The organism is Bacteroides sp. 44_46, assembly GCF_001915465.1.
GTDB classification, from domain to species: domain Bacteria; phylum Bacteroidota; class Bacteroidia; order Bacteroidales; family Bacteroidaceae; genus Bacteroides; species Bacteroides clarus.
Genome location: NZ_MNQO01000013.1, coordinates 173,015 through 230,685, shown reverse-complemented (window position 1 = coordinate 230,685; position 57,671 = coordinate 173,015). Strand labels below are relative to the sequence as shown.

Below are 57,671 nucleotides of genomic sequence, written 5' to 3'. Positions count from 1 at the left end.
GCCTACTATGGTGACGAAAAGAAAGAAGGTTTTAATGCTGCCTACTATGAAGGAAGTACAAATATCCAGATCCTTGAGAATCAGAATACCACTGCTGACATCACCTGCTACATAGCCAATGTACAGCTTACCGTGATTTGTTCAGAAGCTGTTCAAAAGTATTTTACAACATTTGAGATGCAGGCCCGTTCAAACACCGGCACAACTATTGATATTGCAAAAGACGACCAACGTCCTGTCTATTTAAAGCCCGGCAGTTTACAACTTGAAGCAAAAGTAAAAAAACAAAATGGTATAGGACAAACTTTAAGACTACTGGATATTGATGAGACCGAAGCACGCCAGCACTACATTATTCAAGTCGATGTAAATGGTGGTGATACGGGAAGTGGAACATTGAACATTACCTATAATACCGTCAAATCCGAAGAGGTTGTAACAATAGATATTTCGGACGCATCGCTCAATTTAAAAGCTCCGGAATTTACTGCGCAAGGTTTTGATAACGGTCAAACTATTACCTTACGTGAAGGTTCTCAACCGGAATCAATGAAAGTTACTTTAAATGCCCGTGCAGGTATCAGAGAGTGTGATTTACTTATAGAATCTCCTTATTTGAATTCTGAACCAGTAGGAATAGATGGTTTAGTGAAGCTTGTGCCTACAAGTGATGCCGCCAAAGCGATGAAACAGAAAGTAGTAGACAAAGGACTACGTCTTCTCGGACTGGAGGATGGAAAGATAGAACGGTTGGCATTGATTGACTTTACACAATTAATAATGAATATGGTATGTACCGGAGATAATGACGAATCCAGTAAGTTTACCCTACGTGCAGTGGATAAACGAGGTGTAGTACATGAAACGGAACTCTCCTTTACTACTACTTTGCAAAGCAATCAATTCTCATTCCCTGCAATTGCCAAAACGGTACTTATTGGAAGCACTGAAGCCGAAGCAGAAATTAACCTCTTAACATCCGGCATTACAGGAGAACAGGATGTTAATAATGTTATCTTTGAATACAAAAATGAAGCGAGCGAATGGGTAAAAGCTACCACCGAATGGGTAAGCGATAATACAGAAGAGGTCAAAAAACATAAAGTAAAAATCAAGAAGTTGCCCGAAATACATAGAAACTTAGTAGTACGCGCACGATATGGTAGTAAAATTTCTGAAGAACAGACATTGAGCTACCATATACCAGAATTTACTATTACGGCTGATGAGAATGACATCTGGGCACGGAAAGCAACTTTACAGGTAAAAGCTAACACAGTAGAAGCTCAAAATGCAGTACTGAAATATTTAAAATTGACATACAACGGTTCTGAAATATCAACTACGCGAAAAGGAAATACATACTTGTGGAGTGGATTAGAACCTGGAGTTACATATACCATAGTCGGAATATGCAATGAAGGTGGAGAGGTTACAAATAATGTAGAATACTCCTTACTAACAGAAGCAAAAATACAGTTGCCCAATCCAACATTTAACGAATGGACTTCTGGACGTTACAACGGGACAACTATAAATAAAGGTGGCCCATGGGCAAAACGAGGAGCTGCTGGATTCGATTTTTCTGGATATACAACAACAGAAGAATATCAAAAAACAACATTAAGTGTAAATACGCCTGTAGCATGGGAAAATGTAAATGAAAAAACAATGCCAAATTTAACAGGAAATGCTGTTAATACTTGGTATATTGTACCCTCTACAGATAAAGTCATAATTGATGATAACACATATGTAAGAATAAGGAATGTAAGTTGGAGTGGAGTAGGAGGCGATATTTCCCCATTAGGTAGTATTGGATATTTTATAAATAAAAACGAATGTTATGCCAGTTTTCCTGGATTTGAACAATTAAATACTCCATCAATAACCTTACAACAATCTGCAGGTCGATTATTTTTAGGTTCTTATTCATATCAAAACGAAAAAGATATAGTAAATGAAGGATATCCTTTCTTTAATCGTCCTTCTCAATTAAAATTTAAATACAAATATACATCCAAAACAAGTGGGCTTACCACCGACAAAGGATATGTAAGAATTATGCTACGGAAAGGTTCTAAAAGTATATTAAAGGATAAAGAATATCTTGAATTAGATTTGGATGAAACAGCTAATATATTAACAAAAACTCTTGATATCCAATACCCATCAGTAGGATGTGAAAAACCAGATAATATATGTATAATGTTTTGTTCTTCTATTGGTGGAAAAGATTGGTTAACGAGCGAAGAAAAAATTGATAATCCAAGTGTTACAAGCCCAGAAAGCAAAGCTCAAGCCTGTGTTACCGGCTCCGAATTATATATTGACGATATTGAATTAATCTATTAATTATATAGATATGAAGAAACTATACACCTTTTTTTATTTATGCTGTATTCTAATCAGTTTTATTGCATGTGATAGAGAAAAAGTAGAATATACAGAAGGAGGCGATCCTCAAATGGTGGATATACGTTTAAAAGAACTTTTAAACGTACAAGTAACAGAAGCTCCTACAGCACGTTCTGTTACAAATACCGATGAATACATTGTTTCATTATACACAAAAGACAATAGTTTAGTAGAATCATGGACTTATAAAGATATTCCGGACTTAATCAGTGTATTATCCGGTGATTATTATATCAAAGCAATGTCCCATCAATTAAAACAGGTGGATACGAAAGCATATTTTGAAGGGACTTCGGAAGTCTTCAGTATTAAGCCAAGTGCTATTACAGAAGTAAAACCGATTACATGTGAAATGAAAAACATAAAAGCGGTGGTTACTTTCGATGAAGCCCTTAAAAAATTTTTGGGGACAGATGTTACCGTTACCATAGTTGTTGGAGAGAACTCCCATACTTATTCAGATATTGAAGAGGCCATCAACAATCCTATCTATTTTGCACCTGCAAAAGGTGAAATTACAGTGGTCTATGTAATCTTTGACGGTACAGTGGATACCTATAAAGAAAACTTTACTAAAACATACTCTGCGACATCAGGCAGTGCAGTGAACATTAACTTTACATTAACAAATGTGAGTGAAGATGTTATCGAAGATTCCGGTTTGGTATCTTTAAAAATGAAAGTAGATTTAAGTGTGACAATTATTGATAAAAATTATAACATCATAGCTGGTGAGGAAACAATCCCTGATGATGAAGAAGAAGATAAAACTAAGCCTACTATTACAGGGCGTGGTTTTGATATAAAAGAAGCCCAAAAAGTTCCTTCCAGTGGCCAACTGACGTGTGTAGTGGATATTACTGCTTCTAATCGTTTGACACATTTGTATGTGACGATTGACTCGGAAGTTCTTACCGAAGACGAATTGGCCGGAGTAGGCTTGAAAAAGAGCTTTGATCTTGCTTATCCGGAAGAATTGCAAGAAGGATTAGGTAGTTTAGGATTCCCTGTTGCAGATCAGGTAATCGGACAGAAATCATTAGAATTCAATATTACAACTTTCGTTCCATTGCTTGCCGGTTTAGGTTCCGGTACGCACAAGTTCATAATCAAAGCAGTTGATCAAAACAACGTGGTAACAGAAGAAACGTTGACATTGATTACCGGCAACTAATAAAATATGAAAAAGCTATTTTTATATATCTTATTATGCGTTCTATGCTGTCTGACTTCTTGTAGTGAAGAAGAATTGAACGGCAATGGAATTTTAGCCTTATCGGTTAAGATGGGAGCAAGTGTTCCTTCTACTACCCGCACTCTGCCAACGCTTGATGAACTCAATAACGGCTGTGTCGTCAAACTTCGTAATAGCGATAGTAAACTAATCCGGGAGTACGAAGGAATCAGCACTGTACCTTCAAGTCTAGAATTAGTCACAGGCATGTATACAATAAGCGGGTCAGCCGGCATCAAAGTAGATGCGGCATATGATGCACCTTATTATAGTGGTTCTATGAACTTTGAGATTAAACGAAATCAAACGACCCCCATTACTCTTCCTCTCTATGTACAGAACACTGTGGTAACCACAGCTTATACAGAAGTAGCTGCTGCAAAGTTTAAAAGCAGTAAAGTAACCGTATCCATGTCAAGAGGAGCTTTGGAATTTGATAAAGAGCATCCGGAACTGACTGGTTATTTTATGCTTCCTACAGGAGAAACGGAATTGGACTGGAAAGTCGAAGCAGTGACAGTAGATGATATTTCCTACACTAAAGAAGGCACATTGAAAGATATAAAAATATCTACCAAATATACTCTGACTTTTGATTACGAAGAATTAGACCCACAAGATGGCGGTATGGCCATAACCTTGAATGTAGCCGAAGAGCCTATGTTAAAAGCATGGAATATAGGGATTAGCCGGCAACCTCGTATAGAACGATATGAAAATGGTGTTTTTCACTCCTTAAATGACCCTGTTAACTTTGCTCTTGACGATTCCGGAAAAGATGTAGACGTATTTGTTCTTACTACTTCGGAACTTAAAAGTTTAACACTAACATGCCCGGAATTTATTTCAAAGGTAGGCTTAAAATCAAGCTCTATTGATGTACTGACGATGGCGGATAATGTCAAAGAAACTATCAAAGATAAGGTTACTTTTGCAAATTACTATGACGAAGAGACTACCAACTCTATTGTTAAAATGACTTTTAAGGCTGCATTTTTTGCCGCTTTCGCAAAAAAAGAAGGAGAAGAAGACAAAGGGGGAGATTATCTGGTAGTTATAAAAGCAACCGATGCCAATGGTAAATATCGCACGGCAAATTTACGTATTTTAGTATCGAATGCTATTGTAACCACAGAATTGGTAAATGACTATGCCGTTTGGGCACATAGAGTTACAGTAGAAGCAAATGTCAACAAAACGGCCTATGACGCAGCGGAATCAAAAGATTTAGCTTTTGAATATAGAGTATTAGGCAGTGAAAATGAATGGGATAAAGCTGTTGCCACAATTGAAGAAAACAACCAAAGTAAAATGTCCGCACTTATCACAGGACTTACCCCTGGTACAACTTACGAATATCGAGCATGGTGCTCAGGTCAAAGCAGTGAATCGCCAACCTATACATTCACCACGGAACGAACAATCCAACTTAAGAACTCCAGCTTTGAGGATTGGTCGCGACCGGACAAGCCCCGACTCTTATACAAAAGTGGAGACGATATGTATTGGGATAGTGGTAACTGGGGGTCCACAACCCTTTCTGCTAACGATAATGTCACTACTTATGACGAGTCGTTGAGAGCACCGGGAACAACCGGCACACGTTCTATCAAGATGAAATCCGCCTTTGTCGGTTTAGGTTCTATCGGCAAATTTGCAGCTGGTAATGCCTTTGTGGGCAAATATATCAAAACTATCGGAACAAGCGGTGCGCAAATAGGTTTTGGGCGTCCACACGCTGCCCGCCCGGATAAATTAGTAGGATATGCCAAATACAATCCCGTTGCCATAAATTATTCCGATTTAGATTATGTAAAAAAAGGCGATATGGACAACGGATATGTTTATGTAGCTATTGGTGACTGGCCGGAAGACGGAACCGGTGACAATAATGTTCCATTTCTGGTAGACACTTCTGCTAAAAAGTTTTTCGACAAAACAGGGCCAAATGTCATTGCCTATGGAGAGATTATTTTCCCGGAAGCAACAGAGGGGGATGGTATGATACCTTTTGAAATAGAGTTAAAATACAAAGATACAAATCGTAAAGCCAAATATATCATTCTGGTAGCAACTTCCAGCCGATACGGTGATTACTTTACCGGTGGTACCGGTAGTACATTATGGTTAGACGACTTAGAATTGATTTATAATAATGATTAAACTAATAATAAAGTTTATATTTCTCATTAGCCTGCTATGTAGCATAATTCCGACAATAAATGCTCAGGGAATGAGAAATATAACGATGCATAAGTTTGTACCCAAAGGTCAATGGATCGTGGGCAGTTCAATCTCTTATTCACAGTCCGAACAGAAAGATTATAATTTTCTTGTAATAGAATCTGTGTCTGGAGATGGATACACTTTCAAAATCAGTCCATTATTATGTTATGCTTTTGCAGATAATATGGCTGCAGGCGGACGTTTCGGTTATAAACGTTCGCTGACCAAAATCAACCAGATGGATTTGGAAATAGGTGAAGACCTAAGTTTTAACTTGAACGATGTTTATTCTTTGAGCCACAGTTATTCCGGTATGGCTATGTTTAGAAATTATATCAGCCTGGGTAACAGCAGACGATTCGCTTTATTTGCAGAAACCCAGCTAACGTTTGAAGGCGGACAGTCTAAATTCATAAATGGTAAAGGAGATGATCTTACCGGTACATTCAGTAAAAAGTACAGTGTAGAGTTAGGAGTAGCTCCGGGATTAGTAGCTTTCATAAACAATTATACGGCAGTGGAAGTGAATATTGGTGTATTAGGTCTCAATTATGGGCATACCCGTCAGGTAACCGATCAGATACATATCGCTAATCAATCTTCCAGTTCCATCAATTTTAGAATCAATATATTCTCTATTGGAATGGGGATTGCTTTTTATTTATAAGAATACAGCCAATGAATACATATATCAGAATATTGTGTTGCACTTGCCTAGTCTGTCTTGCTTTTCCTTTATATGCTCAAACCGACACTTTAAGGATAGCAGATGACCATAAGATAACCAATGTATCAGATACAATCTCTGAAAAGAGATTTTTAGGAAGGTTCGACAGAGGAATTGTGAACCATTTGTTCGTGAAACGAAAAACATGGATGACTGGCTTAACCGTATCCTATGCCGGATACGACAGTGAAGATACTCAATTCTTATCACTATTGAAAGATTTTGATTGTAAAGCGAAGTTATTCACGATCAATCCTTTTGTTGGCTACTTCATTAAAGAAAACATTTGTATCGGTATTAAATTTGGATACCAAAACGTATACGCCAATTTAGGGAATATAAGTTTGGATATAGATGATGACTTAAGCTTCTCACTAAAAAACATGTCTTTTGACGAGCACTTGCTAAGTACCACCGTTTTCTATCGTTCATACGTAGGGCTGGACAGGGGAAAACGTTTTGGGCTTTTCAATGAAACCTCTCTCTCATTCAACACAGGCAGTTCACGTTACAAACGTGGTAGTGAAGAAAATTTTAAAGATACTCAAACACGTATTCGTGAAGTACACATCGGATTAAATCCGGGAGCTACAGTATTTATTATGGAGAATATCAGTGCAGAACTTTCATTCGGAGTGGCAGGATTCAAATATAGGGAAGAGAATCAAACCACCAATGGAGAAAGTTCCGGTTGGAGAAAATCAAGTGGCGCGAATTTCAAAATTAATATACTGAATATAAGCATAGGTATTGTTGCATATTTATAATTATGAAGAGAAGAATTCTAAATATCAGCCTCATATTGATTTGTTTCCTATCTTGTATGCAAATCAATATTTCCTGTATCAGCAATGATATTCCCTACCCGGTCATCTCACTTCAGATACTTACATTTGAAGTAGAAGGACAGGAAGGAAGTACAATTATCGATAAGGTAACTCGTACTGTCACTGTACCGTTAAAAGAGACTATCAATTTAAAAGAGGTAGTAGTCAAACAGTGTAAGGTGACCGAAGGTGTAGAAGCTCCATTGGACTCTGCAACAGTTATTGACTTATCTTCACCCAAGAAGTATACTATATCTTTATATCAAGACTATGAATGGACAATCCAAGCAAGTCAGACAATTGAAAGAAAATTGACAATCAAGAATCAGTTCGGTAAACCTAAAATCAATAGCAAGACACATGAAATCACTGCCGAAGTTGCTAAAACGGCCAGCCAAAAGAACGTATATATATCAGATATCAAATTAGGTCCGGCCGAAATCTCAACCCAGACTTTCTTAGATCCATCAGGAAACGAGATAGAGATTCCATTAAACACTGCCCTTGATTTTTCTTTTCCAAAGACCGTGATAGTACGCTACCATGACATTGAAGAGAAATGGACTATCTCCATATCTAGAAGTGATAAAAGTGTGGCAACCGGCGAAGCTGACGCATGGGTCAATGTGGCATGGCTTCATGGTAATGGTGAAGAAGGCGCCAACAATGGATTTGAATATAAACCTGCAGATTCTTCAGAATGGAAGGTCATAGCAGCCGAAAATGTAAACGACGATGACGGAGAATTAACTGCACGTCTTTCAGGATTGAAGTCTAACACAACCTATGTTTACCGTGCTTATTCGGGTAGTGACTACGGAGAAGAAGTATCTTTTACTACAAGTGAACCCGTTACACTGCCGGGCGGTTCTTTCGACGAATGGCATCAAGTAGATAAAGTTTGGAATCCTTGGGCTATAAACGGTACTCCTATTTGGGATACTGGAAATAAAGGCGCCACTACAATGGGAGATAGTAACACTCAACCGACTGATGACACTTGGAATGGTAAAGGAAAAGCGGCCAGGCTTGAATCCAAATTTATAGGTCTCGGCAGTATTGGCAAGTTTGCTGCCGGTAATTTATTCATTGGAGAATATATCAGAACTGAAGGAACGAATGGAGTACTTGATTTCGGGAAACCTTTTACAGCTCGGCCGACCAAACTAAAAGGACATTACAAATACTCTACAGCCCCAATATCTTATGTATCTTCCGGATATGAACATTTGAAAGAAAAGCCGGACACTTGTGCTATCTATATAGCACTGACAGATTGGAAAGAACCTTTAGAGATACGTACCAAACCCTCTGATTTATCTGTATTCAACAAGAATGATCCGGGTGTCATTGCCTATGCAGAATTTTATAGTGGCGAGACAGTCACAGAATATAAGTCATTCGAACTGACTTTGGACTATCGGGACACAAGTCGGGTTCCTACTTATTTAGTTCTCGTTTGCTCTGCCAGTAAATTTGGTGATTTCTTTGTAGGTGGACCTGGAGCTTTACTTTATGTAGACGATTTCAGTTTAGAATACGATTACTAAATAAACACACCGTGTATTCACTCATAATGCATGGTGTGTTCTATATTAACAAACCGCCGCAGCGTTATCACCACCACCTCGCTCGGCGCAAAAAAACGTACGTTCTTACGGGACGTACCGATACCATTAGTAATGATAATCGGCGTATTATTTGAGTTATACCTCAACCCGGTAAGGAAACGCTGCCCATAACGAGACGGAATGACAGGAGCATACAGTCCGAATAAAGTAACCTGTCCGCCATGCGTATGTCCGGCAAGCACAAGGTCGGTATTGGTAACAGGAACATCCTCGGCATAGTCGGGAGTATGCGAAAGCAATATAACGAAGTCATCGGGAGAGAGCGAAAGCGTAGGCGACTGCCCGTTCTGTCCAAGGTTAAAAGGATTGCGTACTCCGGCTATCACAATCCGCCCACCGTTTCGTTTCAGAGTATCGGCTTCATGCTCCAGTAAGTGAATACCTTGACGTTCCATTTCCTTCAGGATATCATCATAACAAGCTTCATAATCATTGTTTCCAAGAACGGCATAAGTCCCCAAAGGTGTTTTCACAGCTCCCAATGCCGCAATGACATCCGGAACATACTCACAACCTTCATGCAAATCACCACCTATCAGCAGAGCATCGAGACGCAAATCATTCAGCAGGCGGGTTATATCCCTCAATCCTTTCTCCTTCAACAAACTCCGGTAATGCAAATCGGAAACAAACCCCAGCCTGCATCCGTCGAACGCGGCAGGTACATCACGGTGTGCAAACTCATACTTCCTGACACGCTTCACATTCTTATATCCGGATGCCGAAGACTTGGACATCCGAATGGAATACTCTTCAGGGAGAGGTGAGGTAAAACTTTGCGTAGACCGACACGAAGAAAAGAACAGCAATCCCAAAACAGAAAAAAACAACAGGCTCTTACACCCTCTATAACACAACACCTGACCCATAGACTTATCTTTATTGTTTGATACAATGAATAATTTTACCCGAACAGTAGTGCAAAGATAACAAATCCTTTAACTATCTTTGTGGTATAACTTTCTAAAAGAACAACATGAAAGCAATAACGACCAACTCGTTCTACGCATGGATACTCGCCGCCCGTCCCAAGACATTGACGGGAGCTGTCATTCCCGTACTGATAGGCTCTTCCCTGGCATTCGCCGATGGAAAATTCGACATCATACCGGCACTGCTATGCGTATTGTTCGCCTGCGGCATGCAGATTGCCGCCAACTTCATCAACGACCTTTACGATTATCTGAAAGGCAGCGACCGTGCAGACCGCCTCGGCCCCGAACGCGCCTGTGCACAAGGCTGGATTACCCCCATAGCCATGAAACGAGGAATAGCAGGAACGCTTATATTCTCCTGCCTCATGGGTTGCGCCCTGCTGCAACAATGTTGGGGACGCTTACCCCACGGCGGCTGGGAACTGATACTGTTAGGGCTGCTCTGCGTAATATTCGCATTCTTATATACCACCATCCTCTCCTATCAAGGATGGGGCGACCTACTCGTATTGGTTTTCTTCGGCTTCATCCCCGTAGGCGGAACTTACTACGTACAAGCCCATATCATTACGGCCGACGTATGGGTAGCCTCGCTCATCTGCGGCCTGGTAATAGACACCTTACTGGTCGTAAACAACTACCGCGACCGGGAACAGGACGCTCTCAGCGGCAAGCGCACACTGATTGTCCGCTTCGGCGAACCTTTCGGCCGTTACCTGTATCTGGGATTAGGCATAGCAGCCGCCTTGCTCAGCCTATGGTTTGTTTACAACGATAAAATAGAACCGCTTGCTTTCATCTGGGCTCCCTGTGTCTACCTGTACCTGCACGTACTGACATGGCGTAAAATGGCAGCAATACGAAGCGGTAAAAAACTGAACAGCATATTAGGTGAGACCTCACGTAATATGCTGTTCTTTGGCCTGCTGCTGAGCCTTGCCTTTATTCAGTAACTATTATTTCTTTCCGTACATTCTTTCGTAGTACTTCTGATAATCGCCGCTGGTCACCTCTTCCACCCAGTCCTGATTATTCAGATACCATTCGATAGTCTTAACGATACCGACTTCAAATTTTGTTTCGGGATACCAGCCTAAGGCGTCCGTTATCTTGGTGGGGTCGATGGCATAACGCTGGTCGTGACCTAAACGGTCTTTCACGAACGTTATCAACTCTTCGTTTATCCAGCTGATGTCAATCTGTCCGTCGGCGTCTTTCACTTGTTTTTTCAAGACTGCGCGATATTTCGGTTCTTCTTCCATCAGACGGCGGATAGTGGCGATAGTCAGTTTCACAATCTCCAGATTGGTCTTTTCGTTATGGCCGCCTACATTATAAACCTCACCCTCTACGCCTTTGCGCACAACGAGGTCGATGGCTTTGCAATGGTCTTCCACATACAGCCAGTCGCGTACATTGCTGCCGTCACCGTATACAGGAAGGTTCTTACCTTCGAGGATATTCTTTATAATCAACGGAATCAGTTTTTCGGGGAAGTGATACGGGCCGTAGTTATTGGAACAGCGGGTAATGGTAACCGGCATTTTATAGGTATCATGATAGGCCATCACCACCATATCGGCACTGGTCTTAGACGCACTGTACGGGCTATGCGGACACAGCGGCGTATTCTCCGTGAAGAAACCTTCCGCTCCCAGCGAACCGTAAACTTCGTCCGTAGACACCTGGTGATAGCGCACTCCGTTACGCCAGGTAGGATAACCGGATTCGTCCTTTCCCGTTACCCACGCACGACGAGCGGCATCCAGCAGATTCTGAGTACCCAGAATATTAGTCATAAGGAAAAGCTGAGGATTCTCGATACTGCGGTCTACATGACTTTCTGCTGCAAAGTTCACCACATAATCGAATTTATATTTCGCAAACAGTTCGTCGGCAAGAATGCGGTCGCAGATATCGCCTTTAACGAAAAAACAACGTTCATCATCAATATCTTTGGCAACAGTACCCAAATTTCCGGCATAAGTCAGGGCGTCCAATATTACAACTCTTATATCATCGTGCTTCGCCAGAATATACTTTATATAATTAGCTCCGATAAATCCGGCAGCGCCGGTTACAAGATAAGTCTTCATAAATTAAAAATTGAGAATTAAAAATTAAGAAATAGAGAAGTCACATGCTTCTTGTCAGCGGTACGAGTCCGCAAGTTCCATCAAATACTTGCCATATTCCGTCTTGCCCAGTTGTTCACCGAGGCGATGGAGCTGGTCTACATCTATCCATCCTTTGCGCCATGCTATCTCCTCGATACAGCTCACACGGAATCCCTGACGGTTCTGTATGGTAGCAACGAAATTGCTGGCTTCGAGCAGACTGTCGCAGTTACCCGTATCAAGCCAGGCGAAACCACGGCCGAAAAGCTCTACTTTCAGCGTACCTTCTTCCAGATAAAGACGATTGAGGTCGGTAATTTCATATTCACCGCGGGCGGACGGTTTCAAAGCGGCGGCTTTTTCCGTCACTGTGGAGTCATAGAAGTATAAACCGGGAACCGCATAATTGCTCTTGGGCTGTGCAGGCTTCTCTTCCAAAGAAATGGCCTTACCGTCGGCATCGAACTCCACCACGCCATACGCACGCGGGTCTTTTACATAATAACCGAAGATACACGCGCCTTTCTCGATGGAAGCGGCACGCTTCAACATGGCGGAAAAGCCCTGACCATAGAACATATTGTCACCCAGAATAAGGCATCCCGGCTCACCGTTCAGAAACTCCGCTCCGAGCACAAAGGCCTGCGCCAATCCGTTGGGATTCTCCTGTACCTTATAAGAAAAAGACATGCCAAGCTCCTCGCCTGTTCCTAACAAATCGCGAAACATGGGTAAGTCGCGCGGAGTGGAGATAATCAGCACTTCACGTATTCCCGCCAGCATCAAAGTGGAAAGGGGGTAGTAAATCATGGGCTTGTCGTAGACAGGCATAATCTGCTTGGAGATAGCCTTGGACAATGGATAGAGACGAGTGGCGCTGCCACCTGCAAGAATAATTCCTTTCATATTTCAGTTCTTTATTGGATTGACTTCAAATGTAGAATAAAATAAGAAGGAGGACAATGCCCCACGGCTCTCGTTGCTATTCAAAGCGCAAAGTTCAGAAAAAGTTCTGACATGGCAAAATTATACAGTCAAAATCAGCCTGCAAGCTCTATGACTTCAAGGTCTTTAAACACACCGCCGTCTATAACGAAACGCACCATCGTACGTACCTTGTGAAAACCGTAAATACCTGCCGCACCGGGGTTTATATGAAGCATGCCCAGTGTCTTGTCGAACTTCACCTTTAATATGTGCGAATGCCCGCTGACGAACAGCTTGGGCGGACGTACCAGAATGCTTCCCTGTACGGACGGATCGTACTTGCCGGGATAACCGCCGATATGTTTCATCAGCACCTCGGCACCGTCTACCGTAAAACGGAGCACCTGGGGATAAAGCTGACGCAGGTCTTGCCCGTCTATGTTGCCGTACACCGCGCGAAACGGACGGAAAGCCGCCAGTTTCCGCGCAACTTCCAATGTACCGATATCACCCGCATGCCATATTTCGTCACACGGCTCGAAGTATTGCAAGTACTTCTCATCCCAATATCCGTGCGTATCCGACAGTAAACCAACTTTTGTCATCTTTCCTTTGTTTATATCTGCAAAGGTAGCTATATTTGGAAAATAAACCTAATCTTATGGAGAGCAGATATTTCAAGCGCGACATCAGTTGGCTGTCATTCAACTACCGGGTACTCCTGGAAGCAGAAGACGACACACTGCCGCTGTACGAGCGCATCAACTTTATATCCATATACTCGTCCAACCTGGAAGAGTTCTACAAAATACGTGTAGCCGACCATAAGGCCATCGCCACCGGCGCCGCGCATAGCGATGAAGAGAGCGTACAGTCTGCCATGCAGCTGGTAGCCGAAATCAACGAGGAAGTAAACCGCCAGTTGGAAGAGCGTATCCGCATCTATGAACAGAAGATACTGCCCGCACTGCGGCAACAGCACATCATTTTTTATCAGAGCCGCAACGTAGAGCCTTTCCATAAAGAATTCCTGAGACGCTTCTTCCGGGAAGAAATCTTTCCATATCTCACTCCCGTGCCCGTCAGCAAGGACAAAGTCATATCATTCTTGCGCGACAACCGCCTGTATCTGGCCGTACGCCTCTATTTAAAAGGTGTGCCCTCGGACGATCCCAACCGTATACAATACTTCGTCATGAAGCTGCCCTACAGTAAAGTGCCCCGCTTCATCGAGCTGCCCAAGCATGAAAAGAACTATTACCTGATGTTCATCGAGGACATTATCAAGGCCAATATCGATACGATTTTTCCCGGTTATGACGTAGACAGCAGTTATTGCATCAAGATTTCACGGGATGCGGATATACTGATAGATGAATCGGCCAATACATCCGAGATTATAGAGCAGGTAAAGAGTAAGGTTAAAAAGCGCAAGATAGGAGCAGTCTGCCGTTTTGTATACGACCGTGCCATGCCCGACGATTTTCTGGACTTTTTGGTAGACGCTTTCCGCATCAACCGTCAAGAGCTGGTACCCGGCGACAAGCACCTCAACATGGAAGACCTGCGGCATCTGCCCAATCCGAACAGTGCCGTACGCCCCATCCGCAAGCCCCAGCCCATGAAGCTGACTTGCCTGGACGAACGGGAGTCCATCTTCCGGTATGTGGAGAAAAAGGATTTGCTGCTGCACTATCCCTACCACTCTTTCGAGCACTTCATCCATTTCCTGTACGAAGCCGTACACGAGCCTACCGTACGCGAGATTATGGTCACCCAGTATCGTGTCGCGGAAAACTCCGCTGTTATCAACACCCTGATAGCCGCTGCGCAGAATGGCAAGAAAGTAACCGTTTTCGTGGAGCTGAAAGCCCGCTTCGATGAGGAGAACAACCTGGCAACCGCCGAGATGATGAAAGCAGCCGGCATCAATATCCTGTTCAGCCTGCCCGGACTGAAAGTACATGCCAAAGTAGCCCTTGTGCTGCGCCGCGACAGGCAAGGACACAAACTGCCCAGTTATGCCTATATAAGTACCGGAAACTTTAATGAGAAGACAGCCACGCTCTATGCCGACTCCGGCCTGTTCACCTGCAACCCGGTGCTCGTAAACGACTTGCACAACCTGTTCCGCACTTTTCAGGGTAAGGAAAATCCCGTATTCCACCGTCTGCTGGTGGCGCGTTTCAATCTGATACCCGAACTGAACCGCCTCATCGACCATGAGATAGAACTGGCAAAAAGCGGAAAGCAGGGAAGGATTATCCTCAAAATGAACGCCCTGCAAGACCCCGCCATGATAGAGCGGCTGTACGAGGCTTCGCAGGCGGGAGTCAAGACAGACCTTATCGTACGGGGTATCTGCTGCCTGATTCCCGGACGGAAATTCAGCCGTAACATCCGTGTAACACGTATCGTAGACACTTTCCTCGAGCATGCCCGCGTATGGTACTTCGGGAACGGCGGAAAACCGAAACTCTTTCTCGGCTCACCGGACTGGATGCGCCGCAACCTATACCGCCGCATCGAAGCCGTAACTCCTATCTTAGACCCGGACTTGAAACGGGAGCTGTCTGATATGCTCTCCATTCAGCTATCGGACAAGCGCAAGGCCTGTTTTGTGGACGACCGCCTGCATAACCGTTGGAAATCAGCCCGTCCGCAAAAGGAGAAGATACGGTCGCAATATACTTTCTACGAATACTTGAGGGACAAGCAACGACAATTCCCCTCATAACATACCCCTTCAACATTGTAAAGTAGCCCTTCAGGCTTCCAAAATATTACTTCAGGAAGCGTAAAGGGCTACTTGTATTTTGCACATATACCGTGCTATCTATTGTTATCCTGAACTACGATGCGCGTGTCAACGAGCCGCTACGGTAAAGTCGGCAGACAACCCCTCGGCACTGCTTGTTCCTACCCATAACCTGAAGTCACCCGGTTCCACGCCGTAAGTCATGTCATACCCCCAAAAGGCAAGCTCGGAAACAGGCAGGGAGAATGAAACGACCGTAGACTCTCCTGCCTTAAGTGCCACACGGCGAAAAGCCTTGAGTTCCTTTACCGGGCGGGTCACCGAGCCTACCTTATCCTGAATATACAGTTGGACAACTTCCACACCGTCATACCGCCCCGTATTCTTCAAATCCACTGTTACAAGCAGTTCACCGCCTACGGTAAGCATGTCCGAAGCCAACTTCAGATTACTATACTCAAACGTCGTGTAAGACAAGCCGTAACCGAACGGGAACAACGGCGTATCACCTGCATCAAGATAGAATGAACGGCATCCTACGGAAGTCTGTCCCGCCTCAACAGGAATTTCGTCTATCAACATTTCGGTAGGATTGGCAGGACGTCCGGTATTATTATGCGCGTAATACATAGGTAGTTGTCCCGTCATACGCGGGAAAGTAACCGGAGTCTTTGCACTGGGATTGACCTTTCCGAACAGAATGTCGGCAATGGCAGGGCCGCCCATTGTACCCGGGTGGAATAAGTAAAGTACAGCATCCGAAGCCTCCACCTCTTTACCGATAGTGAGCTGGCGACCTGCCATGACTACCGTCACCAACGGCTTGCCGACAGCAGACAATGATTTTATAAGTTCGCTCTGCGCTCCTTGCAGGTCGAGGTTGGCAAGAGAATGCGCTTCACCCGAAAGAATAGACTCCTCTCCTACAAAAACAATTACCGCGTCCGCACGGCGTGCCGCGCTTACGGCTTTCACAATACCGCTCCGGTCCTTGTCGCGGCTATAAGCCAGCGCAGGTTCGAATATGACATTCACCTTGTCGCCGTACATCTCCTTAATGGCTTTCAACGGGGTAACGGTATGTTCCTTTTCGCCGTCGAACACCCATGTTCCCAGTTGCTCGTACGGAGCGTCCGCCATAGGGCCGACGACGGCTATCGTACGTACATTATCCGTCAGCGGAAGCGTCCCGTTACTGTTCTTCAAGAGAATTACCGATTGTTCTACAGCTTCTTTTGCGGCCTTCAGATGTTCCTCCGCGTATTTCACACGTTGCGGTGTAGCGATATAAGGATTATCGAACAAGCCCATACGGAATTTCAGGCGGAGAATATTACGCACCGCATTGTCTATCGCCTGCATGGACACTACATTTTCCTCCAAAGACCGCTTCAGGTTCTTGATAAAGGTCTCGCTCACCATATCCATATCCACCCCGGCATTGACCGACTTCTCGGCGGCATCCTTACCGTCTGCGCAGAAGCCGTGATTTATCATTTCGGCAGCCGAAGCCCAGTCTGTCACTACCATTCCGTCGAACTTCCATTCATCGCGCAGGATGTCTTTCAGCACGAACTTGTTTGCCGTACCCGGCACGCCGTCGTTATCATTGAACGAAGTCATGAAAGTGGCACATCCCGCATCTACTGCGGCCTTGAAAGGGGGAAGATACACATTACGCAACACTCTTTCGGGAACAAACGTAGAATTATAATCCTTACCGCCTTCGGAAGCGCCATAAGCCACAAAGTGCTTTGCACATGCTGCCATTGAAGTAGGGCTGTTCAGTAAGCTTCCCTGAAAGCCCTTTATCATTGCCGTACCCATTACCGAAGTCAGATAAGGGTCTTCTCCGCAACTTTCGGCGATGCGTCCCCAACGCGGGTCGCGTGAAATGTCTATCATAGGCGCAAACGTCCAGCGGATACCATCGGCAGAAGCTTCCACGGCAGCTACACGTGCACCGCGTTCTACTATCTGAGGATTGAATGTGGCAGCTTGCCCCAGCGGAATGGGGAAGATAGTCTTATAGCCATGTATCACATCTCGGGATACCAACAGGGGAATACCCAAACGGGACTCCTCTACCGCCACTCTCTGTATCTTGTTCACCAATGCCGAATCGGTATAGTTCAGTATAGAGCCTACCTCGCCCTTACGTACCTTGCCTGCCAGCTCGTCGAAATCCCACGGGCTTAGCTGGTTCATCTGCCCCAACTTTTCTTCAAGGGTCATCTTGCCGAGCAAGGCTTCCACTTTATTCTCTATTTCCAAGTCGGCATTCGTATTTTTTGTACCGCAAGCTGTCAGCGACAAGGCGGCAACGGCTACGGTAAATAATGTATTGGTCAGTTTCATATATAAAGATTAAAATTTAGTTTACAGCAAGAGTATCTGCCATTAAATTATACGCGGTTACATCAAAAAGCACAAATCGGATAAAAGACTTCACCGGGCACACCATGCCAGTCTTTCTCTGTTCCTGCTTCCATTAGGCACAAACCATGGCCGCCTGTACCATTATAAAAGGTAACGGAAGGAATAGTACCTGACAATTCATCCGCCCCGATTTTCTTCAATGACTTATTGATGCGTTCTTGCCCTGAAGTAGAAGCCTCCTCTGATGCCGCATCTTCCCCCTTGATAAGATATTTAAGTTCATTGAACGAAGGAGCATACCAGGAAGTGGCATTCGGTATGCTTTCCTTATGGTTTGCCAAAGCAGTGAAAGATACCCCCTCTGATGGTGCCAATAAGCCCTGTGTCGCTTTATAGCCGTTGGATACGTCCATACTTGTATAATTGTCCGAATCTATCGCCTGCAAAGCAGCTTCTATCGCATTTACGTCTCCGCTTCCGAAGACTTGCCCCTTCTTCAATGAGACCACCAAACCATGCTTATTTTTATATCCGTCCAAAGTCTCACCGTCCAAATCATTCATTTCCTTAAAGGCATTGAAATCATCATCCAGTATATGGAACACAACACCTTTACATGTCAGTCCGGCAGGAATAGCAGCGGCGTTACCCGGAATGATAACCACATTATTGGTAGCGTCGGATACGCAATAAAAATCACCTGCTGCCACAATTTCCTCATCACCACCCGCCGACGGTATCGTGCACGGGAAGGTATATTGCGTACCGGATACCATAGAAGTAGTGCTGCTTATCGTCTTTGCCGATACGTTGCCCGATATGGTATAGAAATATCTGAATTCGTTCTGCTCCAACTGTACACCATCCTTTATCAGACAAACATAAGTACCGTTTAGAGTAGCCGGAGTGTACATGGCATCACCTATGGATAATCCAACATCGGACATTTCCACATTGTATGTGAACTCCTCCCCGTCCACACCTACAACAGATTCAGCCGAAAGCTCTATCAAAGAAAAAGCGTGCTCGAAGTTGATATCCAGTTCCGGAGCAGGATTGGCAATCTCGCATACCAGCAAATCCATTTGCTTAAAATCGTCTAAAGAGCTTTGATCGGCCTTTATCTCCACTGTATTCTTCAAGGCTTCTAAAGAAACTACATTCGTTGGGAGACTCTCGTTATACGGATAGTAAGCGATAATCTTGCTTATGGCAGAAGTATAATATGCGTCATCACCGCCAACCCAGCCTCCGGCTTCCGTATAGGAGAATGGAACGTTGCCTATCTGTTCATTATCATCTATCAGTATAAGCCCGAGTTTATCATCGTTCTCAAACTTTATGGCATAGCCCGTATAGGATGAACGCGTACTCTGATTTGCTCTAAAACCGGTTTGCTCTACTGTATGGATAATGAGAATGTCATCAGAAGCACCTGTTGCGCTTTCTTCGTCCAAGCCCGGCATATTATCTTGTGCGCAAGCCGAGAGCAGCAATAACACAGATGCCAGTCTGATATATAAATATAGTTGTTTCATAATTGTTTATTTTTAGTGATTGATTAGAAAGTCAGGATAAGACGAACTTTGTTTTTAGCGTCCACCTGCTTATAAAATTCGGTACTGCCTATGGCTCCGTTCGCATTGAAGTTTACAACGTAAGCATTGGTATTCCCGCCATCGAATGAACTATCCCAATAAGTACCGTTCAACGGAATGTAATTGAGGTATGAAGTATTCGCAAGAACAGCTAAGTCCTTCAACTGTGTGTGAGAAGGCAAATACCAACCGGATGTATTCTCCGGTGCATCCTTACTGGTAGAAGCCGATGCCGCCGGCACTTCTATCCTTTTTTCCTTAGCTTTCGCTATAAGATATTTCGTATTAGGATATCCCAAATACTTAGTGGTTTTTCCATCTCCTACTCCATTCTCCGGATAGTCATCCCCGGATAAACCTTCACTATCAGTTCCTGTTCGCCATTGGAAGGTATCATCTTCATCATTTACCTCATCCTTTAAAGCCACTACATAGCCGCGGATATTGTCTTCAAGTTTTGAACCTGCATAATTTGCAATATCATCCGTAGCATGCTTGCCTACCTTATATATTATACCTATTGCATTCTCTTTAGGCTCCGCACCGAAATTTCCGTCATCATAGAAGTAATAACCTATTTCCATATACTCCTCAGTGTATGCCAACTTTATGTCTGAACGGATATTGCTGAAAGTGAACTTAACCTTACCTTGCTCTGTATCTTCTACCGTACGTACCCGGTCACATAAACCTTCGAAATTGATACCGCCGCTCGGTTTACTCTCCTTATAAGTTATGGAGAAACTATTATCAGTATTGATTATAAAGCCTTCATCATCCAAGCCATCATATCCATAACCATCCATTTCTTTTATTTCTTCAGGAATCACAACCTTAAAATTAGCATCCACAATATCACCACCATCGATATTCCCATTGCTCCAACCTATTTCACCGGACTCCATATCCACTTTCAATCCCTGTTTGCTGACCGATAAGTAATACCGCTGCCATACATTAGGCAGCAAGTCACCCGTCTTCTTCGCCACATCGTTCGCATCGTCCTTGCTCGGGGTATACGTATATACGTCTCCTCCGATTTCTATCCGTATCAGAGGTTTTCCCCACATATCACCCGACACCAGCATGGCTTCTCCGTTTCTGTAATATTCTCCTCTCGTATTGTGAGTAGCAATCAGTTGGTCTGCCTCGCCTACCGGTGTCACCTCACCATCCGTGTACATTACCGCTCCATAGCCTACAAACGAAATCTTCGCGTTGTTCACCTCTTCTTCCGTGTACCCTTCAAACTTCTGAAGCTCCCACCACATCCGGGTCATCCGGTGCTTAAACACAAGGCGCATATTCTTGGAATTGACTTTGGCGGTACTTACCAGCAAATCGCAGTCAAAGAGTTTCTTCTCCGTAGTCTGGTCTGTCAGGTCTATCGGTTCATCGGTAAGCGGGCTCCATGCCAACACGTCGTAGCTTGTTCCGTCCCACACATAAGGCGTATCCTCGGTAGACATTTTTCCATCGGCTGCCACTTTGTAGGTTTTCACGGTTTCGCCTACTTTTATGCCTACCAGTTCGTCACCGTCCCATTGATTATTTGTTATTCTGCTTACCGCCTTGCCTATCTGGGCGGAGAAAACGATGTCACCTCTCTCCCGGCTGTTATCCAATCCGGTTTCATCCGCGCACGAAACGAGCACAAGGGACATAACCGCCATAAGTCCTATATAACAGTTGTGTATATTTATTAGATTCATAATTCTGATTCTTTAAAAGTAGATTGACAAATTAATTAAGGTCGGGCTCTAAAAGTCCTTTGTCGGAGTCTGCTCCGTTAAAGTCCCAGCTTCCTATCGTTCCGTTGGAAGAAACGTCGCCTCCCGCGGCACCGGGTTGTTCGGGACTTGTCGACTTGCGGTACACCCTTACATAATCCACATACATGCTTTGGGGAAATACGGTGTCTTCCGTAGGATTGCCGCCGAAAGTTCCTCCTACCGCCACATTCAGGATAATGAAGAACGGGTGGTCGAACACCCATTCGCCATCGGTTACATCAACAGCCTTTACTCTTTTATAAAGCACATTATCCACAAAGAAGTCTATTTTAGTCTCATCCCATTCTGCCGCAAACACATGGAAGTCGGTGTCAAACCGCTGTTTCTCGTATCCAAACGTCTGGGTTATGGCGTTTCCCGCCGAATGCCCCGGAAGATGCAAGGCGCTCGATACGATATTGGGCTGGTATCCCTTGTTCTCCATAATATCTATCTCGCCGCATGCAGGCCATTCGTCCGTAGCGTAGTTGGCGCCCAGCAACCAGAATGCAGGCCAGATGCCCGGACCGTACGGCAACATCAGACGCGCTTCAAAGCGTCCGTATTTCTGTTCGAACAGTCCTTCCGTCTTAATTCTGGCGGAAGAATACGTTATCCCCTCATAGTTGTCCTCCAATGCGGTTATCTTCAGGCATCCCAGGTTGTTGTAAGTTGCATAAGAGGCGTTCTCTACTCTGTCGGTGTAGTTTTGCAGTTCCTGGTTGCCGTTTCCCGTAACGCCCGTTTCGTGCACCCATTTCGAAGGATCGGGTTTACCGTCTTCGGTCGGCGTATCAAATTCATCCGACCAGGAAAGTACCCATTCCGTACGCTCGATGATTTCCTCATCCTTTTCGCAGCTACCCAGCAACAATGATAAGGAAATGGTAAATAAGCCCAATAATACGATTCTATAATGTTTCATAAGTCATCATCTTTAATAAAAATAAATATTATCCAAAAGAATGTTCTTGGTATTACTGTCACATCCCAGAACCAGTTGCGTTATCTGCTTGCCCGCATCGTTCAGCGGAATATCGAGCGAAAGCCATTGCCCCGCTTTGAAATCGGGATGCGTGGCCTTTGTAGCCAAATAGACAATATTGTTATTGCTGTTACTTTCGTGTATCTCGACTTTGAATTCAGAGCCTGTACCTATCTCGTCCATGCTCAATACATCCAAATGAAGATGTGTCATCGCCGAGCAATCGGCAACCGAATTGAATACGATGCCCACAAAGTTCAGATTGCTGTAATATCCGATATGATTGTCGCCGGTATCCATATCCTCATACTCCGCTGTGGAGTACTGCCACCGGGGATTCCAGTTGGCGGTAATCTTGTTCCTATAAGAATCGCTGAACAAAGAGAGTACTTCCGATTCATTTCTTTCGGGCGTAGGAGCGAAATCATAACAGTGCAGTTTTATCTGTCCGCCCGCCTCTTTCAAAGAAATAACCGCCTCTCCGCTTTTATGAACCGTTATGGCGTTATCTGCCACAGAAGCCACATCCGGGTCGGAAGATTCGAAGGTGAAGAACTTCGAGGAAACCTGCATCGTCTGGTTTACTCCATTCGGCAGGTTTATGGTTTCCGTAAGTGTCCCTATATTCACTTTTCCGGGGAAGCCGGGTCGTTCCACATCCTCTATATGGGCATGAGCCAACGTACCGAGGTATTCAAACTTAACCTCATCAATCCATATCGTATAGCCCTCGCCATCCACCGCGCCGGCGGAATAATAGAACAAGCCTTTTTCCGAAAGCAGCTTCGCCGCGTTGGGAATAGGAATAATAACCTTGTTCCAGTTGGCATTCAGCTTTACGTCCTGTAATCCTATCAAATAGTCTTCCGTGTCATAATTTCCTATCCCGACTTCCATTTTAGCCGGCACGGAAGATTTGGCATAGAATGTCAACGCGTCATACTCCGAAAGATTTCTGCCGGTAGAAGAATAGAAGACACCTCCCGCATAGTTGCCCATCGGGTCGCTCGGAACAGGCACTTCCACTCTTATAGATGTAGTACCGCTGTATTTGGTATCCGTATCCGTATCGAAATTTGTCACTTTTCCCCATGCCTGATACTGCAAATCGGACGAGAATCCGTCGATAAATACCTCCGACAGATTGGGGTAAGTCGCCAACACATCCGTATCTATCTCCCTTGTGCATCCGGACAGCGAAAGCACAGCCACCGCAACCAGAAGTTTGGCTGATATATTGTTTTTGTATTTCATAAGTATCGTATTTATTTATCCGTTGATTAGAAAAGACTGAATGCTATGTAAGTTCTCACTTCCCATTCGTTGCCGCGTCCCGCACCGATGATATCCGTACTCGACTCAAAGCCGCCTACTCCGTCCGCAACATATCCGGCGACATAGCGGGGAGAGTATTGGTCCAATGTCCTGTACGTACCTCTGATACCCACACGGGTAGACAACTTGCCAAGCCATTTAGGCTGCGCGAGGTTGGTGGACAAGTCCAGCATACCCTGGAAAGGGAAAGTCAGGTTAAAATCCTTGTGGTAGTCATAAGGCCCCCAGTCGTTGAACTTTGCCTCCATGTTCAGTCTTAATTTCTTATAAATCATTCTCACTTCGGCACCGGCCCTTCTGATAAGGCGCGCATCGTCTCCATTAGCCTGACCCGTTCCGTAGTATGCGCTTCCTATTATTCCGAAATCATTGGTGATGCGCGAAGTTATTTTAAGGTTCGTTTCCCAGAGATCGTGCGCCGGGGCAGCTCCCCCAAAGGCAAAAGTGGAACGTCCGTTAGCCTGTATACCTATCGCCGCATCCTGTGAAGTGGGATGATGACGGTAAATAAAGCCCAATGAAGCGGCAAACGGAGCATCTTCGTTGTTCTCATTCTCCCAGTCGTACATCCATGTGGCGGGTGTAGGGTCGTAGGTCAACAGAAGCTCGCCCGCAGTCGTTTCCCTGTTATCTCTCACGGCAAAGGGGTCATCGAGGATATTTCTGGGTCGGCCGGGAGCATTCACGCCATTAGGCATCGGGCCTACAAGCGGTTTCTGCCATAAGAAATTAGGCGCTATCTGGAAATTGCCTATATTATAGGTAAAACCCGCAAGAACATTGGACTGGTTTCCGCTGCCGCTATCTTTCAGCCGCCACCCGGTAAGCGTACGGGTATAGTCCGTTCCGCCTTCGGCCACCAATCCCATTATCGCACCCTGCGCATAGGCGTTGAACCGGCCGCCGCTATAAGTAAGCTTCAGCTTGCCGCCAAACGTATCGGAGGTCTTCACTACGTCCGAATAGACAACGGCATCCGCCTTATCTTCCTTGGTAGCCTGAAATGTACGTCCCACCAACGTCGTTCCCGACCATAAACCGCCGGCCACGATGTTGAAACGTCCGAATGTCCGCCCTACCATAAGGGAAGCCCTGGTGTTCTTGGGCGAAGGAATGGCGTATGACGTAGTAGAGCCTCTGCGTTGCGATAAGTCGTAATGGAAAATACCGGCTACATCGAACTTGCCTATATTCCGTTGATACTTGACGAGCAAAGCCGGGTTCGCTCCCCACCACAATTCCGGACCGAAGGCCGCTTTAAAGCCTTTAAAGAATCCCTTACCTTCGATTTCCGTCCCGAAAGGGGCTTCACCGCCATAAATGTCCATATTGTCGCCATAATTGGCTTCCGGATAAAACCCGAAGAAGTCTCCTTCGTATCCCCAATGATAGTGCCCCTTGCGGAAGAATGTTTTCAGGTTAAAGAGTTTGCCGTTCCAGTCAAAGCCCGCGCTATAAAGTTTAAACCGTTCCAACGGACCTAAATCCACATACTCGCCGTTTCCGTCCACTATATATCTGGAACGTCCCCTGTTCTCATAGAATATCTCATCTATCGGGTTCTCGGCTACATTTCCCAGAAAGTTTACGGTAACCTCCGCCTGCACATTCTCCGTCGGATTCGAAGCGACGCCTACATAGAAAGACTCCGTATGGTCGAAACCTTTAAAAGCGGGAAATTCGGTAGGAACATCCGGTTTGGAGCTTGGAGTAGTCGTGTGCGTCCCTCCCGTATTGTAAGTCGAAAATTCTCCTCTAAGCTCGCTGAGCCGTATCAACCGGGTGGTTTCACCCTGCAAGGCAGCCTTGTCGCTACGGGCGGATAAGACAGAAGACATTACGTTTATATCGGAAAACTTATTCAGGATTGAGGAAGTATTGGTTCCCGAAACATAAGGATTAATCTTATGTATATCTCGCAGCACATAGTATGCGGCACGCGGATAAAGCTCGTATATCCCCCTGTTGTCAGGCGTTCCTTTGGCGCATATGCCAAACCACTCCTCATTCATATTGTTTTCTCCCTCCACGTGGTCGAACAAATATCCGCCGTTGCTCCACGAAGCCTCGGTATCGTGTACATCCAGATTGGTCGTCTGCCCTGATTTCCACCATCCGTCGGCAAACTGGAAGGTAAAACCGCCGATGGAGTTATTGTTGTTGCCTACTCCGGCCGCATTCAGATATATCTCCGCCCAGTTTTTGAACAATATATCCGCCTGTTCCTTTTGGGCTTCTTTCATCGTTACGGCATTGAAGGCGTCCGAACCGAACTCGGTAAACAGTACCGGCTTTCCATATTCCGCCTTTACCCTGCTGAACAAATCACCGAAAGAGTCGCCGCGATAGCAGTTCACGCCAAAGATATCAACATCCTTGCACTCCCGGGCTATGATGTCGAGGAACAAAAGGTCGCCGTTACAAATGGCTATGGGATAGGATGCGTTCATCTTCTTCATTTCTACCGCCGCCTCATTAAACAATTTATAGAGATGAATTGCCTGAATGGTAGATTTGCGGTCTTCCACCGGAATATCTTCGGTTTCGGCTCCCTGCCAGAACAAACCGTAGTTGTTTTCATTACCGAGCAGATAGAGGAGCAATCCCGGTGTATTATCATATTCTTTCACCAGTTCCTTGGCCTCATCCAACAGGACTTTCCGCACTTCAGGCAAAGAATAGTCGGTATTGCTCATCCACGCGCCGTTCAGCGTCACTCCATAACGTCCGAAAGAACTGTATATCATGGTATAGATACCGTATTTCTCATAAATATATTGTATCCACCTGGCAGGTACACCCATATGCTGCCTGATGGCGTTTACTCCCATATTCTTCAATAAAGACATGTCGATATCCAACGCGGCTTTAATCACGTCGTCCGGTCTGGTCCATAAAGAATACGAATAGTTGGTCCCTATCGGGAAGTAATCCCAGTTCATGCCATTCACCATAAAAGGCTTGCCGCCTACAAGCAGTTTAGCTCCCGTATGGTCGTTCAATACAGAAACTTTCTCCTGCTGTGCCCGCAGAGGACCTGCCAGAAGAATTAATAAAGATAATAATAATGCATTTTTCATAATTAGTAAAAAGATAACAAATTAGCACTCTGTGAATTGTTTTTTTCTTGTCTCATAAATTAAATTTAAAAGGTAACACTATTTTTAATTTTCTGAAACAAAGGTAACATGGCAGTACATACCATGTATGCGCAAGTAAGCAATAGAAGTAAATAAGCGTTAATATCACTTCACTGATTACCAGCAACATAACAAACACAAAGAGTAAACTTTTTCCGATGATAAATGATAAAGACACCTTTCCTATTTCTGCATTTTCCCTAACAAATGCACTCTTTCGGCAAATTCGTCTTTAGGGATAGCCGCCTTATTCCGGGTCTTCAGCCGATTGTTATAAACCGTCTGCGGAGAGCAATGGAGAAACTCCGCAATCTTTACACTGTCGTTTATTCCGAGCCGGACGAGAGCATATATTCTCAACTCCGTATTCAGGAGTTCGCCTTCTTTCAGGACAATTCTTTCTTCATCACGCAAAAGAGAATTGAAGTCCTCCACAAAATCCGGATATACATGAAGAAAAATAGCGTCGAAGCTATGGTAAAACTCTTTCAGTTCCCCCTGTACAATGGTATTGCCCGAAACCAGTGATTTTATATCATCTATTTGACCTGCTTTAAGCTTCCTGCCGATGTTTTTCCTATACTCCTCGAGTTTGGTGATATAATTGGAGCATAGAGAAAACACATATCCTATGTATTCCTCTTTTACATAATTGGATTCCAGCAACCTGTTATTACTTTCCTTCAACCGCTCGTTTATCTCGCTGAGCTCCTTGTTTACATCCGCCAGCATCCTGTGGGCATCGGAAAGTTCTCCAACGTGCAAGTTAAGAAGCCGGTTCGCTTCATCCAGTTTTTTGCGGGAACGCGACAATTTCCCGAATTGAAGGCAGATGAACAATACGGATACGAACAGAACGACGGACAAGATGCTGACAATGCGGAGCGACTTACGCAATTTGCCTTCCTGCATTTCATTCCTTTGGCTGTAAGCATGCTGAAGTTTGTCCATTACCGCCGAAATATTTATCACACGTACCCTGTTGGGATATAACAAGGCCGCCTTCAGGCAATGGCTTATATAGACATACCCCCTGTCTATGTCTCCTTGCAGGTAAAGCATATTGGAGAGTTCTTCCAAAGAAGCTATATCGCGGTTACAGTTTTTTATATCCGCTATCGCCGAGCAGGCCAGATACTTTTCGTAATTATATTCATCGCCCTCATTATAATACATAACGGCAAGCGCATAGGCGTTGATAGCGTCAGTCCGGGTGGCAAGCAACGACTTATCCACTATCTCCTTTAGCTTCGCTTTTATGCTGTCGCCTTCCGCGGAACGGGGATACTCCTTGTGCAGCGATGCGCAAAAGCTATAATACGAAGGATGTTCAGGCGTAATGTGATGCTTGGCCTCATGCTTTAATTCCGTTTCAAGAGTATGATAAGAGTTTACCAGTTCCAGACGGCTCCCGATAAATTGCACCAGGTGCGAGTACAAGTATATTTTCGTATCATAATATTGAAATATCGTCTCCTCACCCAGCGAAGCCATGTCCACATGTTGCAGCTCCTTTTCGGCTTCGTGCAGCAGACCTTGAGCCGTAAGAAGAAAAACTTTATTCAATATCCACTCCTGCTTCTTGTCTTTCCGCCCCAACAAACCCGCTATCTCTATATTATCATCCACATACGCCATAGCCGAATCTGCATTATAGACAAAATATTCATCATACAACATTTTGTTAATCCACAGTTTGTCTTCCAGTTTCAATGCCGAAGCCCGCTTGCCCTGCAGTTCTTCTATCCTTTCTTCTTTCTCCAAAACATACTTTCCGCTGTTTGCCAATACCGAATCCAGTCTGGCAAGCAGCAAACTCATTTCGTTACTTCTGGAATAAAGCGTTCCAGAGACGACAAGCAATAACAATAGTGCCGATATCCTTCTCATCATAAAAAAATGTATCACATTAATTTACATCTATCTTATATTATATTTTACTATAATGAACAAAAGTACAAAAAATAATATTAACAACAAGCAGACCATTTATACAACCCTCTATTCGCCGATGTAACATTTCTGTAACATATATGACATTTCCTTGCAACACGAAAAACGTTCCTTTGCAGCCGGAAATAAAATACATGTTATGGAAACTATCTACTTATGCATTGTCATCTTCCTGTTCGTCCTCGCGGTCTTCGACCTTGTGGTGGGTGTCAGTAATGATGCGGTTAACTTTCTACAATCTGCTGTCGGAGCAAAAGCAGCATCGTTCAAGACCATACTGTTCATAGCGGGTATCGGCGTATTTATCGGCGCCGCCCTATCCAACGGTATGATGGACATCGCCCGCCACGGTATCTACCAGCCGGAGCATTTCTATTTCGCGGAAATCATGTGTATCCTGTTGGCCGTGATGCTGACGGACGTGGTGCTGTTGGATGTATTCAACACCATGGGAATGCCGACATCCACTACCGTGTCCATGGTCTTTGAATTGTTGGGCGGTACGTTCGCCCTCGCGCTTATCAAAGTGTACGGCAGCGACACTCTCGGACTGGGAGACCTTATCAACACCGACAAGGCATTGTCCGTCATCATGGCTATATTCGTGTCGGTAGCCATCGCTTTCTTCTTCGGTATGCTGGTACAATGGCTGGCGCGTATAGTCTTTACCTTCAACTACACCGGGAAGATGAAGTACAGCATCGGTATCTTCGGCGGTATCGCGGCTACTTCCATCGTCTACTTCATGCTGATAAAAGGCTTGAAGGACAGCTCGTTCATGACACCGGAAAACAAGCACTGGATACAAGACAACACCGCCATGCTTATCGGCTGTTTCTTCGTATTCTTTACCATATTGATGCAGGTGCTGCATTGGTGCAAAGTAAATGTGTTCAAGATAATCGTGCTCTTGGGAACTTTCGCCCTTGCCCTCGCCTTTGCCGGCAACGACTTGGTGAACTTTATCGGTGTGCCTCTCGCCGGTTACTCCTCTTTCATCGACTATACCGCCAACGGCACTGCTGCCGGACCCGACGGCTTCCTGATGACCTCGCTGCTCGGCCCCGCCAAAACGCCGTGGTATTTCCTTATCGGCGCGGGCGTCATCATGGTATATGCGCTGTGCACATCCAAAAAAGCCCATAATGTAATCAAAACTTCCGTAGACCTTTCCCGTCAGGATGAAGGTGAAGAAAGCTTCGGCAGCACCCCCATAGCACGTACATTGGTACGTTTCAGCATGACGGTGGCCAACGGGCTTTCCAAGGTAATGCCCGAAAGCGGCAAACGCTGGGTTGCCACCCGTTTCCAAAAGGACGAAGCCATTATCGCGGACGGTGCGGCATTCGACTTGGTACGCGCTTCCGTCAATCTGGTACTCGCCGGCCTGCTGATTGCCTTGGGTACTTCACTGAAACTTCCGCTCTCCACCACTTACGTCACTTTCATGGTGGCTATGGGTACCTCGCTCGCCGACCGTGCCTGGGGACGCGACTCCGCCGTATTCCGTATCACCGGTGTGCTGAGCGTTATCGGCGGTTGGTTCATTACTGCCGGAGCGGCGTTCACCATCTGTTTCTTCGTTACTTTCGTCATCTATTTCGGCGGAACAATCGCTATCGTCGCCCTTATCGGCCTGGCCGTATTCATGCTGATACGCAGCCAGGTAATGTACAAGAAGCGTAAAGAGAAAGAAAAAGGCAACGCCACCATCAAGCAACTGATGCAGAGCACGGACAATATGGAGATTCTGGAACTATTGCGCAAGCATACCCGTGAGGAACTTGGCAGAATACTGGAATTCACCGAAGATAATTTTGAACGTACGGTTACCGCCTTCCTGCACGAAAACCTGCGCGGATTGCGTCGTGCAATGGGTTCCGTGAAGTTCGAGAAGCAATTGGTAAAACAGATGAAGCGTACCGGAACGCTCGCCATGTGCCGCCTGGACAACAATACCGTTCTCGAAAAGGGACTTTATTACTATCAGGGCAATGACTTCGCCAGTGAGTTGGTATACAGTGTAGGACGTCTTTGCGAACCGTGTCTGGAACACATTGACAACAACTTCAAACCGCTCGATACAATCCAGAAAGGCGAATTCGCAGACGTAACGGAAGATATCGTGTACCTGCTTCAAGTCTGCCGTCACAAGCTGGAGAATAACGATTACAGCAACTTCGAGGAAGATATACACAAAGCCAACGAGCTGAACGGCCAGCTTGCCCACCTGAAACGTGAAGAATTGCAGCGTATTCAAAGCCAATCCGGCAGCATCAAGGTCAGCATGGTATATCTGACGATGATACAGGAAGCGCAGAATATAGTGACCTACTCCATCAACCTGATGAAGGTGAGCAGAAAGTTCCAGGCGGAAGAGTAGCCAAAGCGGCCAAGAGAGTATATCAAAATGAAAATCGCTCCGTCCAGAATGACGGAATGATAACCGAAACCCGTTCAGTTCGTCCCGTGAGATGTTTTATTTCGTCTTACGGGACGATTTATTCTATCCCGCAAGACGAATGTCTTCATCCCGTGAAAGGAATATTTCCGTCCTGCGGAACGAATATCTTTATGCTGCGGAGCAGACTCATTTTTTTCGTAAAAAGGGACAAACAGAACAAGTATTATATATTATTTTTACCCAATAAAACCCGCTTTAGGGTTCAGAAGGTTCAAAGGTTCACTATGACCCTATTTGGCGGCCCCTTTTGAAGACATTTATTTGATTTACAATATATTGACTATTTCAACAATCCCTAATTCAATCAATTTCCGTTCTCATGCGGATTTACCGCATTGTAAGGATATATCCATTACCGCCGATTGTAGGATATACACAAAAAGGATAATCAGCAGGATATAGTAAAAAAACAAGTCATTCCATACTTGCTTGGAAGTGATTTTCGGGGGGTAAAGGGGTTCAAAGTGAACCTGACCCCGAAATGAACCCTAAAGCCTCGGACATACCGATAAAAACGCAAGATAAAGCACTAATTACCAAATAGATGGGCTACATCCGCCGTTTTATCTTTTCACCACTCATTTTCCCGGATTTCCCGTGATTTTCTCCTTCTCCGGTAAACGCCATGTTAAGAAAAAACATGTCAAAGCCTATTTCAGTCCCATCTTTTCCGCCCGTTGCAGCATAAACGCGCGGGCGGCTTCGTACTCATTGGGAATGATGCCGTCCAATATGGCGTCCTTGATGGCGCTTTTCAATGCCCCGACTTGCCGGCAGGGCGGCAGATTGAATGTTTTCATAATCTCCTCACCACTGACAGGGGGCTGGAAATTGCGGATACGGTCGCGTTCTTCCAAGTCTTTCAGTTTCTGGCGCACCAGTTGGAAGTTGTTCAGGAAGCGTTGTTTGCGCTCCATGTTCTTGGAAGTGATATCGGCCTCGCACAGCGTCATAAGGTCGTCTATATCGTCTCCCGCCTCAAACAGCAAACGGCGGACGGCGGAGTCGGTCACCACATCGTCCGCTATCACGATGGGACGCATGTGCAGCCCCACCAGTTTCTGCACATATTTCATCTTCTCGTTCATGGGAAGCTTCATTCTCCGAAAGATGTCGGGTATCATCTTCTCGCCGATGAAATTATGGTTGTGGAATGTCCATCCGGCACGGGGTTCCCAACGTTTGGTCGACGGTTTGGCTATATCGTGCAGCAGAGCCGCCCAACGCAGCCAGAGGTTACCGGTCTTTTTGCTGATGTTATCGAGCACTTCGAGCGTATGGTAGAAATTATCCTTATGCGCTCTGCCATTGCGGGTTTCAACGCCTTGCAGGGCAACCAGCTCCGGGAAGATAAGTTGCAACAGGCCGGAACGGTCTAAGTCGATAAATCCTTTGGACGGAACGGGAGACAGCAATATCTTGTTCAGTTCATCCGCAATGCGCTCTCTGGATATGATGGAGATGCGTTCTTTGTTACGGCACAAAGATTCAAAGGTATCATCATCGATGTAGAAATTCAGTTGGGTGGCAAAACGGATGCAACGCATCATGCGCAAGGGATCGTCACTGAAAGTAATGTCCGGGTCGAGCGGCGTGCGGATGGTTTTCTCCCTCATGTCCGCCATTCCGCCAAAAGGGTCTGCCAATTCTCCATAGCGTTCCCGGTTCAGGCACACCGCCAAGGCATTGATGGTAAAATCCCGACGGTTCTGGTCGTCTTCCAACGAGCCGTCCTCTACAATCGGCTTACGCGAGTCGTGCGTGTAGGACTCTTTACGCGCCCCCACGAACTCCACTTCCGTGCCGTGATACTTTAACTGCGCCGTACCGAAATTCTTGAAAACAGAAAGGTGGGCGCCGCGTCCCAAACGCTTGGCAAGCGCCTCGGCCATCGCAATGCCGCTGCCCACCACCACCACATCGATATCTTTGGAAGGGCGTTGCAGGAATATGTCGCGCACGTAGCCGCCGACTACGTAACACTCCAGCCCCAACTCATCCGCCGTTTCGGAAATCCGCTTAAATATGTTGTCACTGAAACGCTGCTTCAGTTCTTCTGTCGTCAATTCAATCATTTGCCAATAAATCATTTTGAGGGTGCAAAGATACGGATATTATTTTTTATTTTTGTCCCCACTAACATCAAGAATGAAAATTATGAAGAAAGCAGTGTTCCTTGCGTGCCTCTGCTGCACGCTCTTCTCTTGCAGCAATGTGGAGAAAAAAGCAGGCGAGAAACTCCGGGCAGCCCGCGAAGCGTTTCAACGCGGAGATTACAGCGAAGCGAAGATACAGATTGACAGCATCAAGATACTCTATCCGAAAGCTTTTGAAACACGGCGCGAGGGTATCGGGCTTATGCAACAGGTGGAGCTGAAAGAGCAGGAGAAAACACTTGTCTACCTCGACAGCATGCTCCAAGACAAGCAAAAAGAAGTGGACGCCCTCAAGAAGAATTATACTTTCGAGAAAGACGCCGAATATCAACGGACAGGCAATTACCTGCATCCCTCTCAAGTGATAGAAAAGAACCTGCACCGCTCTTACCTGCGTTTCCAAGTAGATGAAACAGGGGTTATGAGCATGACTTCCATCTATTGCGGTCCGCACAACATTCATCACTTAGCCGTAAAAGTTACCGCGCCCGACGGCAGCTTTGCCGAAACTCCGGCTTCCAAAGACAGCTATGAAACGGCCGATTTGGGAGAGAAGATAGAAAAAGCGGATTATAAGTTGGGAGAAGACGGCAATGTAATCGCTTTCCTCAACCTGAACAAAGACAAGAACATACGTGTCAACTATCTTGGCGAACGCTCCTATGCCACTGTCATGACACCGAACGACCGCAAGGCGGTGGCGGCTGTTTATGAACTGGCGCAGTTACTGTCTTCCATTACGGAAATCAAGAGAGAGATGGAAGAAGCCAACCTGAAGATTGAGTTCGTGAAACGCAAGATACAGGAAAGAGCAAGCAAAGATATAAAATAACGCTTCGAGCATAGTTGATGACAGCCCGTTACGCAAAACACAGTGAAGCGTCTACTCCCCGCTCATAAAGAGGGCAGATGCTTCATTGCGTTCCGCCCCCTCTCTTATAAATGAGGATTCGCATTCGTCTCCTTTTCCGGAATGGCATATAGATAATACACACTGTTCGGTACAAACTTCGTTCCGTCGGGGAAGGAAGTAAACCAATGGCCTTCGGGATTATATTCTTTATAAGTATCGCCTTGCTGCCAGCAATCGTATTTCCGCTCCGCTTCCTCTTTCGTCAACGGTACACGCTCTACGGAACGTTGCGTACGGAGAATATCGGTAATGCCGAATCCCTCACCCCACAGTTCGCGCCGGCGTTCCAGCAAAATATCATCGATAAGCCGGTCTTGCGTCTTCCCCGTCAGGTCATAGCCGGCAAGTCCGCGGGCATTGCGTAATGTGTTCAACGGTTTCAAGGCGTCCTCCAACCGTCCCTCGCGAGCCAGCGCTTCCGCCGCTATCAGATACATCTCGGCGGAACGCATCACGACAATATCACCGGTCTGGTCGGCGCGGATACGGAACTTGCGATAACCCAAATAACCTTCACGCATCCACTGGAACAAATCCAGGCGAATATCCCCCGCTTCGAAAGTGTCCTTGAAGTGCGGGTCGGCCATGAAGCTGTTATATGCGTCGGGCGTCACCACATCGATATAATAGAAATTATAGCTGGCATCGGACTGGCTTACGGACTGAGGATGTCCCCACATCCACTCGGTATTGGATATATCGTTAAAGCCCATATACGTTTTGGAGCCCGTCATCAAAGCATATCCATCGGCAGCCTCAAGAGCAGCCCCGGCTGCTTCGCCCCATTGTCCGGTAAGCAAATACGCACGTGCCAGCAATCCGTTGACGACGCTTGAATCCGGTTTGAACTTGGAATTGTCGTCCGGACGGACATACCCTTCAAGAAGCTCCTTGGCCTTATTCAGGTCTTTGAATATCTGCGTATATATCTCTTCCAGGGTAGCCTTCCCTTTAGGCTCTGTCGTAGAGGCGGTAGGCTCCGTATAAAGCGGAACAGCCGGCGCGGCAGGGTCTTTCAGGTAAGTAAACTGGTAGTGCTGAGCCAGATGCAGATAACAGAAAGCCCGCAAAGCATAGGCTTGCCCCTGTGAATGACGGAAATCGGCCGTATCATCGTCACCGGTGGCGGTAATGGAAATGGCCGTATTGCAATTGTCTATGGTTTTGTACATCAGATACCAGGCAAATGCGGTACGGTTGTTGGCAGGCATACCCACATCGTTAAACTGATAGGACGAGTTGAAGCCGTACATCGGACGCGACACCACATCGTCCGCCATCATATCGTCCTGCAGCATCAGGGCGCGATAACCGATATTGGCATAGGTGCTGCTGTACTCGAATAGGTTATACCACGCGCCGTTAAATATCCGACCGGCATTGGAAGGCACGGGGACGATACCCGAATCTACGGCGTCCGTAGGTTTGTTATCGAGAAAATCTCCGCCGCACGAAGACAGGACGGATAATAATCCCAGTGTAAAGACTGCTATATTTTTAATTGAAGTATTCATGTGAACAAGTGATTTAGAATGAAACATTAAGTCCGCCCGAAATGGAACGCATGGCAGGATAACGGTAATAAGTCAGTCCTGTAATACCCTGTTCCGGGTCCATTCCCTGATTCTTGGAGAAAGTCAGCAGATTGTCCGCCTGCACAAAGAGCTGCAGACTGCTGAGGCTGATTTTCTTTATCAACGGCTGCGGGAAGTTATAAGACAGCGTAATGTTCTTCATCCGCAGGTACGAGTTGTTGAACAGGTTACGGGTAGAGTTGGAGTTCCAGTTATTGGACACCGTTTTCAAGGCCGGCACGTCCGTATCACGGTTCTCCGGTGTCCAACGTTTCAGTATCTCGGTAGACCAGGCGCGTCCGGGATTGCTTCCATTGCTCCACAGCATCGTAACGTCACGGTCTACGATATAGCCGCCTATACTGTACGCGAAGATGGCGGACAACTCAAAGCCTTTGTATGAGAACGCCGTATTGAAACCGCCGTAAACTTTGGGAAGCGAGGACTTATCCACGTAATAATAATCCGCCTGAGCGTAATCGTTGGTAGTAGTGCGCCCGGTAACATTACCCTGCGCGTCCTTTACATTCCTGTACCACAACGGATCACCGTTATCAGGGTCTACCCCTGCCCATTCGCGCAGATAGAAATCGTAAACCGAACGTCCCTCTTTCAAACGGGTAACCCCTGTAACAGGCATGTCTTTCAACGGTAGGTCGGTCACGACATTCTTGTAGTGCGTAAGGTTGACGCCCATACGCCACATAAAATCACGGGTGTGTATGAGCGTTCCTTTAAGGTCTATCTCAAAGCCCGTATTCTTCAATGCGCCTATATTCTCATCCATCGAGGTATAACCCAGGGAAGTTGCCAAAGGACGGGAATACAGCAGGTCTTTGGAACGGCGCTGGAAGAAATCGAACGAACCGGAGAAACGGTTGTCGAACAATGAGAAATCAATGCCTACATTGAGGTTGAGATTAGTCTCCCATTTCAAGGCGGGCGTTGCAAGGCGGTCGGACACCAAAGCGTTCTCACCCGCTTGCGAAACGATGGAATACAGTCCGCTGCTGGCATAGTAAGTGCCCAGATTGTCATTGCCTTGCGCTCCGTAGCTGGCCTTTAAGGTCAGGGCGGAGAGCCAGTCGGTGGCGCTCTGCATGAATTCTTCGCGGTCTATGCGCCACGAAGCTCCCAATGACCAGAAGTTGCCCCAGCGTGTGCCCGGCGCGAAACGCGAAGAACCGTCGCGACGGTAGGAAGCGGAGAAGAAATACTTGCTCCGGTAGTCGTACCGGGTATTAATAAGATAGCCCAACAGTGAATAGTCAATGCGATACCCCGTACCTGCGGTTACAAGCGAACCGACGGCCAACTCCGGCATATCGGGCACAGCCATGTTGCTGCGTGCGGCCTGTAACACATCATAACGGTAAGAGTAAGCCTCTTGTCCGGCAAGGATATTGAAATGATGCTCGCCGACAGTCTTATCGTAAGTCACAATATTATTCCATGTCCAGGAGAAAGTGCGGGTATATTCGCGGCTTGCTCCGCCACCCGTATTGACCGCAGGGCCAATTTTGGGGTTGGTATAATCCAGCGTATTGTAATCTATCAGGTCGAAGTTGAAGCTGGTCTTGAAATTCAATCCTTCCAGGAAAGTGACCTCAAGGAAGGTACGTCCGGAGAACTCATCCCGCATACGCTCGGATTTATCATTGGGCAAGGTTGCGGGCAGGTTCCAGTTGGCCGTGGCTCCTGACGGCCGGTAGGAACCGAAATCGTAAATCCGCTTTCCTTCCGAGTCGAGCTTGTATGTGCCGTTGGCGTTCATCTCGTAAACAGGGTAGAAATCGGGCATTAGACGTCCGGCATTGATGACATTGCTTGTCTTGGTATCGGACGACACCGGATAATTCTGTATGGAGTGGGCGTAGCTCATGTTCACGCCGCCACGCAACCAACCGGTTATCTCGCTCGAGATATTGGAACGCAGGTTGAAACGTTGGTAACCGGATTCAAGGGCAATACCCTTGTCATTCAGATAACCGGCCGAGAAATAGTACTGATTGGTCTTTCCGCCTCCGGAAACATTCAATCCGATTTCCGTACGCAACGCCTGTTGCTCCATTTCTTTCTGCCAGTCCACATTCCAAAGCGGAGTAGCTCCGGCAAGCAGCTTGCCGTCCGTGCCCACCGGTTGCGGATAGTTGGGGCCATAAGGGTTAGGTCCACCGCCCATCAACTTGCCCACCAGGTCTTTAGAAGCCTGTGCGGCTGCGGTCTGCGGAGTATATTTATCCGTGTTCAGAGCATATTGGTTGCGCAATGCTTCCCAATAGAGCTCAAAGTACTGATCGGTACCGACACGGTCGTAATCGCGGATAGCCCGGTTGGAGCCGCCGAAGCTGGCATTGACGCTGACCGTGGTTTTCGAGTCGGTCTGTCCCTGCTTGGTGGTGATGATGATGACACCGTTGGCCCCACGCGAACCGTAGAGGGCTGCCGAAGCGGCGTCTTTCAAAACCGTCAACGAGGCTATATCTTCCGGATTAATGGAGTTGATGCTGCCGTCGAAAGGTACGCCGTCCACCACATAAAGCGGAGCGCTCGAAGCATTGATAGAGCCGATGCCGCGAATACGTATTTCCGCATCCGTACCCGGCTGGCCGCTGGGCGCGCTTGCCTGAAGTCCGGACACCGTTCCCTCGAGCGCACGCGACACGTTGGATACCTGCATCTTGGCTATTTCGCTCCCCTTGACCGTGGAAGCCGCTCCCGTGAAGCTATACTTCTTGGCAGTGGCGTAAGCCACCACCATTACCTCATCCAGTTGTTCACTGTCCGGAATCAGTTCCGCATTAATGACCGAACGCCCATTGACTTTTTGTTCGGTGGTTTTCAGCCCGATGAAGCTAAAGACCAGTGTAGCGTCCGCCGGTACGGTAAGGGTATATTTTCCATCGACGTCGGTTACCGTTCCGTTGTGAGTTCCTTTCACCAATACCGATGCTCCCGGCAAAGGTTCCCCTTCCGACATCACAACGCCCGATACACGGATATCGCCGCCCGGAGCGGCATATAACGTCACCACGAAGAGTATAAACAGTGAGGTTAAGAAAAAGCGCAGTTTACTATTCATTCCGTTAAAGTTTGGTTAGACTTCATTAACAGAAGAAAATAAACTTTGTTCAGCTACGCCTATTTTTTTTCACTCCCGCTATCCGCGTCGTATACGCTTGTTAATTCAATTAAGAGGATTCCGTCCCTTTCCTGTCGGGAGCCTACCACTTCAGCCTGGGCAGGAAACTGCTCAGACAGTCGCGCAATGCCTGCAACGTAATAGGCTTTACCAATACTTCCGAAGCGCCGCTTTTGATGGCGTTTTCACGGTCGGCGGAGAACGCGTAGGCCGTCTGCATGATGATAGGTAATGTTCCGCCTTCCTCACGTATGAGCCGCGTAGCTTCCAATCCGTTCATAATAGGCATCTTGATGTCCATCAGTATCGCATCCGTTTTGTCACGATTCTCGTGAAACAAAGAGACGATCTCCTCACCGTTCTTCGCCCACATTATCTCACACCTTTTTCCTATAATAGCTTTTATTAATTTAAAATTACTATCATCATCTTCCGCGACGAGAATGAGCGGGCGGTAATCTACTGATTGATTTCCGATTTCCATGACCTATATTATTGTTTGTCCGAGACAAAGATATAAAAAATAATATATTTGCATTATCTTTGCACCTTATTTTTAAAAATGACATAATGATTTCTATTGACGGACTCGCCGTAGAATTTGGCGGCACAACCTTATTCAGTGACATATCTTTCGTAATCAACGAAAAAGACCGTATCGCCCTCATGGGCAAAAACGGAGCCGGGAAAAGTACGCTGTTAAAGATACTTGCCGGGGTGCGGCAACCTACCCGCGGTAAAATTTCCGCTCCCAAAGATTGCGTCATCGCCTATCTTCCCCAGCACCTGATGACAGAGGACGGACGCACCGTTTTTCAGGAAACCGCGCAGGCCTTTGCCCACCTGCATGAAATGGAAGCCGAAATAGACCGTATGAACAAAGAGCTGGAAACCCGTACCGACTACGAAAGCGACAGCTACATGGAACTTATCGAGCAGGTGTCCGCCCTAAGCGAGAAATTCTACGCCATCGACGCCACCAATTACGAAGAGGACGTTGAAAAGGCATTGCTCGGCCTCGGATTCACAAGAGAGGACTTCAACCGCCAGACCAGCGACTTCAGCGGCGGCTGGCGCATGCGTATCGAACTCGCCAAACTGCTGTTGCAGAAGCCGGACGTGCTCCTGCTGGACGAGCCGACCAACCACCTGGACATCGAGTCCATCCAATGGCTGGAAGACTTCCTTATCAACAACGGGAAAGCCGTTATCGTCATCAGCCACGACCGCAAATTCGTGGATAACATCACGACCCGCACCATTGAGGTAACCATGGGACGCATTTACGATTACAAAGTAAACTACTCCAAATACCTGGAACTCCGCAAAGAACGCCGCGAACAGCAGCAAAAGGCTTATGACGAGCAACAGAAGTTCATCGCCGAAACCAAAGAATTCATCGAGCGTTTCAAAGGGACCTATTCCAAAACCCTGCAAGTGCAAAGCCGTGTCAAGATGTTGGAGAAACTGGTACTGCTGGAAGTAGATGAAGAAGATACCTCGGCCTTGCGGCTGAAGTTCCCGCCCTCTCCGCGTTCCGGCAATTATCCGGTCATTATGGAGAATGTAGGAAAGACATACGGAGAGCACGTCGTGTTCAAAAATGCCAACCTCACCATAGAGAGAGGCGACAAAGTGGCTTTCGTAGGCAAGAACGGCGAAGGTAAATCCACGCTGGTAAAGTGCATCATGGGAGAACTGGAACACGAAGGAACGCTTACCATCGGTCATAATGTACAGATAGGTTATTTCGCCCAAAACCAGGCATCCTTGCTGGATGAGAACCTGACCGTATTCCAAACCATCGACGACGTGGCCAAAGGCGAAATACGCAACAAGATACGCGACTTGCTGGGAGCTTTCATGTTTGGCGGTCCGGAAGAGTCCATGAAGAAAGTAAAAGTGCTGTCCGGCGGCGAACGTACACGACTGGCCATGATTAAGCTGCTGCTGGAGCCCGTAAACTTGTTGATTCTGGATGAGCCTACCAACCACCTGGACATGAAAACCAAAGATATTCTGAAACAGGCTCTCATGGATTTCGACGGCACTCTGATACTCGTAAGCCACGACCGTGACTTCCTGGACGGGCTGGTGAGCAAAGTTTATGAGTTCGGCAACAAACGGGTAACCGAGCATTTGAGCGGTATCTATGAATTCCTTGAAAAGAAGAAAATGGATTCGCTTCGCGAACTGGAACGGTAAACTTTCATTAACTAACTTCCCGCAACAAATAAATTGCTCCTGTTGTTTCATTTCCATAAATCCTTAACTACGAATTAAATGAAACAATATGACGCTATCATCATAGGGTTTGGCAAAGGCGGGAAACTGCTGGCAGCCGAACTTGCCAACCGTAACTGGAAAGTGGCAATCATTGAACGTTCCCCGCAGATGTACGGGGGGACATGTGTAAACGCAGGGTGCATTCCCACCAAGACGCTTATTCACGAATCGGAACAGGCCGAACGGCTCTACCGGGACGATTACAGCAATCAGGCCAAGTACTATGCGCTCGCCGTCGGGCGGAAAAACAAGCTCGTGTCATTCTTGCGGGACAAGAATTACGAACATATAAAAGCCCATCCCAACATTACCTTGTATGACGGTACGGCATCCTTTGCGTCCAACGATACGGTAAAGGTCGTTTCCCGGGATAAAAAGGAAATTCTCCTCAAAGGGAAAGAAGTCTTTATCAATACCGGGTCTACCCCTATCCTGCCCGATGTGGAAGGCATCAACGGAAGTAAGCATGTGTTCACCAGCGAAACGCTGCTCCGGCAGAGCAAGCTTCCCCATCGCCTGCTCATTCTCGGCGCCGGAGCCATCGGAATGGAACTCGCCACGATGTACGCGGGCTTTGGAAGCCAAGTCACGCTATTGGAATCGGGCAGCCGCTTCATGCCCAAATCAGACCGGGACATCGCGGAGTCCATGCTGGAATCTCTGAAAAGGAAAGGCATCGAGATACGTTTGAACGCCTATGCCCTGTCCGTATACGATACCGCCGACGGCGTGACACTGACCTATACGGACAATGCCGACGGTACTCCCTACTTTTTGGAAGGAGACGCCCTGCTGCTTGCCACCGGGCGCAGGCCGATGACCGACGAGCTCAATCTGCACGCGGCCGGCATACGCACCGACGCTCAGGGAGCCGTCATTGTCAACGGGCATCTTCAGACTTCTTCCCCGCACATATGGGCCATGGGAGACGTAAGAGGCGGCGCTTTGTACGACTATTTATCCATCGATGACTTCCGCGTTATCGCCAACCAATTGTTCGGCAACAAGAAGCGAAATACCGATGACAGGGTTCCGGTGCCCTATGTAATTTTTACAGACCCGCCACTGGCGCATATCGGCCTGACCGAAGAAGAAGCCGTGAAACGCGGTTATTCGCTCCAAGTGTCCCGGCTGCCTGCCGCCGCCATACCGCGCGCCCGTACATTGCAGCACATAGACGGTATGATGAAAGCCATCGTCAACGCGCATACGGGACGCATAATAGGCTGTACCCTGTTTTGCGTCGATGCGCCCGAAGTCATCAACCTGGTATCGCTGGCCATGAAGAACGACCTGCATTACAGCGCCCTGCGTGACTTCATCTTTACGCATCCCAGCATGAGCGAAGGATTAAATGACTTATTCAAGGCTTTTTAGCATCTTGCGTTTGGCAGTTAAATGATTAACTTCTATCTTTGCGGCCAATCAAAGAGAGAAGAATGAAAACGAAAAGGTACATCGCATATTTCCTGTTCTTCATCAGCATGATTATGCTGATAGTACCTGTCATTCCCCATCATCACCACGAAGACGGCGCAATCTGTATGAAAAACGACCTGCCGTCCGACGGATGCTGTCATCATCAGGGTCCTTGCAACGAGCATTGTTGCTGCGACACCGGCTGCATGACCACTCATTTCTACCAACAGACGCCCAGCTCGGACAACAGTAACTTACAGCCCTGTTTCGTGTGGGTACATACTTTATTTTCCGAACCGTTGCTCAAACTCCTGACTTTACCCGAAGAAACAGGTATAAGGCAAGAGTTCGTCTACTTGGAATCTCTTCATGGCACGTTCATTACACGTGCCAAAGGGCTTCGCGCGCCACCTTTTGTTCTTGCCTGACCGACAGCCGCCAAAAGCGGCCATGCTGCCGGCACCGGAATGTATGCAACTCGGTTGCACCGTCCATTCCCTAATTTTGCAATCCGAAACAAGTTAAGAACAAAAACAATTATCATGAAGAAGTTTATATTCATGGGAGTTATAGGATTATTCCTGTTAAGCTCCTGTAACAGCAAGTCCGGTGAAGGACATAATCACGAAACGGAAGAACACGCTCATGCGGGGCATGACCACGAAGGGCACGACCATGCGAACGAAGGCGCCGGACATAAGCATGACGACGGACATGACCACGGTGCGGAAGCCGCCGCCGCGCACAGTGACGAAATCATATTGCCGCCGGCCAAAGCGCAGGCTGCCGGAGTAAAGGCGGACATCATCGAGCCGGGCGTATTCAATCAGGTAATAAAAACCAGCGGTCAGGTAATGGCCGCGCAAGGCGATGAAAGCGTTGCCGTAGCTACGGTGGCGGGCGTAGTTTCGTTCCATGGCAAAGTAGTAGAAGGTATGAGCGTGAGCAAAGGCACGCCGCTCGTAGTGCTCTCATCCAAAAACATGGCAGACGGAGACCCCGTACAAAGAGCACGCATCGCTTACGAAACAGCCAGGAAAGAGTACGAACGGATGAAAGAGCTTCTCCCCAATAAAATCGTTTCGGAGAAAGACTTCGCCCAAGCTCGACAGGCGTATGAGAACGCCCGTATCAGCTACGAGGCCGTTGCCAAGAACCATTCGGCTCAGGGACAGGCCGTGCCTTCTCCTATCAACGGGTATGTGAAAAATCTGTTAGTAAAGGAAGGCGACTATGTTACCGTAGGCCAGCCGCTCGTAAGCATCACTCAAAACCGCAGACTGTTCCTGCGCGCCGATGTTTCGGAGAAGTATTATCCTTATCTCCGCACCATCGGTTCCGCCAACTTCCGTACTCCCTACAACAATAAGGTATATACACTGAAGGACTTGAACGGCCGCCTGCTTTCTTACGGAAAGGCATCGGGCGACAACGGCTACTATGTGCCCGTTACCTTTGAATTCGATAACAAAGGAGATGTCATTCCCGGTTCTTTTGTCGAAATATTCCTGCTCTCCTCTCCTATGGAGAACGTTATTTCACTCCCCCATACAGCTCTGACCGAAGAACAAGGCAGTTTCTTCGTATATCTGCAAGTGGATGAGGAAGGATACAAAAAGCAACTCGTCACTCTCGGAGCCGATAACGGCGAGAAGGTGCAAATCCTTTCCGGCGTCAAAGCAGGTGACAAAGTCGTGACCCAGGGCGCTTATCAGGTGAAACTTGCAGGCGCTACCAACGCAATTCCGGCGCACAGCCACGAACACTAATTCGGTGATGAGTTATTAGTTATAAGCTATTTGCTGATAAAAACGCGTAACTTGATAACTTTATAACTCATAGCTCACAACTCATAACTAAAGAAATCATGCTAAACAAGATTATACATTTCTCTCTTCAGAACCGCATACTGGTGCTGGTGGCGTCGGTACTGCTGCTGATTGGCGGTACGTATACCGCAATGCATACGGAAGTGGATGTGTTCCCCGACTTGAATGCGCCGACCGTGGTTATCATGACCGAAGCCAACGGCATGGCGGCCGAGGAAGTGGAACAACTGGTTACTTTTCCTGTGGAAACAGCCGTAAACGGCGCTACGGGAGTACGTCGCGTACGTTCTTCGTCCACCAACGGCTTCTCCGTCGTATGGGTTGAATTCGATTGGGAAACGGACGTTTACCTGGCACGCCAGATTGTAAGCGAGAAGCTGGCGGTTGTCAGCGAATCCCTTCCCTCTAACGTAGGCAAGCCGACCCTCGGCCCGCAATCGTCTATCTTAGGCGAGATGCTGATTGTGGGACTGACCGCCGACTCGACTTCCATGCTCGACCTGCGCACCATAGCCGACTGGACTATCCGCCCGCGCCTTCTTTCTACCGGCGGCGTGGCGCAAGTTGCCGTGCTGGGTGGCGATATTAAAGAATACCAGATACAACTCGACCCGGAACGAATGCGTCATTACGGCGTAACCCTTACCGAAGTGATGAACGTTACGCGCGAGATGAATCTGAATGCCAACGGCGGGGTACTTTATGAATACGGAAACGAATACATCGTACGCGGGGTAATCTCCACCGACCGGGTAGAACAACTGGCAAAAGCCGTAGTCAAGCTGCAGGACGGCGGTGCACAGACCGCAACCGCCAACGCCCGGCCTTTGGCCGCCGCTTCTCCCGTATTACTGGAAGACATAGCGGATGTACGTATCGGAGCCAAGCTTCCGAAACTGGGTACGGCTTCCGAACGCGGCAAACCCGCCGTACTGCTGACCGTGACCAAGCAACCCGCCACAAGCACTCTGGAACTGACCGACAAGCTGGAAACATCCCTGAAAGACTTGCAGAAGAACCTGCCGTCCGATGTGAAGGTCAGCACCGACATTTTCAGACAAAGCCGCTTTATAGAAAGCTCCATCGGTAACGTACAGAAATCACTGTTCGAAGGCGGTATCTTCGTCGTTATCGTCCTGTTCCTGTTCCTTGCCAATGTACGGACTACCGTAATCTCGCTGGTGACGCTTCCCTTGTCACTGATAGCTTCGCTGCTGGCGTTGCACTATATGGGATTCACCATCAACACAATGAGCCTCGGCGGTATGGCTATCGCCATCGGCTCGCTGGTAGATGACGCCATTGTCGATGTGGAGAACGTGTACAAGCGATTGCGGGAAAACCGGCTGAAACCGGAAGCGGAACGCCTGTCGATACTGGAAGTCGTGTTCAACGCTTCCAAAGAAGTACGTATGCCTATCCTGAACTCCACGCTTATCATTGTGGTAAGTTTCGTTCCGTTATTCTTCCTGAGCGGCATGGAAGGCCGGATGCTCGTACCTCTGGGCATCGCGTTCATCGTGGCGCTGGCTGCTTCCACGGTCGTGGCGCTGACAGTGACGCCTGTACTGTGTTCCTATCTGTTGGGAAGAGAAAAGATAAAAGATGAAAAACGTTCCACCGGCGACTCGCCGGTAGCGCGCAAAATGAAAGAATGGTACGGCACGGCTCTTACCTTTGTGCTGGGGCATAAGAAGAGCGTATTGGGCGGAACCATCGGCCTGTTTGTGGTGGCGCTTGCCTGCTTCTTCACATTGGGACGTTCGTTCCTGCCGCCGTTTAATGAAGGTTCGTTCACAATCAACATATCGTCCCTGCCGGGTATCTCGCTGGAAGAAAGTGACAAGATAGGACATCGTGCCGAAGAGCTGCTGCTTTCCATCCCCGAAATACAGACCGTAGCCCGCAAGACCGGACGTGCCGAACTGGACGAGCATGCCTTAGGCGTGAATGTCTCCGAAATAGAAGCTCCGTTCGAACTGAAAGACCGTTCGCGCAGCGAGCTGGTGGCCGACGTACGCGAAAAGCTGGGCACGATTGTGGGCGCCAATGTAGAAATCGGGCAACCTATCAGCCACCGTATCGACGCCATGTTGTCCGGTACGAAAGCCAACATAGCCATCAAGCTGTTCGGCGACGATTTGAACCGTATGTTCTCTTTGGGTAATGAAATCAAGAACACCATTCAGGACATTCCCGGCATTGCCGACCTGAACGTGGAACAACAGATCGAACGTCCGCAGCTCATCATCGCTCCCAAGCGGGAAGTGCTTGCCAAATATGGTATTTCCTTGCCGGAGTTCTCGGAGTTTGTCAATGTATGCCTTGCCGGTGAGTCCGTATCCCAGGTATATGAGAAAGGAAAAAGCTTCGACCTGACCGTACGCGTAAAGGACGACTTGCGGGATGAAATGGAAAAGATACGCAACCTGATGATCGATACCGGCAACGGACAGAAAATACCGCTGAACTATGTAGCGGAAGTCCGCTCGGCAATGGGTCCGAACACCATCAGCCGCGAGAACGTGAAACGGAAAATCGTAATCTCCGCCAACGTGGCCGACCGTGACCTGCGCAGCGTGGTAAACGACATACAGGAACGTGTGGACGCCTCGGTGAAACTGCCGGAAGGTTATCACATCGAATACGGCGGTCAGTTTGAAAGCGAACAGGCCGCAAGCCGCACACTGGCCTTGACTTCATTCATGTCCATCGTGGTGATATTCCTGCTGCTGTATCATGAATTCCGTAGCGTAAAGGAAAGTGCGATTATCCTTATCAACCTGCCTTTGGCATTGATTGGCGGTGTATTCGCCCTGCTCATCACAACGGGTGAAGTCAGCATTCCCGCCATCATCGGCTTTATCTCGCTATTCGGTATCGCCACCCGAAACGGTATGCTGCTGATAAGCCATTACAACCATTTGCAACAGGAAGAAGGGTACGGAGTGTACGACAGCGTGATACGCGGTTCGTTGGACAGATTGAATCCGATCCTGATGACCGCCCTGTCCAGTGCGCTTGCATTGATTCCGTTGGCACTCAGCGGCGACCTGCCCGGCAACGAGATACAAAGCCCCATGGCAAAAGTTATTCTGGGCGGATTGCTGACTTCCACTTTCCTGAACGGTTTCATTATTCCGATTGTTTATCTGATGATGCACAAGAAACCGGCAATTACAGGTGGACACGATAACGAGTAAATAACTTAATAACAGAATGTATGAAACATATACTTATAGCCGCCGCCCTCCTCTCCTGCATAGGGATGAGGGCGCAAAATACAGGCATCGACTCCGTACTTCGCCAGATAGAAGCGAACAACAAGGAGTTGCAAGCCAATGCACAACTTATCTCCTCACAGAAGCTGGAAAACAAGACAGAGAACAATCTGCCTGACCCCACCCTCTCGTACGCCCATCTTTGGGACTCCAAGAACAGCAGTGAGACCGTAGGCGAAATGGTTGTTTCCCAGAGTTTCGATTTCCCTACGTTGTATGTAACAAGGGGAAAGATGAACCGTCTCAAAACCGGAGCGCTGGACGCACAGGCAGCAACCATACGCCAACAGATATTGCTGCAAGCCAAAGAGGTGTGCCTGGACATCATCATGTTGCAACATCAGCAGGAACTGCTCGACGCCCGATTGAAGAACGCCGAGGAACTGGCCGCCATGTATGCCAAACGATTGGCGACAGGAGATGCCAATGCGCTGGAAACAAATAAAATCAATCTGGAATTGCTGAATGTCCGTACCGAATCCCGTACGAACAGCACAGCCCTGAACAATAAAATCAAGGAATTGCTGGTGCTTAACGGCAACCGGCCGCTTACTCCCGGACGCCCCTTTCCCGACGGCACGGCAACACCTACCGCCCAAACCCTCGGCCTGACAGAGTATCCCGCCATTCCATTGCCGGCCGATTTCCATCAGGTATGCGATGAACTATTGGCAGCCGACCCTTCCCTGCAATCGTTCGACAACGAGAGTGCGGCAGCCCGCAAACTTATTTCGGCAAGCAAGCAGGGCTGGTTACCGAAGCTGGAGTTAGGCTATCGCCGCAATACAGAGTCAGGACATCCGCTGAACGGCGTTGTCGTAGGCTTTTCCTTCCCTCTGTTTGCAAATAAAGGAAAGGTAAAGATAGCCAAAGCGCAGGCTATGAACATCGACTTCCAGAAAGACAACGCAAAAGTAAAAGCAAGCTCCGAACTATGGCAGCTCTATGAAGAAGCCCGCAACCTGGACGCCTCCATGCAAGAATACAAACAGACCTTCCAAGACCAACAGGATTTGACGTTGCTGAAACAGGCTCTTACAGGCGGACAAATCAGCATGATAGAGTATTTCGTAGAGGTTTCCGTTGTTTTCCAAAGCAAAACCAACCTTTTGCAATTGGAAAATCAATACCAAAAAGCAATGGCACGGATATATAAGAGCAGGTTGTAGGAGTTATAAGTTATGAGTTATGATTCGTAACTTATAACTCATAACTTATAACTCATAACTATTTATAACTCATAACTATTTTTGGTTTTTCCGGCAAGTGGCCGCTGCGAATGCGCCATTCCTGCGGATAAAGATTATTGGCACGGTTACCGATATTCTTAACAAAACCAAGAGGCATATTCTTATACGTGAGTAAAACCACTCCGCGAGGGGCTGCATCCGAAAGGGTGACAGCCTCTTTTCGTAAATAGGCAACGGCCTGTTCATAGGATATTTCTTCGCGAGGGAAAGCATCCGGCGCCAATGCATGGCTCACAGCCAGCGCATGAGCGGGAATCCAGTCTTTACCTTTCTGTCCGGCAATCTCCAATCCGGCCTGCACAATGCGCACAAACGACTGCAATGCCGATAGTTCCGGAAGATAGCGTTTAGGGAAAGCGCTGACACTACCGCCTTTTTGAATAAACTCATATATATCCGGAGCAAGAAGCCATTCCGCCAATACCGAAAGCTGCTCTTTAGAAAGCCCCGGAGTTTTCATCCCTTTCCCCTGGGGTTTCCTTCCCTTTCCCCTGGGGTTTTCTCCCCTCACAGCCGGAGTTTCAGAAGCTTTGCCCAGGGCAAACGCCTGTTCAGCCCCGGACTTACGGACGCTCGCCCCCGGCTTGCGGAGAACAGCCAGAAAGAAGCCTTCACCCTTTGTCTTATGAGGCAAAAAGCGGTAAACCGGAAACCGCTCTCCCTGCAATAAATTACCCGTTATATTCCAATCTTCCGCCACATCGAGCGGGAGTACTTCCGCGCCGAATTCATCTTTTATCCAACGGACGTTTTCTTCATTCTCTTTTGTATTATACGTGCAGGTGCTATATATCAATAGCCCACCCGGTTTCAGACAAGGCCAGATGTCCGAAATAATTCTCCGTTGCCGCTGCCGGCAGATTTCCACATTCTCCGAACTCCACTCGCTCACGGCGACAGGGTCTTTACGGAACATGCCTTCACCGGAACAGGGTACATCCGTCAATATCACATCAAAGAACTCTTCCAACGGTGTAAAGTCCGACGGATCGCTGTTAGTAACCACAACGTCGGGATGTCCCCACTTAGTCAGGTTCTCGGCAAGTATTTGGGAACGGTTGCGAATAACCTCGTTCGCTACCAACAAGCTATTTTCCGGAAGGATACCGCGGACATGCGTCGACTTACCGCCCGGAGCGGCACAGAGGTCGAGCATCACTGCCGGTTCTTCGCCCGCATATTGTCTTAAGGCCTGTTCCACAAACATGGACGAGGCTTCCTGCACATAATAGCATCCTGCATGAAACAAGGGATCGAAGGTAAACGTCAGGCGCTCTTTAAGATAAAAGCCGGAAGTACACCAGGGAACCGCGCTCTCCCCGGACTGAAAGCCAAAAGGCTTTAACGGGTTCAACCGGATGCTGACGGGTTGCTCCGACTCCAAAGCGGTTACTAATTCCGTATACTCCTCATCTCCCAGCAGGGAACGGGTATAGTCTATGAAAGAAGCGGGTAGTTCCATGTGTCGTACTGTTTTATGCCGGCAAAGGTAACATAAAAAGGCGATACAAAGAACTACCCGCAACTTCTTAATAGCTTATTTTTACTCCTGCAAAGTAAGAACGGGGCATGCCGGGACCATAAATATAACCGGAATCTCGCTTGCTGCCACGGTCAAAATCTTTTTGATAGGCATTAAAAATGTTCCGTACACCTGCATTCAACTGTATACCGATATTCTTATAAACGGTAAAGTCATAACCGACTTTCAAATTCAGTTCCCAAAAATCAGGAGTATTCACCGCTATGTCTTTCTCTATATATCCGGCTTTGTGTTCTACCAGCATGCTGCCGGTATATGTACCGGAAAGAGCTACCAGCAAAGACTTCAACGGATTGTAGGTAAGCGTGAAATATCCGTAAGTATCAGGAGTACGGAAAATGCGCTTTTCCATTGGCACCATCTCATCGTCACTCCAAGTGCGCGCATTCTTGTAATCGGCCTTTTGTAAAGTAATGCCGGCCTGCAACTGCAGCAAGCTCAGATAGGCTATCTTTCCCTCCAATGTCAGTCCATACACTTTCGCACCTTTTTCATTATAACGCTCATTAATGATTGTACCGTCACGCACTCCTATCTCCCGCAAAGCAAATACGTCCGACAGATTGGTATAAAAGCCCTCTAACAGAAAGTTCCCCTGAAATGCTCCCCAACGATGGTACACATCGGCGGAAACGCTAAAGCTCTGCGACTTTTCCTCCTTTAAGTTATCAGCCAACTCAATCATGGAAATCGTCCCGCCGACATTCTCAATATGCAAATCTTCGTCAAAAGCCTGCGGGGCGCGGAAGCCGACTGAATAGCTGGCACGTAAATTGACGTTTTCAACCGGATTAAAGCGAATGTTGGCACGCGGGCTGAATATCACATGATTGATTAAATTGTGTTTATCAAGGCGTCCACCCAAAAGAATGCTCCACTGCCTGTTTCTCCATTCATTCTGGAAAAAAGCGCCGGCAATATGTACCTTCTGGTTTGTATATCGGTTGTATCCCCACATATCATCTTTCAGATTATCCTGGTTATACTCTACTCCGCCCGTCAGGTCCGAAGGCATAAAAAGACAACGGTCGAAATGGTAGATGTATTGCGAGCCTGCCACCCAAGTGAAGTCCTTAGTCGCTCCGTAAGCATTCAAGTCTTGATTACCACCATAATAGCTATCCCGCCCTATGTGCTGTGCAGAGGCATATACGCTCAACCGATGTTTCTCATCGGGAGAAAAATAATCGAACTTCAAGCCACCGCTATTAATGGAATGCCGTAATTGCTCCGCAATATTCGCTTCGTGAGGCGGACGGTTCAGCAAGTCGCCGCCACGACGGAACTCCTGCAAATGATGATACTCGAATGTCAGCTTGGAATACGCGCTCGTTTTCAGAAAAGACCGAAAACCCACTGTCTGGTTCTTCAGTTTAGGAAGTTCCGTAAAACCGTCTCCGTCACTGTCATACCCGCTACGTTCACGGTTTTGACCGAAAATATATAATCCCGCCTTACTGTTATCCGTCACAAGAGAAGCATTCATCGTGGTACTGTTATCCCAACTCGAGGTCCCTCCTACTCCTGTGATGGTGTGTGATAGCTGGCCGGAATTGCGCAACGGCTCTTTGGTTATAATATTGATAGTACCGGCAATAGCAGACGAACCGAACAGCGCCGAGCCGCCTCCCCTCATAACCTCTACACGTTCAATCATATTAGCGGGTATCTGCTCCAAACCATATACCCCTGCCAATGCACTGAATATAGGTCGGGAATCTATCAATATCTGCGTATAAGGCCCGTCCAAACCATTAATACGCACTTGCTGAAAGCCACAATTCTGACAATTAGTCTCCACCCTTACGCCCGGCTGAAAATTCAATCCTTGAGACAAAGTAGCAGAATTGGTATTCTCAAACAACTTGAAATCCATTACATTGACTAAAGTAGGGGCCATGCGACGTGTTGTTTCACTACGATTGGCGGTTACTACTACTCCATCCAAAGCAATCAAGTCTTCCTCCAACTCGAAATTCTCTTCCAGCGTTTTCCCCCGTTTCAAAGTCACTTTGCGGCTCTGTGCTTTATAACCTACCGCACTGACTTGAAGAATAAAATCACCTTCCGGCAGGTTTTTCAAAAAATAATGTCCCGTGGCGTCAGTCATCGTGCCAATGGTCGTACCTTTTAAAGATACGGTAATATAAGGTAAATGCTCCTGAGAGCTTTTCTCTAATACGTGTCCGATAATATTAGCATCGGAATTATTTAAATCTTCGGCATAGGCAGTGGCTGAGAGCAACAGACATACCGCTCCCACCACAAAAAAATATATATATTTCTTCATGTACTCTATTCTATAAAATGATGGTTAATACTATTGAATTCCTTACTCCCGCTTCCGGGAACCGCATCAGCAAGAGAGAGGGGGTGCCCGCAGGTTGACGCTGCTACAAGGTTTAACATATATAATACGTTCTATCAACGATGTTCCCAATATGCGTAGTACGAATAAAAAAGCCGACACGGCAGTCAGAAGTTCCGGAAGCGAAGAAAGGATAAAGGAAGAAAGATAAAAAATCGTTTCCAATTGTACCTCTGTATGCTCATGCTCCCCTTTAAACGGGTGAGAGTGTACAATAATCACCCCATTCACCACATGCGAGTGAGTAAACAGAGTAATTCCTCCCAAATAAGTTATGAATAAGAGAGGAAGGAAGATTCTTATTATGCTCCGCAGTTTCTCCAAAATACTTTTTTTAAGATTAAACGGATTATGAGGGTAAAAGTTCTTATAATTGCAAATAATACCTACATATTGTTATAAATAACCTGCGAAATATGGCAACCATTACAAAGTTTTCCGTCCTGAATACAACCATTCTAAAAAAAATATCGTCTCTTTGCAACTTTCCGGATATCCGGATGCGTCTAACACACAAAGAAACCAATAAAAACAAAAATAACATGATTATGAAACGTATCATCTTCGCATTAATGACAGCCATGATGCTCTGCACGTTGGCACAGGGAAAGAACAGAACCGTTACGGAAAACGACAGTCTGGGAAACAAGCAGAGAGTTATAGAACTGAGGGACACCATGATTGACGGAAAAGCCGTTACGGACACCCTTAGCGTCATGACTTACGAAAACAGCCCAAGCAGCGGCACGGAAAACCATAAGGATTACAAGCACCACAGCAGTGCTTACGATTTCGGCTGGAACCTTGGTCATGACGCCAAAGAGGCGGCTATCGCCATTACGGCCATCGTGTTCGTATTCGGATTCCCTCTGGTGATTGTATTCATCATATTCTTCTTCCGCTATAAAAACCGGAAAGCCAAGTACCGCCTGGTAGAGCAAGCGCTGGCCAGTGGGCAACCGCTACCGGAAAACCTGTTTAAAGAGACCGACTCGATAGATATCCGCAGCAAGGGAATCAAAAATGTGTTTGTCGGTATCGGACTGTTCATCTTCCTTTGGGCCATTACCGACGAATTCGGACTGGGCTGCATCGGTCTGCTTATAATGTTCACAGGCTTCGGACAGCTCGTTATCTACTACACGCAGCAGGACAGAGCGCCTAAAAACAAGGAGAAAGCCGATACTGCGAGGACGGCCTTTCCGGAAAAGATTGAAGAAAAATGAGTCAGCTCAATGATATATCGTTAGTCGCACAGGTCGTGGTGTTTCGCAACACCAGGGCCTTCGACCAGTTGGTAGGAAAGTACCAGTCGTCCGTACGGCGATTCTTTCTGCACCTGACCTGCGGCGACAGCGAATTGAGCGATGACTTGGCGCAGGATACATTCATTAAAGCGTACACCAACCTGGCCTCGTTCAAAAACTTATCCAGTTTCTCTACCTGGCTCTACCGTATTGCTTATAATGTATTTTATGATTATCTTCGCACCCGTAAAGAGACAGACTGCCTGGAAACGCGCCAAGTGGATGCACAATGCAGTACGCTGCAAAACGACATAGGACGGCGCATGGATATTTACCGTGCGCTGAGTATGCTGAAAGAAATGGAACGAACCTGCATCACTCTCTTTTACATGGAAGACCAGAGTATCGAGAAAATTGCAGGTATTACCGGTTGCCCCGCAGGAACTGTAAAAAGCCACCTGTCACGGGCCAAAGAAAAAATGGCTACCTACTTAAAACAAAATGGTTATGATGGAAAACGATGATAAACTCTTAGTTGCTTTCTTTGACGAAAACCGGCAGGAAATACCGGACAATGGTTTCACCCGCCGTGTGATGCGCCATCTGCCCGACCGTACCCGACGGATTTCACAATTATGGGCAACGTTTTGTTTCACACTGGCGTTAGTGCTGTTCTTTGCTTTCGACGGTCTGCAACTGGTACTGGGCACGCTCCGTGAAACATTTACCGTTGCCACCCAAAGCGGAGTTACCGAAGCCAGCCCCAAATCTCTATTGGTCGCAGGCATAGTGTTGCTTTTCCTGCTCTATCGAAAAATATGTTCGCTGGCTTAAACGCCGCGGTTATTGCGAACCGTATTTTTCTCGCAGGATAAATAAACTTCCCCGCAGGATAATGTACTTAGCCCCTACCTTATTTACAGTAAGGCAAGGGCTAATTTTTTATAAACGAATGAACATATCTCAATGATATATTGTATATTTGCCAACTCATAAAACTAAATAAACTTACAAAGTTTTGAGACAGGTTCTATTCATCATATTATTTACTTTATTCTTTGGAAGCATCCGGGCGCAAAGTACCAGCGACTCTCTTGTAATGGGCTATATGCGGGAAATGGGAATCCCCCTGACCTGCAACAATAAAGTTGAACTGTTAATGACCGGCCGTGACAAATTCACCGATTTATTTGAAACGATTCGCCATGCCCGGCATCACATCCACCTGGAATATTTCAATTTCCGTAACGACTCTATCGCCAACGCTCTCTTTGACTTACTGGCGGAAAAGGTAAAAGAGGGTGTAGAAGTGCGTGCCATGTTCGATGCGTTCGGTAACTGGTCGAACAACCAACCGCTGAAAAAGCGTCATTTGCAAGCGATAAAGGCACGCGGCATCGAAATTATCAAGTTCGACCCTATCACCTTTCCTTATATCAACCACGCCATGCACCGCGACCACCGCAAGATTGTCGTCATCGACGGAAAAATCGGTTATACAGGCGGAATGAACATTGCCGACTATTACATCAACGGTCTGCCCAAAATCGGTAAATGGCACGATATACACATGCACATAGAAGGAGATGCGGTACGCTATCTGCAAGGTATCTTCCTGACGATGTGGAATCAGGAAACCGGACAACACATCGGCGGTCCGGCCTACTTCCCCGACCTGCCCCAATTTCCGGACAGCATAGCCGAGGAGATTTCGATAGTAGACCGTACTCCGCGGGAAACGCCCCGTTCCATCAGCCATGCCTACGCCGTTTCAATAGAAGCCGCCCGGAAAAACATCCAGATAGTAAATCCTTATTTCGTGCCGACGAAATCCATTCGTAAAGCCATCAAGAAAGCGTTAAAGAAAGGTACGGAAGTGGAGATAATGATACCGGCAGTATCGGACATTCCTTTTACTCCCGAAGCTTCGTTCTACATCGCACACAAACTGATGAAACGGGGAGCAAAAATCTACTTGTTCAAGGACGGATTCCACCATTCCAAAGTAATGATGGTGGACAGCTCTTTCTGCACAGTAGGCACGGCAAACCTCAACAGCCGCAGTTTACGCTACGACTATGAAACAAACGCTTTCATCTTCGACCCGCTGACAACGCATCAACTGAACAGCATGTTCGAAAGGGATAAGAAGAACAGTACCCTGCTTACTCCCGAAATATGGAAGAAGCGTTCCGGCTGGAAGAAGTTTATCGGTTGGGTGGGTAATTTGCTGACCCCGTTCCTATAAGCCGTTCCACTATTTTTTAATCCCGAATCTTTAATTTCCCGAGAACTTTGTCTACCTTTGGCAAAGCGTTTAATAAATAACCCATGAAACAATATTTAGACTTGCTCAACCGCGTGCTGACTGAAGGCATAGAGAAAAGCGACCGCACGGGTACGGGTACCATCAGCGTATTCGGACATCAGATGCGTTTTAATATGGACGAAGGTTTTCCTTGTCTGACAACCAAAAAACTCCATTTGAAATCTATTATCCACGAACTGCTATGGTTCTTAAAGGGGGATACGAATGTAAAGTACCTGCAAGAGAACGGGGTACGCATCTGGAATGAATGGGCTGATGAAAATGGGGATTTGGGACATATCTACGGTTACCAATGGCGTTCGTGGCCGGATTACAAAGGCGGAACAATTGACCAAATCAGTGAAGCGGTGGAAACAATCAAACACAATCCAGACTCACGCCGTATTATAGTGAGCGCCTGGAACGTCGGTGATTTGGACAACATGAATCTGCCGCCCTGCCACGCATTCTTCCAGTTTTATGTAGCCAACGGACGGCTCAGCCTGCAACTTTACCAGCGCAGCGCTGATATTTTCTTGGGAGTGCCTTTCAATATCGCATCGTACGCATTGCTCCTGCAAATGGTGGCGCAAGTGACCGGACTGAAAGCAGGGGATTTCGTACATACTTTAGGAGATGCGCATATCTATCTGAACCATTTGGAACAAGTGAAACTCCAACTGAGCCGTGAGCCGAGAACGCTCCCGCAAATGAGAATCAATCCGGATGTGAAGAGTATCTTCGACTTTACGTATGAGGACTTCGAATTAGTAAATTATGACCCGCATCCGCATATCGCCGGAAAGGTAGCGGTATAAAAAGATGTCCTTTATCATTGAAAACCATTTGATTATATTAGATATATGATTAGCATTATTGCCGCAGTAGACCGCCGCATGGGTATCGGTTATGAAAACAAGTTATTATTC

Annotated in this window: 40 protein-coding genes (2 of these 40 running past the window's edge); 22 read left to right on the top strand and 18 right to left on the bottom strand. The window is 46.9% G+C overall.

Features of this window, described 5'->3' with window-relative positions; genetic code table 11:
- The 6 genes from BHV73_RS06120 to BHV73_RS06095 form a co-directional block, all read left to right on the top strand.
- On the top strand, positions 1-2,355 hold the 3' portion of the coding sequence (locus tag BHV73_RS06120; RefSeq protein WP_286737365.1) for a DUF4493 domain-containing protein. It extends 336 nt beyond the left edge of the window; 2,355 of the gene's 2,691 nt are visible here — the last part of the coding sequence; its start codon lies beyond the left edge, outside the window; it ends in the stop codon at positions 2,353-2,355.
- 10 nt (positions 2,356-2,365) lie between these two features.
- On the top strand, positions 2,366-3,592 hold the full coding sequence (locus BHV73_RS06115; protein WP_286737364.1) for a DUF4493 domain-containing protein: 1,227 nt from the start codon (positions 2,366-2,368) through the stop codon (positions 3,590-3,592).
- Between the two features lie 6 nt (positions 3,593-3,598).
- Complete coding sequence (locus tag BHV73_RS06110) at positions 3,599-5,815, top strand: DUF4493 domain-containing protein (RefSeq protein WP_286737363.1); 2,217 nt, start codon at positions 3,599-3,601, stop codon at positions 5,813-5,815.
- Positions 5,808-6,545 (top strand): hypothetical protein, encoded by a 738-nt coding sequence (locus BHV73_RS06105; protein ID WP_009123242.1) that lies wholly within the window; start codon positions 5,808-5,810, stop codon positions 6,543-6,545. Before BHV73_RS06110 ends, BHV73_RS06105 begins: the two co-directional genes overlap by 8 nt.
- Before the next feature lie 191 nt (positions 6,546-6,736).
- Positions 6,737-7,372 carry an outer membrane beta-barrel protein gene (locus BHV73_RS06100; protein WP_139259680.1) on the top strand — a complete coding sequence of 212 codons (636 nt, stop codon included), beginning with the start codon at positions 6,737-6,739 and terminating at the stop codon, positions 7,370-7,372.
- 2 nt (positions 7,373-7,374) lie between these two features.
- Positions 7,375-8,982 (top strand): PCMD domain-containing protein, encoded by a 1,608-nt coding sequence (locus tag BHV73_RS06095; protein WP_229116234.1) that lies wholly within the window; start codon positions 7,375-7,377, stop codon positions 8,980-8,982.
- Positions 8,983-8,999: 17 nt separating this feature from the next.
- Here the strand turns inward: BHV73_RS06095 and BHV73_RS06090 are convergent, their stop codons facing one another.
- Positions 9,000-9,932 (bottom strand): metallophosphoesterase, encoded by a 933-nt coding sequence (locus tag BHV73_RS06090; RefSeq protein WP_195620795.1) that lies wholly within the window; start codon positions 9,930-9,932, stop codon positions 9,000-9,002.
- 107 nt (positions 9,933-10,039) lie between these two features.
- Between BHV73_RS06090 and menA the strand changes: the two genes are divergently transcribed.
- On the top strand, positions 10,040-10,951 hold the full coding sequence (gene menA, locus BHV73_RS06085; RefSeq protein ID WP_009123238.1) for a 1,4-dihydroxy-2-naphthoate octaprenyltransferase: 912 nt from the start codon (positions 10,040-10,042) through the stop codon (positions 10,949-10,951).
- Between the two features lie 3 nt (positions 10,952-10,954).
- Here menA and rfbB read toward each other — a convergent pair whose 3' ends face one another.
- The 3 genes from rfbB to BHV73_RS06070 all read right to left on the bottom strand — a co-directional run bounded on the left by rfbB (position 10,955) and on the right by BHV73_RS06070 (position 13,647).
- A complete protein-coding gene (gene rfbB, locus BHV73_RS06080; RefSeq protein WP_022218992.1) occupies positions 10,955-12,094 on the bottom strand; it encodes a dTDP-glucose 4,6-dehydratase in 1,140 nt (379 codons plus the stop codon).
- Positions 12,095-12,148: 54 nt separating this feature from the next.
- Positions 12,149-13,021 (bottom strand): glucose-1-phosphate thymidylyltransferase RfbA, encoded by an 873-nt coding sequence (gene rfbA, locus BHV73_RS06075; protein WP_009123236.1) that lies wholly within the window; start codon positions 13,019-13,021, stop codon positions 12,149-12,151.
- A 134-nt stretch (positions 13,022-13,155) separates the two neighbouring features.
- Complete coding sequence (locus BHV73_RS06070; protein WP_009123234.1) at positions 13,156-13,647, bottom strand: metallophosphoesterase family protein; 492 nt, start codon at positions 13,645-13,647, stop codon at positions 13,156-13,158.
- A 56-nt stretch (positions 13,648-13,703) separates the two neighbouring features.
- Here BHV73_RS06070 and BHV73_RS06065 point away from each other — a divergent pair, with 56 nt between their 5' ends.
- Positions 13,704-15,779 carry an RNA degradosome polyphosphate kinase gene (locus BHV73_RS06065; protein WP_009123233.1) on the top strand — a complete coding sequence of 692 codons (2,076 nt, stop codon included), beginning with the start codon at positions 13,704-13,706 and terminating at the stop codon, positions 15,777-15,779.
- 129 nt (positions 15,780-15,908) lie between these two features.
- Here BHV73_RS06065 and BHV73_RS06060 read toward each other — a convergent pair whose 3' ends face one another.
- From BHV73_RS06060 to BHV73_RS06030, 7 genes are all read right to left on the bottom strand, one after another.
- Positions 15,909-18,158, bottom strand: coding sequence for a glycoside hydrolase family 3 N-terminal domain-containing protein (locus BHV73_RS06060; RefSeq protein WP_281960306.1), 2,250 nt, complete (start codon positions 18,156-18,158; stop codon positions 15,909-15,911).
- A gap of 62 nt (positions 18,159-18,220) precedes the next feature.
- The gene (locus BHV73_RS06055) at positions 18,221-19,717 is read right to left on the bottom strand and encodes a fimbrillin family protein (RefSeq protein ID WP_281960307.1); all 1,497 of its coding nucleotides are present in this window, start codon (positions 19,715-19,717) and stop codon (positions 18,221-18,223) included.
- A 23-nt stretch (positions 19,718-19,740) separates the two neighbouring features.
- Positions 19,741-21,489 (bottom strand): fimbrillin family protein, encoded by a 1,749-nt coding sequence (locus BHV73_RS06050; RefSeq protein ID WP_281960308.1) that lies wholly within the window; start codon positions 21,487-21,489, stop codon positions 19,741-19,743.
- Between the two features lie 31 nt (positions 21,490-21,520).
- Entirely contained in the window at positions 21,521-22,474 is a 954-nt protein-coding gene (locus BHV73_RS06045; RefSeq protein ID WP_281960309.1) for a glycoside hydrolase family 16 protein, read from the bottom strand.
- A gap of 12 nt (positions 22,475-22,486) precedes the next feature.
- Positions 22,487-23,788 carry a carbohydrate binding domain-containing protein gene (locus BHV73_RS06040; protein ID WP_281960310.1) on the bottom strand — a complete coding sequence of 434 codons (1,302 nt, stop codon included), beginning with the start codon at positions 23,786-23,788 and terminating at the stop codon, positions 22,487-22,489.
- A gap of 26 nt (positions 23,789-23,814) precedes the next feature.
- A complete protein-coding gene (locus BHV73_RS06035) occupies positions 23,815-26,949 on the bottom strand; it encodes a glycoside hydrolase family 2 TIM barrel-domain containing protein (protein WP_195501316.1) in 3,135 nt (1,044 codons plus the stop codon).
- Positions 26,950-27,192: 243 nt separating this feature from the next.
- A complete protein-coding gene (locus BHV73_RS06030) occupies positions 27,193-28,902 on the bottom strand; it encodes a DUF6377 domain-containing protein (RefSeq protein ID WP_039951125.1) in 1,710 nt (569 codons plus the stop codon).
- A 199-nt stretch (positions 28,903-29,101) separates the two neighbouring features.
- Between BHV73_RS06030 and BHV73_RS06025 the strand changes: the two genes are divergently transcribed.
- Entirely contained in the window at positions 29,102-31,345 is a 2,244-nt protein-coding gene (locus BHV73_RS06025) for an inorganic phosphate transporter (RefSeq protein ID WP_286737362.1), read from the top strand.
- Positions 31,346-32,076: 731 nt separating this feature from the next.
- Here the strand turns inward: BHV73_RS06025 and BHV73_RS06020 are convergent.
- Positions 32,077-33,501, bottom strand: a complete 1,425-nt coding sequence (locus BHV73_RS06020; RefSeq protein ID WP_195620786.1) for a CCA tRNA nucleotidyltransferase — start codon at positions 33,499-33,501, stop codon at positions 32,077-32,079.
- 82 nt (positions 33,502-33,583) lie between these two features.
- Here BHV73_RS06020 and BHV73_RS06015 point away from each other — a divergent pair, with 82 nt between their 5' ends.
- Positions 33,584-34,414 carry an outer membrane protein assembly factor BamD gene (locus BHV73_RS06015; RefSeq protein WP_181986711.1) on the top strand — a complete coding sequence of 277 codons (831 nt, stop codon included), beginning with the start codon at positions 33,584-33,586 and terminating at the stop codon, positions 34,412-34,414.
- Positions 34,415-34,518: 104 nt separating this feature from the next.
- Here the strand turns inward: BHV73_RS06015 and BHV73_RS06010 are convergent, their stop codons facing one another.
- The 3 genes from BHV73_RS06010 to BHV73_RS06000 all read right to left on the bottom strand — a co-directional run bounded on the left by BHV73_RS06010 (position 34,519) and on the right by BHV73_RS06000 (position 39,695).
- Positions 34,519-36,009 carry a RagB/SusD family nutrient uptake outer membrane protein gene (locus BHV73_RS06010; RefSeq protein WP_286737360.1) on the bottom strand — a complete coding sequence of 497 codons (1,491 nt, stop codon included), beginning with the start codon at positions 36,007-36,009 and terminating at the stop codon, positions 34,519-34,521.
- Positions 36,010-36,022: 13 nt separating this feature from the next.
- Positions 36,023-39,151, bottom strand: coding sequence for a SusC/RagA family TonB-linked outer membrane protein (locus BHV73_RS06005; RefSeq protein ID WP_286737359.1), 3,129 nt, complete (start codon positions 39,149-39,151; stop codon positions 36,023-36,025).
- 142 nt (positions 39,152-39,293) lie between these two features.
- Positions 39,294-39,695 carry a response regulator gene (locus BHV73_RS06000; protein ID WP_009123217.1) on the bottom strand — a complete coding sequence of 134 codons (402 nt, stop codon included), beginning with the start codon at positions 39,693-39,695 and terminating at the stop codon, positions 39,294-39,296.
- 86 nt (positions 39,696-39,781) lie between these two features.
- Between BHV73_RS06000 and BHV73_RS05995 the strand changes: the two genes are divergently transcribed.
- The 6 genes from BHV73_RS05995 to BHV73_RS05970 all read left to right on the top strand — a co-directional run bounded on the left by BHV73_RS05995 (position 39,782) and on the right by BHV73_RS05970 (position 49,195).
- Positions 39,782-41,416 (top strand): ABC-F family ATP-binding cassette domain-containing protein, encoded by a 1,635-nt coding sequence (locus BHV73_RS05995; RefSeq protein WP_022218983.1) that lies wholly within the window; start codon positions 39,782-39,784, stop codon positions 41,414-41,416.
- 78 nt (positions 41,417-41,494) lie between these two features.
- Positions 41,495-42,874 carry an FAD-dependent oxidoreductase gene (locus tag BHV73_RS05990; RefSeq protein WP_009123215.1) on the top strand — a complete coding sequence of 460 codons (1,380 nt, stop codon included), beginning with the start codon at positions 41,495-41,497 and terminating at the stop codon, positions 42,872-42,874.
- Between the two features lie 62 nt (positions 42,875-42,936).
- Positions 42,937-43,344, top strand: a complete 408-nt coding sequence (locus BHV73_RS05985) for a DUF6769 family protein (protein WP_286737358.1) — start codon at positions 42,937-42,939, stop codon at positions 43,342-43,344.
- 114 nt (positions 43,345-43,458) lie between these two features.
- Positions 43,459-44,685 carry an efflux RND transporter periplasmic adaptor subunit gene (locus tag BHV73_RS05980; protein WP_281960314.1) on the top strand — a complete coding sequence of 409 codons (1,227 nt, stop codon included), beginning with the start codon at positions 43,459-43,461 and terminating at the stop codon, positions 44,683-44,685.
- A 98-nt stretch (positions 44,686-44,783) separates the two neighbouring features.
- Positions 44,784-47,948 (top strand): efflux RND transporter permease subunit, encoded by a 3,165-nt coding sequence (locus tag BHV73_RS05975; RefSeq protein WP_009123211.1) that lies wholly within the window; start codon positions 44,784-44,786, stop codon positions 47,946-47,948.
- 20 nt (positions 47,949-47,968) lie between these two features.
- Entirely contained in the window at positions 47,969-49,195 is a 1,227-nt protein-coding gene (locus BHV73_RS05970) for a TolC family protein (RefSeq protein WP_286737356.1), read from the top strand.
- Between the two features lie 58 nt (positions 49,196-49,253).
- Here BHV73_RS05970 and BHV73_RS05965 read toward each other — a convergent pair whose 3' ends face one another.
- The 3 genes from BHV73_RS05965 to BHV73_RS05955 form a co-directional block, all read right to left on the bottom strand.
- On the bottom strand, positions 49,254-50,738 hold the full coding sequence (locus BHV73_RS05965) for a methyltransferase RsmF C-terminal domain-like protein (RefSeq protein ID WP_281960315.1): 1,485 nt from the start codon (positions 50,736-50,738) through the stop codon (positions 49,254-49,256).
- A gap of 67 nt (positions 50,739-50,805) precedes the next feature.
- Positions 50,806-53,109, bottom strand: a complete 2,304-nt coding sequence (locus BHV73_RS05960) for a TonB-dependent receptor (protein WP_195620774.1) — start codon at positions 53,107-53,109, stop codon at positions 50,806-50,808.
- A gap of 66 nt (positions 53,110-53,175) precedes the next feature.
- Positions 53,176-53,490, bottom strand: a complete 315-nt coding sequence (locus BHV73_RS05955) for a DUF8478 family putative metalloprotein (protein ID WP_370762167.1) — start codon at positions 53,488-53,490, stop codon at positions 53,176-53,178.
- A gap of 239 nt (positions 53,491-53,729) precedes the next feature.
- Here BHV73_RS05955 and BHV73_RS05950 point away from each other — a divergent pair, with 239 nt between their 5' ends.
- The 6 genes from BHV73_RS05950 to BHV73_RS05925 form a co-directional block, all read left to right on the top strand.
- The gene (locus BHV73_RS05950) at positions 53,730-54,413 is read left to right on the top strand and encodes a DUF6249 domain-containing protein (RefSeq protein ID WP_087412723.1); all 684 of its coding nucleotides are present in this window, start codon (positions 53,730-53,732) and stop codon (positions 54,411-54,413) included.
- Positions 54,410-54,958, top strand: coding sequence for an RNA polymerase sigma factor (locus BHV73_RS05945; protein ID WP_009123207.1), 549 nt, complete (start codon positions 54,410-54,412; stop codon positions 54,956-54,958). Before BHV73_RS05950 ends, BHV73_RS05945 begins: the two co-directional genes overlap by 4 nt.
- Complete coding sequence (locus BHV73_RS05940) at positions 54,942-55,268, top strand: DUF5056 domain-containing protein (RefSeq protein ID WP_087412660.1); 327 nt, start codon at positions 54,942-54,944, stop codon at positions 55,266-55,268. Before BHV73_RS05945 ends, BHV73_RS05940 begins: the two co-directional genes overlap by 17 nt.
- A gap of 232 nt (positions 55,269-55,500) precedes the next feature.
- The gene (cls, locus tag BHV73_RS05935) at positions 55,501-56,682 is read left to right on the top strand and encodes a cardiolipin synthase (protein ID WP_259310460.1); all 1,182 of its coding nucleotides are present in this window, start codon (positions 55,501-55,503) and stop codon (positions 56,680-56,682) included.
- Positions 56,683-56,765: 83 nt separating this feature from the next.
- Complete coding sequence (locus BHV73_RS05930; RefSeq protein WP_009123204.1) at positions 56,766-57,560, top strand: thymidylate synthase; 795 nt, start codon at positions 56,766-56,768, stop codon at positions 57,558-57,560.
- A gap of 78 nt (positions 57,561-57,638) precedes the next feature.
- Positions 57,639-57,671, top strand: the 5' end (the start) of a protein-coding gene (locus tag BHV73_RS05925; protein ID WP_373129858.1) for a dihydrofolate reductase. It continues 423 nt past the right edge of the window; the window shows 33 of its 456 coding nt (coding positions 1-33); the start codon lies at positions 57,639-57,641; its stop codon lies off the right edge, out of view.

What these genes read in the sequence shown, in the direction of transcription:
- BHV73_RS06000 (WP_009123217.1), bottom strand. Translation starts at nt 39,695, where the DNA reads ATGGAAATCGGAAATCAATCAGTAGATTACCGCCCGCTCATTCTCGTC.
- BHV73_RS06005 (WP_286737359.1), bottom strand. Translation starts at nt 39,151, where the DNA reads ATGAATAGTAAACTGCGCTTTTTCTTAACCTCACTGTTTATACTCTTC.
- BHV73_RS06025 (WP_286737362.1), top strand. Translation starts at nt 29,102, where the DNA reads ATGGAAACTATCTACTTATGCATTGTCATCTTCCTGTTCGTCCTCGCG.
- rfbB (WP_022218992.1), bottom strand. Translation starts at nt 12,094, where the DNA reads ATGAAGACTTATCTTGTAACCGGCGCTGCCGGATTTATCGGAGCTAAT.
- BHV73_RS06020 (WP_195620786.1), bottom strand. Translation starts at nt 33,501, where the DNA reads ATGATTGAATTGACGACAGAAGAACTGAAGCAGCGTTTCAGTGACAAC.
- BHV73_RS06065 (WP_009123233.1), top strand. Translation starts at nt 13,704, where the DNA reads ATGGAGAGCAGATATTTCAAGCGCGACATCAGTTGGCTGTCATTCAAC.
- BHV73_RS05990 (WP_009123215.1), top strand. Translation starts at nt 41,495, where the DNA reads ATGAAACAATATGACGCTATCATCATAGGGTTTGGCAAAGGCGGGAAA.
- menA (WP_009123238.1), top strand. Translation starts at nt 10,040, where the DNA reads ATGAAAGCAATAACGACCAACTCGTTCTACGCATGGATACTCGCCGCC.
- BHV73_RS05960 (WP_195620774.1), bottom strand. Translation starts at nt 53,109, where the DNA reads ATGAAGAAATATATATATTTTTTTGTGGTGGGAGCGGTATGTCTGTTG.
- BHV73_RS06050 (WP_281960308.1), bottom strand. Translation starts at nt 21,489, where the DNA reads ATGAATCTAATAAATATACACAACTGTTATATAGGACTTATGGCGGTT.
- BHV73_RS06110 (WP_286737363.1), top strand. Translation starts at nt 3,599, where the DNA reads ATGAAAAAGCTATTTTTATATATCTTATTATGCGTTCTATGCTGTCTG.
- BHV73_RS06090 (WP_195620795.1), bottom strand. Translation starts at nt 9,932, where the DNA reads ATGGGTCAGGTGTTGTGTTATAGAGGGTGTAAGAGCCTGTTGTTTTTT.
- BHV73_RS05940 (WP_087412660.1), top strand. Translation starts at nt 54,942, where the DNA reads ATGATGGAAAACGATGATAAACTCTTAGTTGCTTTCTTTGACGAAAAC.
- BHV73_RS06040 (WP_281960310.1), bottom strand. Translation starts at nt 23,788, where the DNA reads ATGAAATACAAAAACAATATATCAGCCAAACTTCTGGTTGCGGTGGCT.
- BHV73_RS05945 (WP_009123207.1), top strand. Translation starts at nt 54,410, where the DNA reads ATGAGTCAGCTCAATGATATATCGTTAGTCGCACAGGTCGTGGTGTTT.
- BHV73_RS05950 (WP_087412723.1), top strand. Translation starts at nt 53,730, where the DNA reads ATGATTATGAAACGTATCATCTTCGCATTAATGACAGCCATGATGCTC.
- BHV73_RS06035 (WP_195501316.1), bottom strand. Translation starts at nt 26,949, where the DNA reads ATGAAAAATGCATTATTATTATCTTTATTAATTCTTCTGGCAGGTCCT.
- BHV73_RS06055 (WP_281960307.1), bottom strand. Translation starts at nt 19,717, where the DNA reads ATGAAACAACTATATTTATATATCAGACTGGCATCTGTGTTATTGCTG.
- BHV73_RS06070 (WP_009123234.1), bottom strand. Translation starts at nt 13,647, where the DNA reads ATGACAAAAGTTGGTTTACTGTCGGATACGCACGGATATTGGGATGAG.
- BHV73_RS05965 (WP_281960315.1), bottom strand. Translation starts at nt 50,738, where the DNA reads ATGGAACTACCCGCTTCTTTCATAGACTATACCCGTTCCCTGCTGGGA.
- BHV73_RS06105 (WP_009123242.1), top strand. Translation starts at nt 5,808, where the DNA reads ATGATTAAACTAATAATAAAGTTTATATTTCTCATTAGCCTGCTATGT.
- BHV73_RS06095 (WP_229116234.1), top strand. Translation starts at nt 7,375, where the DNA reads ATGAAGAGAAGAATTCTAAATATCAGCCTCATATTGATTTGTTTCCTA.
- BHV73_RS06015 (WP_181986711.1), top strand. Translation starts at nt 33,584, where the DNA reads ATGAAGAAAGCAGTGTTCCTTGCGTGCCTCTGCTGCACGCTCTTCTCT.
- BHV73_RS05985 (WP_286737358.1), top strand. Translation starts at nt 42,937, where the DNA reads ATGAAAACGAAAAGGTACATCGCATATTTCCTGTTCTTCATCAGCATG.
- BHV73_RS06060 (WP_281960306.1), bottom strand. Translation starts at nt 18,158, where the DNA reads ATGAAACTGACCAATACATTATTTACCGTAGCCGTTGCCGCCTTGTCG.
- BHV73_RS05975 (WP_009123211.1), top strand. Translation starts at nt 44,784, where the DNA reads ATGCTAAACAAGATTATACATTTCTCTCTTCAGAACCGCATACTGGTG.
- BHV73_RS05980 (WP_281960314.1), top strand. Translation starts at nt 43,459, where the DNA reads ATGAAGAAGTTTATATTCATGGGAGTTATAGGATTATTCCTGTTAAGC.
- BHV73_RS06010 (WP_286737360.1), bottom strand. Translation starts at nt 36,009, where the DNA reads ATGAATACTTCAATTAAAAATATAGCAGTCTTTACACTGGGATTATTA.
- BHV73_RS05995 (WP_022218983.1), top strand. Translation starts at nt 39,782, where the DNA reads ATGATTTCTATTGACGGACTCGCCGTAGAATTTGGCGGCACAACCTTA.
- BHV73_RS05970 (WP_286737356.1), top strand. Translation starts at nt 47,969, where the DNA reads ATGAAACATATACTTATAGCCGCCGCCCTCCTCTCCTGCATAGGGATG.
- BHV73_RS06045 (WP_281960309.1), bottom strand. Translation starts at nt 22,474, where the DNA reads ATGAAACATTATAGAATCGTATTATTGGGCTTATTTACCATTTCCTTA.
- BHV73_RS05930 (WP_009123204.1), top strand. Translation starts at nt 56,766, where the DNA reads ATGAAACAATATTTAGACTTGCTCAACCGCGTGCTGACTGAAGGCATA.
- BHV73_RS06030 (WP_039951125.1), bottom strand. Translation starts at nt 28,902, where the DNA reads ATGATGAGAAGGATATCGGCACTATTGTTATTGCTTGTCGTCTCTGGA.
- BHV73_RS06115 (WP_286737364.1), top strand. Translation starts at nt 2,366, where the DNA reads ATGAAGAAACTATACACCTTTTTTTATTTATGCTGTATTCTAATCAGT.
- rfbA (WP_009123236.1), bottom strand. Translation starts at nt 13,021, where the DNA reads ATGAAAGGAATTATTCTTGCAGGTGGCAGCGCCACTCGTCTCTATCCA.